This window comes from Lentimicrobium sp. S6 (genome assembly GCF_013166635.1).
GTDB lineage: Bacteria > Bacteroidota > Bacteroidia > Bacteroidales > UBA12170 > UBA12170.
In genome coordinates this window covers 1-57671 of the sequence record NZ_JABKBZ010000007.1, presented here as the reverse complement: position 1 = coordinate 57671, position 57671 = coordinate 1, and the positions used below count along the sequence as shown (strand labels likewise).

The following is a 57671-nucleotide window of genomic DNA, read 5'->3' as shown; positions in this document are numbered from 1 at the left end:
ATTGTGTAATTTAGCCTTACGTATTAAGAAAAGGTGTTATGAACGATCCCTTATGTGGTTTTATGAGTTATTTAGAGTATGAGAAGCGTTATAGTTTGCATACATGCTCAGCCTACAAAGTTGATCTTGAGCAGTTCCTTGATTTTGTGAATAATGATTTTGGAGTTGAAGAGATGAATGCTATTTCTGATCAAATGATAAGAAGCTGGTTAGCTAGTTTAATGGATGAAGGTTTAACCGCCAGATCAATCAACAGAAAAACAAGCTCAGTGAAATCATTTTTTAAGTATTTATCTAGACAAGAAATAATAAAGAAAAATCCTAGTTTGAAAATACAAGGGCCCAAACAAAAAAAACGACTTCCTATCTTTATAGAGGAGTCTAAAATGGAATTGGTCACGGATATGGAAGTGGATGAATCGTCATATGTTGAGTATAGAGATAAGCTGATTGTTGATTTATTTTACTCCACTGGTATTAGGCGAGCGGAATTAATTGGATTAACATTGAATCAAATAGATTTGAGTTTGGGGCAAATAAAGGTCTTGGGAAAAAGAAATAAAGAGAGGATTTTGCCTCTATTGCCCCATTTATTGACAAGTTTAAAAAAGTACATAGCCTTAAGAGAAAAGCATTTTATTGTAGAATCAAAAACAGAGGGGTTATTTCTTACAGAAAAAGGCAAAAAGATGTATCCAAAGCTTGTTTATAGAATAGTTAATACCTATCTTAGCACAGTAAGTACACAGGATAAAAAAAGTCCTCATGTATTAAGGCATACATTTGCAACGCACATGTTGAATAATGGCGCGGATCTAAATGCAGTTAAAGAATTATTAGGTCATGCTAGTTTGGCAGCAACACAAGTGTATACTCATAATACTATAGAAAAATTAAAAAAGGTTTATCAACAAGCTCACCCAAAAGCTTAAAAAAGGAGGTTAAATGAAAGTAGACATTCAATCCATTCATTTTGATGCAGATCAAAAATTAGAAGCACGTATCAATACTAAAGTTTCAAAGTTGAACACCTTTTACGATCCAATACTTGGTGCAAATGTCAATTTGCGTCTCGATAAGTCAGAGACTCGTGAAAATAAGGTGGCCGAACTCAAAGTTTTGGTTACAGGTAGCGAAATGTTTTCAAAACGACAAGCAATTAGTTTTGAAGAGGCATTCGATCAAGCATACGAAGCGGTTAGAAACCAGCTTGTTAAGCATAAAGAAAAAACAAGAACCTAAATTGGTGAAAAAAAGTAAAAAAAGTTTTGTTTATAACAACAGAGTTTATATTTTTGCAGTCCTTTTTAAACAAGGGCTGCTTTTTTATTGCAGCAAGTTCATTGAAAGTATGATGAATACTATATTTACAAGAGAAACGATGCCGATGTAGCTCAGTTGGTAGAGCAGCTGATTTGTAATCAGCCGGTCGGCGGTTCGAGTCCGTTCATCGGCTCTAGTAAATAGTTGGGGGGATTCCAGAGCGGTCAAATGGGGCAGACTGTAAATCTGTTGGCTAAGCCTTCGGAGGTTCGAATCCTCCTCCCCCCACAAAAAAAGTTCTTAAATAGAATGTATTGAGTAATGATGTTTTTAGTATTAAGTATAGAAACTAGACATCTTAACTTAGGAATAGCTCAAGCGGGAGTAGCTCATTTGGTAGAGCGAAAGCCTTCCAAGCTTTAGGTGGCCGGTTCGAGCCCGGTCTCCCGCTCTAAGTTCTATTTCTAGAATGCTGCCGATGTAGCTCAGGGGTAGAGCGTTTCCTTGGTAAGGAAGAGGTCATGAGTTCAATTCTCATCATCGGCTCAAGAACAAAAAAAGTAATAAATTTAATTTCATTATAATAATAATAATTTCGATATGGCTAAAGAAAAATTTGATAGGTCGAAAGAGCACGTGAACATAGGTACTATTGGTCACGTTGATCATGGTAAAACAACTTTAACTGCTGCTATTACAACTGTATTAGCCGAAAAAGGATTGTCTGAAATCGCAAGTTTTGATTCTATTGATAATGCACCTGAAGAAAAAGAAAGGGGTATTACAATTAATACTGCTCACGTTGAGTATCAAACTGCAACTCGTCACTATGCCCACGTTGACTGTCCTGGTCACGCGGATTACGTAAAGAACATGGTAACTGGTGCTGCCCAAATGGACGGTGCGATTATCGTTGTAGCTGCTACTGATGGTCCAATGCCACAAACACGTGAGCATATCCTATTAGCTCGTCAGGTAGGTGTACCTCGTCTAGTTGTTTTTATGAACAAGGTAGATATGGTAGATGATGAAGAGCTTTTGGAATTAGTAGAGATGGAAATCAGAGAATTATTAGATTTCTACAAATTCGATGGTGATAATACTCCAGTAATCCAAGGATCTGCTTTAGGTGGATTGAACTTGGAAGGCAAGTGGGTAGAAAAGATTATGGAATTAATGGATGCTTGTGATACTTGGATTCCACTTCCAGAACGTGATAAAGATAAGCCATTCCTAATGCCTGTTGAGGATGTATTCTCAATTACTGGTCGTGGTACTGTTGCTACAGGTAGAATTGAAACTGGTATCATCAATACTGGTGACCCTGTTGATATTATCGGTATGGGTGCTGAGAAATTGAAATCAGTTGTTACAGGAGTAGAAATGTTCCGTAAGATTCTTGATACTGGTATGGCTGGTGATAACGCTGGTTTATTATTAAGAGGTATTGATAAGAATGAGATCAAAAGAGGTATGGTAATCGCTGCAAAAGATACTGTAACTCCTCATGCACATTTCAAAGCTGAAGTTTATATCTTGAAGAAAGAAGAAGGTGGACGTCACACTCCATTCCATAATAAATATCGTCCTCAGTTCTATTTCAGAACAACAGATGTTACTGGTGAGATCTTCCTTCCAGAAGGTGTTGAAATGGTAATGCCTGGTGATAACTTGACTATCGAAGTGAAATTAATCGCTGAGATCGCAATGACTAAAGGTTTACGCTTCGCGATTCGTGAAGGTGGTAGAACAGTTGGTGCTGGTCAGGTTACTGAAATCATATAGGTTACGATTTCTTGAAAAAATAAATAGTGAAATTAAATTTGGTATCGAGCTAGAGGTACTGCAAAGTGCCTCTAGCATATATCAAGTTGTTTCAAACACGGGTGTAGCTCAGTTGGTAGAGCTCTGGTCTCCAAAACCAGGAGTCGTGGGTTCGAGTCCTACCACCCGTGCAAATTTTAATTAAACTTTATATAACATGGGTTTGATAAATTACGCTAAGGATTCATATAATGAATTAGTTCATAAGGTTTCCTGGCCTACTTGGAATGAACTCCAAAACAGTGCTATTGTAGTATCCATTGCTTCCCTTATTATTGCCTTTATGGTATTTTTGATGGATATTTCGTTTAGAGAACTTTTAGATGGCTTTTATGGCCTCTTTAGTTAATAATAGTATAGTTTCATTATAGTTATTTGATTTAATCTCTTGAAAACCTCTATTGATTTAGTATGAGCGAGCAAAAGAAAAAATGGTATGTAGTCAGAGCCGTTAGTGGGAAGGAAAAGAAAGTTAAGGAATATCTCGAAAGTGAGATAAGGCGACTTAAATATCAAGACAATATCTCGCAAATACTGATTCCTACCGAGAAGGTGTATCAGATTCGAAACGGTAAAAAGATCATTAAAGAAAGGAATTATTTTCCTGGATATGTGTTAATAGAAGTTTCCAATTTGGAAGGTGAAATAATGCATACCGTAAAAAATGTTCCTAATGTTATTGGTTTTCTTGGAACCAAAGGCGAGCCAGAACCTATTCGTGCTTCAGAAGTGAAGCGAATACTTGGAAAAGTTGATGAATTAGGTGAGAAAGGCGAAGAATTAAGTGTTCCATTTATTGTTGGAGAATCGGTTACAGTCATCGATGGACCTTTTAATAGTTTCACTGGAATTATTGAAGAAATCAACGAGGAAAAACGTAAACTTAAAGTGATGGTGAAGATTTTCGGAAGAAAGACTCCATTGGAACTAGGGTTTATGCAAGTAAGTAAAGAGTCATAAATCATTTCTTATTAATCCTTTTAAATATTAAAAATGGCTAAAGAAGTTAGTGGATTAATTAAGTTGCAAATCAAAGGAGGAGCTGCAAATCCATCACCACCAGTAGGACCTGCATTAGGTGCTAAGGGAGTGAATATTATGGAATTTTGTAAGCAATTTAATGCGCGTACACAGGAACAAGCAGGAAAAACAATTCCTGTTATTATTACAGTGTATAAGGATAAGTCTTTTGACTTTATCTTGAAAACGCCTCCTGTTGCTGTACAGATCATGGAAGCTGCAAAACTTAAAAAAGGTTCACCAGAACCTAATAGAGTTAAAGTGGCTACAATTACTTGGGAACAAGTAAGAGGAATTGCTGAAGGAAAAATGGTTGACATGAATGCCTTCACAGTTGAATCATGTATGAGTATGGTAGCTGGTACGGCCCGTAGTATGGGTGTTAAAATTAAAGGTGAAAGACCTTTCTAGAGTATTTGTATACTTAATGTAAAAATTAAATTAAATGGGTAAAATCACAAAAAACAGAAAAGAAGCTTTAGCAAAGTATGATGCTACTAAAGTCTATTCTTTGAGTGAAGCTGCAGAAGTTGTAAAGAAAATTACAATGACTAAATTTGATGCTTCAGTTGATCTTGACATTCGTTTGGGAGTAGACCCACGTAAAGCCAATCAAATGGTACGTGGATCTGTAACACTTCCTCATGGAACAGGTAAAGAGCTCAAAGTGTTAGTACTTTGTACACCAGATAAAGAAGAAGAAGCTAAAGCAGCCGGAGCTGATTATGTTGGTCTTGACGAGTATGTCGCTAAGATTAAAAGCGGTTGGACGGATATTGATGTCGTGATCACCATGCCTAGTGTAATGCCAAAAGTTGGTGCACTTGGTAGAATTCTTGGACCTAGAGGCTTAATGCCTAATCCAAAAACAGGTACAGTTACCATGGAAATTGGTAAAGCTGTAACTGCTGCTAAAGCAGGTAAAATTGATTTTAAAGTTGACAAGTTTGGTATCATCCATTCTGGTGTTGCTAGGGTATCGTTCACTCCTGAACAGATTCTGGAAAATGCTAGAGAATTGATTACTCTTGTTCTTAAAATGAAACCTGCTGCAGCTAAAGGTACTTATGTAAAAAGTATCTTTATAAGCAGTACTATGAGTCCTGGAATTCAGGTTGATCTGAAGTCAGTTACCCAATAGCAATATATAACGTAATTTTCGGCAATCTATAAACGATTATAGTATGAGGAAAGAAAATAAAAATCAATTAATCGCATCTTTAAAGGCAACAATAGATGAGTACGCTCATTTGTATGTTACTGATATCGCAGGTTTAAATGCCGAAGATACTAGTAAACTACGTAGAGAGTCTTTTAAGAAAGAGGTTAAGTTGGTTGTAGCTAAGAACACCTTGCTTAAACTAGCTATGGATGAGTCTGACAAGAACTTCGATGATATATACGAAGTACTTAAAGGCAATTCATCAATTATGTTTTCAAATGTTGGTAATGCACCTGCTAAACTTATTAAAGGTTTTAGAAAAAAAGGTAGTATTCCAATGTTAAAAGGTGCTTATGTTGAAGAGTCAGTGTATATCGGTGATGATCAACTCGATGTATTAGCAAACATCAAATCAAAAGAGGAACTTATTGGTGATATCGTTATGTTACTACAGTCTCCTGCTAAAAATGTGATTTCTGCACTTCAAAGTGGTGGAAATACTATTGCAGGCTTAGTAAAGACATTATCAGAGCGTCCTGAATAATTTTTTATATTAGAAACAATTTAAATTTAAATAAAATGGCAGATATTAAAGCATTTGCAGAACAGTTAGTAAACTTAACTGTTAAAGAAGTAAACGAATTAGCAGAAGTCCTTAAAGAAGAATATGGTATTGAGCCTGCAGCAGCTGCAGTAGCAATGGCAGGTCCTGCAGCTGGTGGAGACGAAGCAGCTGAGGAACAAACTTCTTTTGACGTAATTTTAAAAGCAGCTGGTGCATCTAAATTAGCTGTTGTTAAACTAGTTAAAGAATTAACTAGCTTAGGACTTAAAGAAGCTAAAGGATTAGTTGATAGCGCACCTGCTCCATTAAAAGAAGGTGTTACTAAAGACGAAGCTGAAGCATTGAAAACTTCTTTAGAAGAAGCTGGAGCTGAGGTAGAAATTAAGTAATTATTACATATTACTAATACTATGAAAATAGGCAAAGCAGAGTAATTCTGCTTGTCTATTTTTCGTCGTATATTCAAGAGTCTTTTTCGTCAATATCATAATCATTAAAAATTTTAAGCGTTGGCAACTTATCAAACAGACCGAATAAAATTTGCATCATCAAAAATTCAGCTGGATTACCCTGACTTTCTTGATATTCAACTTAAATCTTTTCAGGAGTATTTCCAACTGGAAACAAATCCTGAAAATAGAATTAATGAAGGATTGTTCAAAGTATTTAGCGAGAATTTTCCTATAACAGATGCAAGAAATAACTTTGTATTAGAATTTATCGACTATTTTGTTGATCCTCCAAGATACTCTATGGATGAGTGTGTATATCGAGGCTTAACTTATAGCGTACCTCTAAAAGCAAAGTTGAAATTATATTGTACAGATCCTGAACATGAGGATTTTGAAACTATCATACAAGATGTTTATTTAGGGATGATTCCTTATATGACTCCCAAAGGTACTTTTATTGTTAATGGCGCTGAACGAGTAATTGTATCACAGTTGCATCGTTCTCCTGGTGTTTTCTTTGGACAAAGTCGTCATGCCAACGGAACCCAATTATATTCTGCTCGAATCATTCCTTTTAAGGGATCTTGGATGGAATTCTCTACTGATATCAATGGTGTTCTTTATGCCTATATCGATAGAAAGAAAAAATTACCTGTAACGACATTGCTTAGAGCAATTGGTTATGAAAGTGATAAAGATATTTTAGAAATATTTGATTTAGCTCAAGAAATAAAAGTTTCTAAAACTGGACTGAAAAGAGTTGTCGGAAATAGACTTGCCGCTCATGTTGTTCGTAAATGGATAGAAGATTTCGTTGATGAAGATACTGGAGAAGTTGTTTCTATTGAAAGAACGGACGTTATTATTGAGCGTGAAACCATCATTGAAAAAGAGCATATTGAAGCGATTTTAGATTCTGGAATTAAAACTATTTTTATTCATAAGGATTCTGAAGCTAGTAAGGATTATGCTATTATTTTTAATACTTTACAAAAAGATTCTGCCAACAGTGAGAAAGAAGCTGTTGAATATATATATCGTCAGTTAAGAAACGCTGAGCCACCAGATGAAGAAACTGCTCGTGGTATCATCGATAAATTATTCTTTTCTGATAGTCGTTATGATTTAGGTGAAGTGGGTCGTTATAGAATTAATACTAAACTTCAACTAAGTACTAGTTTAGACACTAGAGTATTAACGAAAGAAGACATTATTCATATCATCAAGTATTTAATTAAACTGGTTAATTCAAAAACTGATGTTGATGATATTGATCACTTAAGTAATCGTAGAGTTAGAACAGTTGGAGAACAACTATATCAGCAATTTGGTGTTGGTTTAGCTCGTATGGCTCGTACTATCCGTGAAAGAATGAATGTTCGTGATAACGAAGTATTTACTCCAACAGAATTGATTAATGCTAAAACATTATCGTCTGTTATTAACTCCTTCTTTGGAACGAATCAATTGTCTCAGTTTATGGATCAAACAAATCCACTTTCTGAGTTAACACACAAGAGAAGAATTTCTGCTCTAGGTCCAGGTGGACTGTCTAGAGAAAGAGCTGGTTTTGAGGTGCGTGATGTCCACTATACTCACTATGGTCGTTTATGTACTATTGAAACTCCTGAGGGTCCAAACATTGGTTTGATATCTTCACTATGTGTTTATGCGAAAATTGATAAACTAGGTTTTATAGAAACACCTTATTATAAAGTAGAAAAAGGTGTTGTTAAGAAATTTGAAGATCCTATATATCTAAGTGCAGAGCAAGAAGAAAACAAGATTATTGCTCAAGCTACTACTTTAATGAGTGATGATGGAGTTATCGAAAGAGATAAAGTTAAAGCTCGTTCACTTGCGGATTATCCTATTATTCCGAAAGAAGAAGTAGACCTTATCGATACTGCTCCTAACCAAATAGCATCTATAGCTGCTTCTTTGATTCCATTCTTGGAGCATGATGATGCTAACCGTGCTTTAATGGGTTCAAACATGATGCGTCAAGCAGTGCCTTTATTGAATTCTGAGGCTCCAATTGTTGGAACAGGAATTGAAGGTAATGTAGCTCGTGATTCTCGTGTGCTTATAAATGCAGAAGGCGAGGGTGTTGTAGAATATGTGGATGCTAAAGAAATTGTTATTCGTTATTCTCGTGACGAAAGAGCTCGATTGGTAAGTTTTGATGATGATATCAAGAAATATAGTTTACCAAAATTCATGCGCACCAACCAGAATACTAGTGTAAATCTTCGCCCTATCGTTAAACGTGGAGACAAAGTTGTTAAAGGTCAAGTATTATGTGAAGGCTATGCGACTCAAAATGGTGAATTAGCTCTTGGTAGAAACTTGAAAGTGGCTTTCATGCCTTGGAAAGGTTATAACTTTGAGGATGCTATTGTTATCTCTGAAAAAGTTGTTAAAGAAGACATTTTTACTTCTGTTCACGTTGAAGAATTTACTCTAGAAGTAAGAGATACAAAACGTGGAGTGGAAGAGTTAACTAATGATATTCCTAATATTAGTGCTGAAGCGACTAAGGATTTGGATGAAAATGGTATCATTAGAATTGGTGCTGATATTACTGCGGGTGATATTTTGATTGGAAAGATTACACCAAAAGGTGAAAGTGATCCAACACCAGAAGAGAAATTATTACGTGCTATCTTTGGTGATAAAGCTGGTGATGTAAAGGATGCTTCATTAAAAGCACCTCCATCGATGATTGGTGTTGTTATTAATAAAATGTTGTTCTCAAGAAAGATAAGAGATCGTAGATCAAAATCTAAAGAAAAAGATCTAATTGATACATTAGAGGAAACTTTCCAAAAGGAAGTAGCTGAATTAAAGAATAAACTAGTCGACAAGTTGATCGTTTTAGTTAGTGGTAAGACAAGTCAAGGTGTTTATGATAATTATAATGAGCCTATCATTCCTAAGAAATCTAAATTCTCTCAGAAATTATTAATGAGTATCGATTATCTAAATGTAAATCCTATTGGATGGACTACAGATTCCGAGAAGAATGACATGATTAAAGAAGTCATTAATAATTTCACCTTGAAATATAAGCAAGCTTTAGCTGAAGTGAACAGAAATAAAATGATGACTACTATTGGTGATGAATTACCAAGTGGTATTGTTCAAATGGCAAAAGTTTATGTGGCTAAGAAAAGAAAATTAAAAGTTGGTGATAAAATGGCGGGCCGTCACGGTAACAAAGGTATTGTTGCTAAGATTGTTCGTGAAGAAGATATGCCATTCTTAAAAGATGGTTCTCCTGTAGATATCGTATTGAATCCACTAGGAGTACCTTCAAGAATGAACTTGGGACAGATTTACGAAACTGTTCTTGGGTGGGCTGGTAAAGAGCTTGGCTTACGATTCTCAACCCCAATTTTTGATGGTGCTTCTCTTGATCAAATAAATGATTATATGCGTCAAGCTAATCTTCCTATGAATGGTGCGGTGCATCTTTATGATGGTGGAACAGGGGAACGCTTCGATCAAATGGCAACTGTTGGATATATCTATATGTTGAAACTTCACCACATGGTGGATGACAAGATGCACGCTCGTTCTATTGGACCTTACTCATTAATTACGCAGCAACCTCTTGGAGGTAAAGCCCAGTTTGGTGGTCAGCGTTTTGGTGAGATGGAAGTTTGGGCTGTTGAAGCATTTGGTGCTGCCAACGTTCTTCAAGAAATTCTTACCATTAAGTCTGATGATGTTATTGGCCGTGCTAAAGCTTATGAAGCTATAGTTAAGGGTGATAATATGCCAAAGCCTGGTATTCCTGAATCGTTTAATGTTTTAGTACATGAACTTAAAGGTTTAGGATTGAGTGTTAATTTTGATAAGTAAGGAGTTATAATAACTCAGATTTATAATACATTGTAAATATGGCTTTTAGAAAAGAAAATTATCTTACACAGGGAAGTTTTAATTCCATAACCATTAGTCTAGCTTCTCCAGAACAAATTCTGGAGCAGTCTAGTGGAGAGGTTTTGAAACCTGAAACTATAAATTACAGAACTTATAAACCAGAACGTGATGGTTTGTTTTGTGAGCGTATTTTTGGGCCTGTAAAAGATTATGAGTGTCATTGTGGGAAATATAAAAGAATTAGATACAAAGGAATCGTTTGTGATCGTTGTGGTGTTGAAGTTACTGAAAAGAAAGTTCGACGCGAGAGAATGGGTCATATTCAGTTAGTTGTTCCTGTTTCGCATATCTGGTTTTTCCGTTCCTTGCCAAATAAAATTGGAGCCCTTTTAGGTCTTCAATCTAAAAAATTAGATACTATTATATATTATGAACGCTATGTGGTGATTAACCCTGGTATTGCTCGTAATGTTGACGGTACGGATTTAAATAAAATGGATTTCTTAACGGAAGAAGAATATTTCGATATTCTAGAGACTATTCCAATGGAAAACCAATCTCTAGATGATAGTAATCCTGATAAGTTCGTTGCAAAGATGGGAGCTGATGCCATTTATGACATCCTTTCAAATCTTGATCTCGATAAGGTATCATTTGAACTAAGACATAAGGCAAATACTGAAACTTCACAGCAACGTAAACAAGATGCACTAAAACGTCTGCAAGTTTTTGAAGCTTTTCGTGAAGCACAATCAAGAATTGAAAATCGTCCTGAGTGGATGATTGTTAAAGTGGTTCCTGTAATTCCACCAGAATTGCGTCCCTTGGTTCCTCTTGATGGTGGCCGTTTTGCTACTTCTGATTTAAATGATTTATATCGTCGTGTTATCATTAGAAATAATCGATTAAAAAGATTGATAGAAATCAAAGCTCCTGATGTAATTATGCGTAATGAAAAACGTATGTTACAAGAAGCTGTGGATTCATTATATGATAATTCAAGAAAAGCGAATTCAGTTAAAACAGATAGTAATCGCGCACTCAAATCTCTAAGTGATAGTTTGAAAGGTAAGCAAGGTCGTTTCCGTCAGAACTTACTTGGTAAACGTGTGGATTATTCTGGACGTTCTGTAATTGTTGTTGGTCCTGAATTGAAATTGAATGAGTGTGGTTTGCCTAAGGGTATGGCCTCCGAGCTCTTCAAACCTTTCATTATACGTAAATTACTGGAGAGAGGTATAGTAAAGACTGTAAAATCGGCTAAGAAAATAGTGGATAGAAAAGATCCTGTTGTTTGGGATATCCTTGAAAATATTTTAAAAGGACATCCTGTTATGCTAAACCGTGCTCCTACACTGCACAGGTTGGGTATTCAGGCTTTCCAACCTAAACTAATTGAAGGAAAAGCGATACAGCTTCACCCATTAGTTTGTACTGCTTTTAATGCGGATTTTGATGGTGACCAGATGGCTGTTCACGTTCCACTTGGAAATGCTGCTATTTTGGAAGCCCAAACTTTGATGTTAGCTTCTCATAATATTTTGAACCCTGCTAACGGTGCACCTATTACGGTACCTTCTCAGGATATGGTATTGGGTCTGTATTATATGACCAAGCCAAGAAAATCTACTGAGGAATTAGTTGTTAAAGGAGAAGGCTATACTTTCTATTCTCCTGAAGAAGTAATTATCGCTTATAATGAGAAAAGTGTTGATCTTCATGCCATAATTAAGGTTAAAGTTTATGATATGGTTGATGGTGAAGAAGTAAATCACCTTATTGAAACGACTGTGGGAAGAGTACTTTTCAACCAAGTTGTTCCTAGAGGCTTTGCTTATATCAACCAATTGTTAACTAAGAAATCTTTAAGAGATATTATTGGTGATATGATTAAAGTATTTGGTACTGCTAAAACAACCAAATTCCTTGATGATATTAAATCCATTGGTTATAATATGGCTTTCAAAGGCGGATTGTCATTTAACCTCGGTGATGTAATCATCCCTGAGATTAAAGAGCAGTTAGTTATTGATGCCAATCAAGAAGTAAATGAAGTAATGAATAACTATAATATGGGTTTCATTACTAATACGGAAAGATATAATCAGATTATTGATATTTGGACCCATGCCAATTCTCATTTAACTCATACATTAATGACTGAGTTAATTAAGGATAAGCAAGGATTTAATTCAGTTTATATGATGCTTGACTCTGGAGCTAGGGGGTCTAAAGAACAAATTCGTCAGTTAAGTGGTATGAGGGGATTGATGGCTAAGCCACAAAAGTCTGGTGCTTCTGGAGGAGAGATTATTGAGAATCCTATTCTTTCTAACTTTAAAGAAGGTCTATCAGTATTAGAGTACTTTATTTCAACTCACGGTGCTCGTAAAGGTTTGGCCGATACTGCGCTTAAAACTGCTGATGCTGGTTATCTTACACGTCGTTTAGTCGATGTTGCACAAGATGTTATTATTTCTGAACCTGATTGTGGTACATTAAGAGGTCTTTCAGTTACAGCTTTAAAGAAAGGTGAAGAAACTGTAGAAACCATTTATGAAAGAATTCTTGGTAGAACAACAGTTTATGAAGTTTATCATCCTGTAACAAAAGAGTTAATCGTTGCTGGTGGAGATCATATAACTGAGGAGATAGCTAAAGAAATCGAAACTGCTGGAATCGAATCAGTAGAGATTCGTTCGGTATTAACTTGTGAATCTAAAAAAGGTGTTTGTGCTAAATGTTATGGACGTAACCTTGCAAGTGGAAGAATGGTTCAAAAAGGAGAGGCTGTTGGTGTTATTGCAGCTCAGTCTATTGGTGAACCAGGAACCCAGTTGACATTGAGAACTTTCCACGTTGGGGGTACTGCTTCTAATATTGCTACTGCTTCAAAGATCATGTCTAAGTTCGATGGAGAATTAGTTATCGATGAACTAAGAACTATTGAATATGTAGATTCTGAAGGAGAAAAGTATAATGTGGTTATTGGACGTTCTGCAGAAATGAAAATTGTAGATAAGAAAACCAATGTTGCACTAGCTTCTTCCAATATTCCTTATGGTTCGAAACTTTATAAAAAGCCTGGAGATACTTTAAAGAAAGAAGATGTCATCTGTGAGTGGGATCCTTATAATGCGGTTATCATATCTGAAGTTAAAGGTAAGGTCGCATTTGAGAATATTATTCAAGGTATCACATTTAGAGTAGAATCTGATGAGCAAACTGGATTCCAAGATAAAGTAGTTATTGAGACTAAGAAAAAAGGTATCAACCCTAATATCAGAATATTAAATTCTGCTGGGGAAGTTGTTAAAATATATGATATTCCAGTTGGTTCTCATATTATTGTAAACGAGAAGGACAGTATCAAAGCAGGAGAAATTTTAGTGAAGATTCCTCGTGCAGTTGGTAAGTCTGGTGATATTACTGGTGGTCTGCCAAGAGTAACTGAGTTATTCGAAGCACGTAACCCATCTGATCCTGCTAAGGTTGCTGAAATTGACGGTGTTGTTAGCTTTGGTAAGAAATTGAAGCGTGGTAATAGAGAGGTAATTATTACAAGTAAAACTAATGAGCAAAAGAAATATTTGATTGCAACATCAAAACAAATTTTGGCTCAAGAAAATGACTTCGTAAAATCAGGTACTCCATTATCAGAAGGTGCTATGACTCCTGCCGATATTTTAGCAATTAAAGGACCTATGAAGGTTCAAGAATATATTGTGAATGAGATTCAGGAAGTATATCGACTTCAGGGGGTAAAGATCAATGATAAGCATTTTGAGGTGATTGTTCGCCAGATGATGCGTAAAGTTGAGATTATGGACCAAGGAGATACTAAGTTTTTAGAAGGAGAATTGGCGAATCGTATTGACTTCTTGGAAGAAAATGATTTCATTTTCGGACAGAAAGTAGTTGAAGATCCAGGTGATAGTACTGAAGTAGTTGCAGGACAGATTATAACTGCCAGAAAGCTGAGAGAAGATAATTCGATGTTGCGTCGTAAAGATTTAGCATTAATTACTTCTAGAGATGCTAAGCCAGCTACAGGGCGTCAGGTATTGCAAGGGATTACTCGTGCTTCTCTTCAAACTAAGAGTTTCATTTCTGCCGCTTCTTTCCAGGAAACAACCAAAGTATTGACCAATGCTGCTATTAATGCTAAGCGTGATCACTTACTAGGATTGAAAGAAAACGTTATCGTTGGACATTTAATTCCTGCAGGAACTGGATTAAGAGAATATGAAAACTTAATTGTTGGTTCTAGTGAAGAGTACCAAGCTTTATTAATGAGTCGCGAAGAAAGTTTAGGTCATAACGATTAAAAAATAGAATTATGTCAGATAATAATTTAAAGCAAAATAAACTCAATATTGAGTTAAGCGATGAAGTAGCAGAAGGCCAATATTCAAATATGGCAGTTATCACTCACTCTCATGCTGAATTTATTATTGACTTTGTAAAGATGATGCCAGGTGTTCCTAAGGGAAAGGTTAAGTCTAGGATTATTTTAACACCAGAACATGCCAAACGTTTGTATAAAGCATTGGCAGATAATTTAAGAAAGTTCGAAGCTATGCACGGACCTATTAAAGAATCGAAAGGTGGGGATCCGGGGATGCAATTCTCTATGGGAGGGCCTACAGCAGAAGCTTAAAAAGAAAAAGCCGTTTCAATTTTTGAAACGGCTTTTTTTATTTTGACTAGTCCTCGAAGAATTGACCTCCTTTTTCTTTAAAGGCTAGCCAATCTATATGATCTAGAATTAATTCCTCTGTATAATCTTTGATATGAATTAGTTTTATTTTTTCCTTCACTTCATGAGATTCTTTTCTTTTGATGTTCTTAATGATTGGTATTTTATTCCAAAAATTATGGATTTGATCATTTAACCTTATTCTTTTTGATCTGACTTCCTTGTATTCTAATAAGAGATGACCTCTTTCTTTAGCAATACTGATAAAAAAGGATCTCGTATTCTTATAATGCTGAGATTTTAGAGGCGCCATGATACCAGCAAATTCTTTATTGATAATTCGTCTACTACTGTGAAATTTATAGAGTAAATTATCAAGTTTACTCGTTTTAGGTTTCCCAAATATCTGGCCAAAGGGCATCCTACTGTTTTTGGGTAAGCTATTAACTCTATCGATGATAGATTCAATATGACCAATAATCTTCAAATAGTCATCCTCTAGCTCAATTCGATTCTGTTTAACGTTATCTTTCTTGACTACGATTTTATCTTTCCTTTGAAGCTTTTTATCTTCTTTCTTACTGATTACTTGTTCAGCCTCCTCTAACCAATGAGCCATAATGCGATTTCTTATTTATATTCGTTAATGTCAATTTCTCCTTTTAAGGCTAAATAGGAATTCATAGCAAGTGCGTCTAAGTCGTTTACGCTAGGAAATAATGCTATAGGAGCAACTGACTTTATTTTTTCACTTAAATATTCTGTGAAAAGAGGATAGTTGAAAATGCTGCCACTTAATAAGATAGCGTCTACATTGAAATCGAGAGCTGCAGCCATACTGCCAATGTGCTTGGCTACATTATATGCCATGGCTTCCATATAGAATTTAGCTTTTTCGTCACCATTGGCAATTCTTTCAAATATTTCATGAATATTACTTGTGCCTAGATGAGCATGAATGCCGCCCTCTTTTGTAATCATATTCATGATTTCTTCTTTAGTGTATTTTCCGCTAAAGCAAGTGTCTACTAGTTTACCAGTTGGTAAAGTACCTGTTCTATGAAGAGAAAATGGGCCAGCGCCATCAAATGCTTGATTCACATCAACAACTTTCCCACCTTTGTGCGCTCCAATTGAAGTTCCACCACCACCTATATGTGCAATAATCATTCGCATGTCATAATAACATTTATTATTGCTCTTGGCAAATTTTCTTGCTATGTATTTATGATTCAAAGCATGGAAAATAGATTTTCGTTCAAATTCTGGATGGCCGGTTACTCTGGCAATATCATCAAGTTCATCGACGACTACTGGATCTGCTAAAAATGCACGAGCATTTGGTAGTTCTTTAGAAATATTATCTGCAATAATTCCACCCATATTGGTTTCGTGCATTCCTTGATAACCAGTTAATAAATGTTCCTTCATTAAATCGTTTATCTCATATACTCCAGCAACTTTTAAAGGTTTTATTAATCCTCCTCTGGCCACAACAACTTCTATGGCCTCATAGTTGACATCATTTGACTTTAGTTCAGAAAGTATAGCTTGCGTTCTAAAATCAACCTGATCCATTACTTGGTTAAACTTATCAAGATCCTCCGCTTTATGCTTTATTGTTTTTAGGAAGATTACATTTATATTTCGGTAAACGGCAATTTTTGTTTGGTGTACTTGTGGGTAAATCACCAATATTTCTTTTGATATCATGTGTGTCGTTTTTTAAGGTGTTCAATAAGCGAAGATAAAAATATTTTCAGTGAAAAATATCTATATTTTTATCTATGAAATTATAACTACATATTTCTTCTGTATTGTCCACCAATATTGAATAATGCTCCGGTAATTTGACCTAAAGAACAATGTTTGGTGGTTTCCATTAATTGATTGAAAATATTTCCTCCTTTTGAAGCTACTTCTTTTAATTCTGCTATTTCTTTTTCGGATTCTTCTTGATAAGTGTGATGTAACTGACCTAGCATTTCAATTTGATATTCCTTTTCTTCAGGTCTAGCTCTAATCACATTTTGAGGAATAATGGTAGGAGATCCATTCGAGCTCAAAAATGTATTAACACCCATGATTGGAAGTCCTCCAGAGTGTTTAAGCCCTTCATAATATAAGGATTCCTCTTGTATTTTTGAACGTTGATACATGGTTTCCATGGCTCCTAATACACCTCCTCTTTCTGTAATTCTGTCAAACTCTGAAAGTACTGCTTCTTCAACCAAAGCAGTTAATTCTTCAATAATAAATGCACCTTGAAGAGGATTCTGGTTTTTTGCCATTCCCAATTCATGATTGATGATCAGTTGAATCGCCATTGCTCGTCTAACAGACTCCTCAGTAGGTGTAGTGATGGCTTCATCATATGCATTGGTATGGAGTGAGTTACAGTTGTCGTATATGGCATAAAGTGCTTGTAGGGTAGTTCTTATGTCATTAAAATCGATCTCCTGGGCATGAAGTGAACGACCTGAAGTCTGAATATGATATTTTAGTTTTTGTGAACGACTATTGGCACCGTATTTATTCTTCATAGCTTTTGCCCAAATAATTCTAGCTACTCTTCCTATTACTGCATATTCTGGTTCTAATCCATTGCTGAAAAAGAAAGATAGGTTAGGTGCAAATTTATTGATGTCCATTCCTCGGCTTAGGTAATATTCAACATAAGTGAAGCCATTAGAAAGTGTAAAAGCCAGTTGAGAAATTGGATTAGCACCAGCTTCTGCAATATGATATCCTGATATTGATACCGAATAGAAATTATTGATATTATTATCGATAAAGTATTCTTGGACATCTCCCATCAGTTTTAAGCTAAAATCAGTAGAATAAATACAGGTATTTTGGGCTTGATCTTCTTTGAGGATGTCAGCTTGAACCGTTCCTCTTACTCTGCAAATTGTGTCCTCCTTGATTCTTTGATAAACCTTATTAGGTAAAACCATATCTCCGGTTACACCCAGAAGCATTAACCCTAAGCCATTATTTGTTTCTGGAAGTTCTCCTTGATAGGATGGACGTTGAGTTCCTTTTTTGGCAAATAATTCTTCTATCTTTTTATGGACAGAATCCTCTAAGCCATTCTCTTTGATATAGATTTCGCATTGTTGATCTATAGCTGCATTCATAAAATAACCTACTAAAATAGGAGCTGGACCATTAATAGTCATGGAAACAGAAGTTTTCGGATCTGATAAATTGAAACCAGAATATAATTTCTTAGCATCATCTAAGCAAGCAATACTTACTCCAGCATTACCTATTTTCCCATAAATATCAGGTCTACGATCTGGATCTTCCCCATAAAGCGTTACAGAATCGAATGCAGTGGAAAGCCTTTTTGCCGGCAATCCTTTAGATACATAATGGAATCGTTTATTGGTTCTTTCAGGGCCTCCTTCTCCTGCAAACATTCTCGTAGGATCTTCACCTTCTCTTTTAAATGGGAATACTCCAGCGGCATAAGGAAACTCTCCAGGTAGGTTTTCAAGTAATGACCATTTTAAAATATCTCCTTTACTCTTGTATTTGGGGAGGGCCAGTTTATTAATCTTGAGTCCAGAAAGTGTTGTGGTGTTTGTGGTGACTTTAATTTCTTTATCTCTAACTTTATAGGAAAATTCATCACCAGAAAATTGAGCTACTTTGGTGTCCCAGTTTTTTAGTATTTCTTTGTTTCTTGGATCTAAATCTAGATTCTGTTGATGTATTTCTTTATCTAGTTCTTGGATGAGTTGAATTGATACATGGCTAGATTCCAGATGAGATTTGGCCATTTCGAGCCCATGAAGTTGATGCGCCAATTCAGCTTGTTTTTCCACCCATTGGTTATAATTTCTGATGGTTTCTGAAATTTCACTAAGATATCTTGTCCTATTTGGTGGAATGATAAATGTCTTTTTCTGATTTTTCTCTCTTAATTGCTGGCTTGGGAATTTACCTGCGCTAATCTCATTTACCTTTTTAATCAATTCAATATATAATTCTACAACTCCCGTGTCGTGAAATTGAGAAGCTACTGTTCCAAAGACAGGTAAATCATCCAGTTCCGCATCAAAAAGACCATGATTTCTCATGTATTGCTTTTTCACATCACGTAAAGCATCTAGCGCTCCTCTTTTATCGAATTTATTAATGGCGATAAAGTCAGCAAAATCTAGCATGTCAATCTTTTCTAGTTGTGTGGCTGCTCCGTATTCAGGAGTCATTACATAGAGACTTGTATCACTAAACTCTGTAATTTCAGTATCCGATTGTCCAATACCGCTAGTCTCTAAAATGAGGAGATCAAAATTAGCAGCTTTGAGTATGTTTAAAGCATCAGCTACATAGCGCGACAGGGCTAAATTGGCTTGACGAGTGGCGAGAGAACGCATGTAGACTCTCGAGTTATTGATACTGTTCATTCTGATTCTATCTCCTAAAAGAGCTCCTCCAGATTTTCTTTTTGAAGGATCTACCGAGATAATTGCAATGGTTTTGTCCGTAAAATCTGCTAAATATCTTCTAACTAACTCGTCAACTAATGAGGACTTCCCACTACCACCTGTACCCGTAATTCCTATCACAGGGATTTCTTTTGAAATCATGGCCTCTATTTTATTTCTAGCCTCCTCCGTTTCATCAGGATAATTCTCCATGGCAGAAATCAACTGGCCAATATGCTTTGCATCTTTTTGTATGATGAGCTCTTTTTGAAATGTAATATTTTTACCGGTTGGAAAATCAGATTGCTCCAATAAATCATTAATCATTCCTTGTAAGCCTAATTCACGACCATCATCTGGTGAGTATATTCTAGTAATCCCATATTTGTGTAATTCTTCAATTTCTGTGGGTAATATGACTCCTCCACCACCTCCGAAAATCTTAATATGTTCACAATCTTTTTCCTTTAATAGGTCGTACATGTAGGTGAAAAATTCATTATGGCCTCCTTGATAACTGGTGATAGCAATAGCTTGTGCATCTTCTTGTATGGCGCAATCTACTATTTCTTGTACAGAACGATTATGGCCTAAATGAATAACTTCCGCACCACTGGATTGTATGATTCGTCGCATCACATTAATAGCAGCATCGTGGCCATCAAATAAAGATGCAGCAGTTATTATTCTTACATTATTCTTAGGCTTATAAATAGGAGTTTTGCTTTTCATTTCGAATATTTAGCTTTTAATTTCTAGAAATTATCATACGAAAATATATTATGCAAACATAATAAATTTTGAAATGAAAGCCAATTATAAACCTTTCTAACTACTTGATTTGAATATGAAAAACACAGGTCTTATGTTAAAAAATCTCTAAAATTCTTTGGGTTAATAATTTGTGCTTCAGCTTTTGGATATGCTTTTGTGAATAGTTAAAATAGTATCAAGTAAATAATATAAATAATTAGAATAGAATTAATTAACAATACTGCTCAAAACAAGCCATTTCTGCCTTTACTATATCAAAATATCAGTTCATTTCGAGGGACTGTAAGGAAGGAGAAATCTGTTTGTTATAAAGAGTGAGATTTCTCAGTCGAAGCACACTTCTCCTTCGAAATGACCATCAGAAAAACGGAGAGAAAGGGCGCACAAATACCAATGTCAATGTAATTGGGTTTGTGCGCCCTTGGTTACACACAATTACTTCGTTCATTTCGAAGCGTAGCGAGAAATCTTTATTAGTTATTAGGACGCTATTTAATTAATATAAATAATAGGAATAGAATCTTGTAATTAATAAATAATTTATAAGACACATTATAATAGTATGTTATGGCTTAAGTATTTTTTCTGCTATATCTAAATAATGATAAACATCAGAAGGGTGATGATTGATATATTCTGTGCTTCTTTTATGGCCTAATCTAACAATAACAGCATTTTTATCTTTTATTGGAATAATATATTGTCCTAAAATACCACGCATATAAGGTAATTGCTGACCATTATAATTGATGATCCAGTACTGGTAGCCATAATAACTCAAAGGTTTGTTGTCTTCCCCTAATAGCCATTTTGCAGGACTTGTAGCTTCTTTTATATATTTTTCAGAAACGATTTGTTTTGAATTCCAGCTACCATCATTTAGTATTAATTGACCAAAACGAGCAAAATCTCTAGCGTTAGTGTTAAAACAGCAATAAGCTTTCTCCATTCCATCCTTACTGTCTAAATTCCAGAGGGCGTCATGTTCTGAACCTATTTTAGTCCATATTTTCTCTGATGCATAATCGCTGATAGATTTACCTGTAGCTGCTTGTACAACCATGGCTAATACCTCGGTATTACTGCTTAGATAATTGAATTTCTTTCCCGGTTCTTCTACCACAACTAAAGATGTAATTAACCTGGGGAGGTCGCTGCCATAATAGGCTTCTGTTGTTAATGAAAATGGGCTAGAATAGGATTCATCCCAATTGAGGCCAGAGCTCATGGTGAGTACATCTCGTATACTCAAAACACTATTTTTAGGAGTATTGTATTCAGGAATAAAATCCATTACTTTTTGGTCGAGGCTTTTAATATGCCCCTCATCTAAAGCAATTCCAATCAGCAGAGAAACTACAGATTTAGCAGCAGAGAAGGAGTTGGACAGGCTTGTTTCACTATAACCATCCCAGTATTCTTCATAGAGGATTTTACCATTTTGTATCACCAAATAAGCAATAGGTTCTAAAGCTTCCATCTGCGCTCTATCTTCATTACTTATATTATAGGAATTATAATCTTTGTGTATTCCCCATGGTTCTGCTACGTCTGCTTTTATGGTTCTGTTATTGAAAATCTTATAATCATCAATACTTGGAGTCAAATGGATTAATGCTTTTTGCACATATTGAGGTAAGAAAAAATAGGTGACAGCTATTAATACAAAGAAGATGAAAGTGATGCGAGTAAATTTTTTCATGCTTTAGTTTTTGGTATTAGCAATATTACGAATTATTTTTTGATAAAATATTAACTAAAGTTTAGGAGTGTTTCTTTAAGTAGTTTCTGAGGATCATATGAATATTCAATTATTTTTGCACTTCGAAACAAATAAAACAATAGATATATGAAACCATTAGTAAGTATTATTATGGGCAGTACTTCTGACCTTCCAGTGATGGAAAAAGCTGCAAAATATTTTGAGGAAATGGAAATTCCTTTTGAAATAAATGCATTATCAGCACATCGTACACCTGCAGAGGTAGAAGTGTTTGCAAAAAATGCAAAAGAAAATGGAATTAAGGTGATTATCGCAGGTGCAGGAATGGCTGCCCATTTACCTGGTGTGATAGCAAGTATGACTCCAATACCTGTTATTGGTGTTCCTATTAAAGCCAGTCTTGACGGAATGGATGCATTGTTGGCTATTGTTCAAATGCCTCCCGGTATTCCAGTGGCTACAGTAGGAATTAATGGCGCATTAAACGCTGCTATTTTGGCCTCCCAAATGATGGCTACTGGCGATGAGGAATTGATGAAGAAGAACATAGCTTATAAAGAAAACCTCAAGCAAAAGATAGTAAAAGCTAATGAAGAACTGAGTAAACTTGATTATAAATTTAAAGTTTAGTTTTTGAGCTCCAAATTAAAACCCATCAGAATTATTTTTTGATGGGTTTTGTTATTATATTTAGTGTGATTTAGGATTATAATATCCTTTTCTAATTAATTCATCATTTTTGTTATAAAGTCTAATAACTGTAGGAGATATTCCATTTTTAAAATCACAAACTATGTATTTCCCATTTTTATGATAAAAATGCCAAACCCCAATTCTTTTGCCATCAGAGTTTCTATAACCAATATATTTAAGTTTTCTAGGTTGGAATTTAATATGTAATGTTTTGTTTGGAATATCACAATGTTTTATTTTCGATGCATATTTCTCCACTTGGGGAAAAACATCCTTAAAGGTATCGTATTCATATAGACTATATCGATATATTGTACCATCATGATTGTAATAGGTGCTTAGTCCTATGTACTCAATGGTATCAACTCGAGTAGAATATCCATTCATTTGAATTTTCCCATTTTTATAATAGTCATTTACTTCAAATAGTTTTTGACCTTTATAATTGTATTCCGATATAGATAATAACCTATAGTATTTGTGTTTACCTTTTGGTATTTCATTCCATTCTTTATCAAAATAGATAATCTTTTTAGAAAGACTTTGAATTATGGTAGAATCAATATTAGTTGAAGCATAATCTTCTTGTGAAAATGAAGAAAATGAAATCAAAAGTAAAAGGATAATTGTTGCTTTTTTCATTTGGTAAATTTATGGGTCAAATATACCAAATAATCCAGATGTATAAGTATGTTATTAGACTATTTAAAACCGTTCAAGGAAATAATGTCAATGTCTCTAGCCATAATAGTTTTGTTCTCTTCGTTTGGAACAAAATCAATAATCATTTTCATGCCAGGTAATAAATGAAAAAAGTTAGGTTCGAAATTTCCAAATTCGCTGGTGCTCAATGCAACAGAATAATGGAAAGTAGAAGGAGAGGAGCTCACTTCGAATCGGTTTTCGCTAATTTCTTTTAGGTCTAATTCTGCTTTGGGTAATTTGATGTTTTTTGGATTTCCAAAGAAATCGATATGTTCAGCCAATACTTTGTCATCACTTATTAGTTTGCTGTATATAAATGATTTGTGCCGTTCAATTTGGCGAATGTGAAACATAGCTAAATCAAAATCAAGGACTTGATTAGCTGGAATATTAAGCTCTTCAGAAAATCTTTTTAAAGTATCTCCTTTAAGGGACATCACTAGGATTTCCAGTTTAGCTTGAACATCTTGTAAACTATCTGAAACAATAGTACTGATGAGTCTATTATCTACGATTTTTGATTGAACTAAGAAAGTAGCAAAGTCTTGCTGAGCCACATAATGTGTTGCCTTTTTTTGTTTGTAATAATCTATGGACGACCAACTCAGGCCAGGCCAACAATCGTTGAGTTGCCAATATAAAGTTCCCATACATAATGGTTTTGCAAAACGCTGAGCTCTAAAAGCCAAATCCATTCCATAAGCTTGTAATAATTGGCTGACATATATCATCTCTTTAAAGTTAGAGGGCTCTGGATAATATTGCGGCAAATAATCGAGGATGGTTTGATTACCGATGGAGCTTTTTTGATGGGCTTTCATATCCTCCGAAAATAAATCCAATTGAGAGGAGTCGGTAAAACTGAAGATGGTGTTTAAGTGAGGTAGGGATTGAAATCCAAATTCAGAAGAAAAGCGAGGTACTTTTTCCTCATACATTTCAAAAGGTTGTTTGCCCCACCAAATACCCCAATAATGGGAGTCGCCGTGAGTCATGCTTTCTTCTCTTCCCCAACCAAAAACTGGGGAGGATTCTAGATAATCGGTATTGGAGTCGTATTGTTCAACGAGTTTGGGGAGTAGGTCGTCAAATACTTTGAGATAATCATGCCAAGTATCTATAGAATCTTGAGCCGAATAGTTAAAAGCAGTTTGATATCCCCAATTATGCCATAACTCGTTCATCTCGTTATTACCACACCAAAGTGCTAAACAGGCATGGTTTTTTAATCTGAGAATTTGTTGCTGAGCTTCCTCCTCCACATTTTTAAGGAAATTTTCATCGCCTGGGTAGAGGGAACAAGAAAACATAAAATCTTGCCAAACCAGAATTCCATTTTCGTCGCAAAGCTCATAAAACTCGTCCATCTCATAATATCCACCTCCCCATACTCTCAACATATTCATATTGGCTTCTTTGCTAAGCTGAATGGTTTTTTTATAATCCTTCTCCGAAACTCTACTTGGAAAAGCATCTTGTGGAATATAATTGGCGCCTTTCATATAAATGGCTTCTTCATTGACTACAAACTGAAAGCTCTCACCAATACTGTCTTTTTTTCTTTCTAGCTCTATAGTTCTGAGTCCAATCTTCAATTCTTCTTCCCAAGAAGATTTTCCATCGATTACTATAAAAGTAAATTCATATAAATAGGCTTCTCCATAACCATTGGGCCACCAGAGTTTTGGGTTTTCAATTTCAATGATTTTTGAGAATAGGTTAGGACCTTCTGTAAGGTTTGTTTTTTCACTGAATAATAATTCTTGATTTTTAAAGATTTGTATTTCAACTTCTTTTTTTTCTGTTGAATGAATAGGCAATTCGATTTCTAGTTTTGCAATATTTTTTTGCAATTCCTTTTGAGTAAAACTTGGTTTTTCAACAGAAATATCGTCCCAGAATTCTAAATAAACCGGTTTCCATATGCTGGCACCAACAAGGCGAGGGCCCCAGTCCCAACCAAACTGGTAAGGGGCTTTACGTGTGAAAACACTGGTTCTTTTTTCATTTCTGTCGTTGCCTGCAGGTAAACGAATCTCGTGAGCATCATAAAGAGGTTCTGCTATTTTTATAGTAGAATTAAAATGAACTACTAAGTCATTTCTTTCTTGAAGATGCTCAGTCACGTTTTTGGAATACTCTAGGAACATATTATCCGAAGAAAAAATCAATTCCCCATTGAGGTATACATCAGCATAGGTATCTAATCCTTCGAAAATGAGATTTGTCTTCTGCTTTTTTAATTCTTCGCTACTCAATTCAAAAGTCGTAGAATAGGTCCAGTCTTTATTTTCAATCCACTTGAGCTTTTCCTCATTATTGGATAAAAATGGGTCTGGAATCTTTTTGTTTTCTAGCAAATCGAGGTGAATACTTCCTGGTACTCTGGCTATGAATGATTCTTCTATCCCTGGTTCAGAAAAGGTCCAGTTATCAAGTAGTGCCTTCTCAATCCTCATGTTTTGAGGTTGTGGAGCGCAAGAGCTAAGTATGATTATAAAAATAAATAGACTAAAATATCTCATTATGATAGAATTTTAGCAAATGTATATATTTCTGTTGTCTATTGCTTTTGTGCTGAAGAAAAATGAGTATATTCACTAAGAATTTACTCAAAATCAAATCGGCAAGTATGAAGTTAAAGTTCAAACTCTCAGAATTTACCTTAAAAGAGAATACTGACTTTTGGATCATGGTATTTAATTCCTTGGTTTATTATATGTTGGCCATTTTCACTGTGATACTATCCTCTAATTTATTCGCTCTATTATTAGGGTCTTATAATCAGTTTTATGGTAAACTTTTTTATTATGGCTTTTTGATATTCCCTAGTGATGGCCATTGGAGTCATGATGATGTTGCTTTAATTTTCATGTTCGGAACCATGTATACTTTATTCTTTGCCATAATATTTGAAAGGCTTTACAAATGGCGTAGAAAATACAGAGGAAACATCAAACTCTACTTTCTTTGGTGTTACATTCTGGCAATAACATGGTTTTTGGGGAATGTTATTGTGGGTGCTTTTTCAAATTTTAGTGTTGGTGCGGTAATGGATGTATTGAAGATACCTATGGCTATACGTATTATGATGGCTATAGCATTTGGTTTTCTGCTTTTCTTTTTAGGTAGAATCTCTAGAAAACATGTTTTAATCACAGGAAATATGTACTTCAAGCATTTACATTCAGATAGGAATGTGTTTCTCGTTAAAGCACAATTATTATTTCCTGCTGCATTAGGAATTATAGCCTATTTCCTATTTCGGACTCCACATCAGGCCGATTTTCAGTTCAGAGATACCTTGGTGCACATGACTGTTTTTATTTTTATTCTTGGTGTACTTTGGGGTGTTCAACAACCTACTTCCATAGGATTCAAAAAGAAACGTGATTGGGTTGATTTTGATTATTGGGCCTTAGGAAGCTTAATAATTGCAGCCGTTTTTATTCGTATCTATTTAAATAGTGGTTACAGCATCTAATTTATATTTCATTTTAAACACAAACCAATGAAAAAGCATAATTGGCTAATTTTTATTTTATTGATGGCCACCTTATTATCGAATAGTCAAAGTATTATTCAAGAGTCTCCAGACAAATCCTATTCCATAGAAATATTTATTGAAAATCAGGTGAAAATAAGTGTGTATCATGGGGATAGTGAGCTCATACATGATATGATTATTGCTTGTTCGGTGGATGAATACGATATTGATTATTCTAAATATGAGATTAGAAAAGAAGAGCAAATTACATTAATCGTTGAGGATCCAGTTCCTGTTAAATTTGCTGAACAAGAAGTCATCTATTCACAATTGCTTATCGAATTCTCCAATAAAGTGCAATTGGAGCTTTTATTAGGTGATGAAGGTTTTGCCTATAGATGGTTATTCAATTTTAAGAATGATATTTTTATTAATGATGAAATTCTGGAATTTCAATTGAATGATAAGGACTTGGTGTATTTCCCAAAGGAGACTACCATGACTTCTCATTACGAGCGATTGTATGTTAAGAAAGAGCTTAGTGAGATTGACTCAAAAGAATTCTGTTCATTGCCAGTATTATTTCAAAAGCAATTTGGCAATAATGTGTTTTTCTCTGAGGCTGATCTTTATGATTATCCATGTCTGTTTCTAGAAAAGCAAAATGAATCCAATTCCTTTAAAGCGATTTTTCCGAAAGTGGTTTTAGAAATTGAAGCCAATGAAAATGGAGCGGATAGAAACCAAACCATAACTAAGGAGGCTAATTATATTTCTGCTACAAAAGGAAAACGAAGTTTGCCGTGGCGTGTGTTTGGCTTAGCCAAAGATGATAAACAATTGGCTATGAATAATATGGTTTATCAGCTGTCTTCACCACTGAAATTGGAAGATACTAAATGGATAAAACCAGGAAAAGTAGCTTGGGATTGGTGGAATGCCAATAATATTATTGGAGTTGATTTTGAATCAGGAATAAATAACGAAACTTATAAATACTATATCGATTTTGCTTCAGAGTATGGATTGGAATATATTATTTTGGATGAAGGCTGGTCCAAAACGACTACCAACATTTTAGAATGTCAAAAAGATATAAATGTTGAGGAGCTTGTTAAATATGGTCAAGAGAAAAATGTAGGAATCATCCTCTGGACTTTATGGGGGCCTTTAGATGAAAAGATGGACGAGGCCATGAGTTTGTATGAGTCCTGGGGAGTAAAAGGAGTGAAGGTAGATTTTATGCAACGTGCCGATCAATATATGGTCAATTATTATGAAAGAGTGGCACAGACTGCGGCCAAACATCATTTATTGGTCGATTATCATGGCGCTTTTAAACCAGCAGGTTTGAGGAGAGCTTATCCAAATGTGCTTAATTATGAGGGGTTAAAAGGATTAGAAAATGTAAAATGGAGTAAGATAATGACTCCAGAACATAATCTAACTCTTCCATTTATCAGAATGGCAGCAGGTCCAATGGATTATACGCCAGGGGCTATGGATAATGCACATGAGGAGTATTTTAATATTCGATGGAATCGTCCAATGAGTATGGGAACTCGATGTCATCAAGTGGCCATGTATGTGATTTATGAATCTCCTTTGCAAATGCTTTGTGATAATCCTTCTAATTATTATCGTGAAAAAGAAAGTACTCAGTTTATATCTCAGATTCCAACTACTTGGGACGAAACCATAGTTTTAGAAGCAAAAGTAGGCTCCTATATATTAATGGCTCGTAGAAATGGCAATAACTGGTATCTTGGTGGAATGACCGTAGAAGAACAAGAATTTGAAATTGAACTCGATTTTTTAGAAAAAGCTTCTTACCAAGTAGAAATCATGCAAGACGGAATTAATTCTGATAAGAATGCTCAAGATTATAAGCATATATCTACTTCAATAGAATCCTCAGAGAAAATACAAGTGAAGATGCATAAAGGAGGAGGATATACCGCCATTTTAAAGAAAGAAAAATAGGGTGTAAATCATTAGAATGATAATTATTCTTTAATTCTTTTAATGCTCCTAAATTCCTATTATTTTTGTAGGAAATGTAATGACACAATACACAAACACACATACTTATGACTAATATTAAAAGATTTGCAACAATACTTGCTTTTATTGTAATGGTTTTTGGTGTTTCTTTTCTGTTTTTAGATAAAAAGGAATTAGACCAGCCTAAGCTATTACCTGGAGAGTGGATGGGACAGCAAAGAATGTATCCTTATTCAGAAATCAAAACCGATGTTTATTTGGCTGAGATGAAGAAAGCTCATCAGATGAATCAGCAAAGTAGAAGTTTGGATTACGAATGGGAATTTGTTGGGCCGACAAATATTGGAGGTAGAATTACCGATATTGAAATGCCTTTGGGACAATCTGATATTATTTATATCGGAGCAGCAACCGGAGGGATTTTTAAAACAGAGAATGCTGGTGAAACTTGGGATCAACTTTTTGAGGGAATTCCGACCATTTCTATTGGTGATTTAGCCATAGACCCTAATAATTCTGATATTATTTATGCAGGAACTGGAGAGGCTAATTCTAGCAGTTTTAGCTTCCTAGGTAGTGGAGTATATAAATCGGAAGATGCTGGGGAGACTTGGGATTTCTCAGGTTTAGAAAACTCAGCTTATATAGCCAGAATGTTAGTCGACCCTTATAATTCTCAAAGGGTTTTTGCCGCAGCTAGTGGGAATCTGTTTTCTCCAAGCGAAGATAGAGGAATCTACAGAAGTGAAGATGGTGGTGCCAACTGGGAACAAGTTCTTTTTGTTAGCGATACTACTGCGGCTATCGATTTGGTGCAAAATCCAGAAAATCCTGAGATTCTTTATGCAGCTTTTTGGGAAAGAACTAGGGGCTTTACCACTCGTCGTTCTTTTGGAGTGACTACAGGTATTTATAGAACTACAGATGGTGGTGATACTTGGGATGAACTAAGTGAAGGACTTCCTCACGAATTATTAGATAAAGGTAGAGTTGGTATCACTATTTCAGAGTCTAATCCTGAGGTTTTATATGCCACCTACGATATGCCCGACCAAGAAGTTTGGGCTTTTAAAACGGAGGATGGTGGAGACAATTGGAGCCGCCTAAACGATAGTAGCCTAGAAGGAATGGGAAGTAGCTTTGGCTGGTATTTCGGTCAGGTACGAGTTCATCCAGAAGACGAGCAAGTGGTTTTTGCATTAGGTCAAACCATGTATAGAACTACAAACTCAGGAAACTCCTGGACCAATGTGGATAATTCCGGAGTTCATGTTGATCATCATGCCATGTTTTTTGATCAAGAGTCAGATAGAGTGTATTTAGGTAACGATGGTGGTTTGTACTATTCCACAAATTTAGGTTCTAGTTGGGTTAAAATCAATAATTTACCTATTACACAATTCTATGCTTATGATGTGAGTGAAACCAATCAAAATTTTCAAGTAGGAGGGACTCAAGATAATAACTCCATTAGAACGATTAATGGAGATGAGCCTGATACCTGGGAAGCTATTTTGGGTGGAGATGGAATGTATAACAGAATCAATCAACAAAATAATGATATAGCATGGGCAGAATATCAATATGGAGAGCTGTACAGAAGTTATAACGCCCAAGACAATAATCCATATTACGAATATGTAGCCTATGATATGTCAAACGATAGGAAGAACTGGTCGGCTCCTTTAGAGTTAACTCCAGGGCAAAATGAAACAGCTTATTTTGGCACACATAGAGTTTGGAAAACATCTAATAATGGTGATAGTTGGACCGCTGTGAGTCCTGATTTAACCCAAGGAGGTGATAATTATTTTCACTCCTTGACTTGTTTGGCAGTATCCTCTGTGAATCCTTCCTTAGTTATGGCAGGTTCAGCAGATGGACGAGTAAATATCTCTACAAATGGAGGATTGTTCTGGAACGATATTTCAGAAGGATTGCCGGAAAGATGGATTACAGATGTGTATTTCGATCATCAAGTGGCCAATACCATTTATGCCACCGTTTCTGGATTTAGATGGGACGAAGCTTTACCTCATATTTATAAATCTACTGATTTAGGTCAAACTTGGGAAAGTATTTCCGGAAATTTACCAGAGCTTCCTGTAAATCAAATGGTCATTGACTATGAGGATTCTAATGAAATTATTGTGGGTACCGATGCAGGTATTTATATGACCGTAGATGGTGGTGAGAATTGGGAAAGTATTACAGGAAATTTGCCTATGGTTCCAGTGGTTGCTTTTAAATTAATACCTGAAACTAAAGATTTATATGCTGCCACTTATGGTATTTCTACCTATAAAATTAATTTGAATGATGTGAATGTGGGTGTTTCTTCTTTAGGGAATTCAAATGATGAGTTTTCTATTTCTTGGATACATTCAAATGGAGATTTTATTCAAGTTGAAAATAATAAATCTTCCAAATTTGAGATGAAGATCTATAATATGTCTGGACAAGTGGTATATCATAATCAAATTGGACTTTTAAGTATTGGAAACCATCAGCTTGAAGTTCCTTCAAACTTAAAACAGAATACTATATATGTTATTGAGTTTTTAAATGATTCTAACAAAGAGTCTATTAAGATAAAGCTATAAACCCATATTAGCTTAAGACTTGTTCTTCAAGGAATTCCTTGTTTAAAAAATGTGATGAAATGTTTTTTGAACAAGGAATTTTTGTATATTTATACTATGCGAAAATACATATGTTTAATAGTCCTACTTTTTGGTTTTGGCTGGATTGGTATGTTAGTAAGTTGTAGTCCAGGAAAAAAAGAACTTGAAAGTAAGCTGAGTACTGATGTTGATGATCAAAAAGATGCATTTTTGAATCTTACGTTTAGTATGTTGAGGACTATGCCTGATTCTGCACTATTAATGCTCGATTCTGCGAAAAGGTGGATAAATGAAGGAACTGAATTAGAGCTAAAGCTCATTAATGTAATTGGTACTTATTTTTGGTATCAGGGGCAGTATGATAGTGCTATATATTATTATAGGATAAGTTATTCTAAATCTCTTGAATATGGTAATAAAGAAAGACAATTAGTTAGTATTTCAAATATTGGTGCTCTTTATAATAACTTAAGTTATAACGATAGTGTAATTCTTTATTTGAATAAAGGACTGGTATTAGCAGAAGAGCTAAATGATACAGATCAGAAAGCTAAGATTTATTTTGATTTAGCAATGTTATATACTAGGTTAGATTTTAATCAAAATGCTCTTGAATATATACAAAAAGTAGAAGACCATTATATCAATATGGGTGATTCTATGAAGTTAGCATATTATTATTCTGTCCGAGCTACTGTTTATCAAAATCTCGACAATTTTGAAATGTCAAGAAAGTATTCTTTTAAAGCAATTGAATTGTGCAAAAATCCAAAAAGAAGCTTTTTTCTCTGTAATTTATACAATAATTTGGGTGTCGCTTATTGGCAAGTGAAAGAAGATTATGATAGTTCTAGGGTTTATTTACAGAAAGCTTATTCTCTGCATTCTGATAAAACGAAATCAACTAATTCATATTTAACTACTATTATTAATCTTGGAGGAATGGAATTAAAGGCACAAAACTATACTCTTGGCCTTCGGTATTTACAAAAAGCATTAAGAATAAATCTTACATATGAAGATGAATACAGGGCAGGAGCAATTAATGTTAATATGGGTATGGCTTATTTGGGTTTACAGAAATTAGATTCAGCCAAATATTACTTAAACCGTGGATTAGAGTTATCATTAAAATCAGGGGCTCAAGAGTTTTCGCAAAATGCTTATTCAGGATTATACAAGCTTGAAACATTGCAAGAAAATTATCAATCCGCCAGTAAATATCAGGATAAATTTTATGAAATTAGTGACAGCATAAGCAGTGAAAATGTAAAAAACAGAATTGCAGAACTTGAAATTATTCATGAAACTGCAAAAAAGGATAGAGAAAATCAATTCCTACAGAATGAAAATCAGCTAAATGAAGCACTTATTCATAAACAAAAAATAGTTTATAGTATTATTATAATTAGTTTAATTCTACTGCTTGTTTTTATGGGCTTATTATTGAGTAATAAAATGAAATTGCGTGTTTTAAATGAAGAATTAATAAAGAAAAACACAGAGGTTTCTGAAAAGAATAGTATTATTGAAGAAAAGAATGTAAACCTTGAAAAACAAACCGACCAATTAATTAGTTTAAATCAAACCAAGGATAAATTTTTTAGTATCATTTCCCACGATTTACGAGGCCCCTTCAATAGCCTCCTGGGTTTGTTGGAGATTTTAGAGGAGGATTTTAATGACTTAAATGATGCTGAAAAATTAAAAATCATTAAAAGATTACACTCCAATAGCCGAAATACTTATAACCTGCTTGTCAACCTCTTAGAATGGTCAAGGACTCAACGTGGACATATCACTCCAGACTTCCTAAGTATTCCTTTATATAATTCAGCACAATCCTCAATAACGTTTTTAAGACAGCGGATTAACGATAAAAAGCACGTAATTATTAATAAAATTGATGAAGATATACGTGTAATTGCTGATGTCAATCTATTATTAAGTGTTTTTACAAACCTTATCAATAATGCTGTTAAATTTACACCTGATGGTGGAAATATTATTGTTTCAGCTAAACGAATAGGAGTGAATGTTGAAATGGAAATTAACGATAATGGGATTGGTATTCCAGAAGATCAATTGGATAAACTATTTAGTATAGACACTTCTTTTAGTCGAAAAGGAACCAATGATGAATTAGGGACAGGTTTAGGCTTGTTGACCTGTAAGGAGTTTGTATACTTAATGAATGGAACCTGCAGGGTAGAAAGTAAAGAAGGTAAAGGAACTAGTTTCTTTATACAGTTGAAATCTGCCTAAAGCATTGAAAAATCACCTAGATATTATCCATTTTAAAACTCCACTAAATAGTAAAAGGTATAACCTTTGTTTGATAAAACAGACCTCTATGAATCTTAAATCTTTATACATAATTGCATTAGTATTTCTCAATGTTAATTTGAGTTTTGGTAACTTAAATAAAGTAGATACTGCTGTTATAAATGATTGGATATCCATAAGTAAAAAACTGCTTTTTAAGAAACCTGATTCAGCCAGTTTATTTTTAGATTCAATTTATAATGCTTCAAAAAAGATTGATTATCAATATGGATTGTACAAAACATATAGCTCTAAAGCTGTAATTATTTATATGAGAGGTGATTATGAGCAATCTATTTATGAGTATGAAAAAGCTTTTCCTTATGTAGATGAGAATGTGCCTTTTCAAGAAATCCGGTTATATAATAATATTGCATATTCTTTAAGGAGTTTAGGCTTTCAAGATAGTGCCCTGCTTTATACGCGAAGGGGAAGTGAAATAGCGCTGGAAAAAGGATTGTTTGATTTTTATCAACAATCTGTTTTAGATATAGCTTCTACCTATTTGGATATGGATAAGTATATTGAAGCTGCAGAATACTACCATATTGTTGAGAAGAATACTGAATCATCACAAGATAAAGAATACTTGATCAAAGCGTATAGCTCTTTGGCTATGTTTTATTATCGCATAGAAGACTTTGATAAATCATACGATTTTTATTTTCAGGCGATAAAAATTGATGAGAACTATGATGAACTGGATCTACTGAATGTAAATTATGCGAATCTAGGCCTTTTGTATAAAGATGTTGCTTACGATTATGATTCTGCAATATATTTCTTTAGAAAATCAATTCAGTTGGTACGATCATATGAGTTACCAAGAAAGCAATTAATGGCAAATATCAATATAGGAAATACTTTCATTGACAGAAATATTCTTGATTCAGCAAATTATTATTACGAATTAGTATATAATGATACTTTGCTAGAAGATTTTCCAACATACCAAGCTGCTGTTTATACCAATATGGGAATGTATCATTTGAGGAATAAAGATTATCAGAAAGCCAGAGCATTTTTAAATGATGGATTGGAACTATCAATGAAATATGAGCTTTTAAGATTTCAAAAAAACGCACATAGAGAATTGTCTTCCTTAGATTCCATTCAAGGAAATCACGAGGATGCTTTGATGCATTATAAGTTATTTCATCAAATTTCCGAATCATTGAAGCTCATGGAGGTGAATAATCAAATGGCTATATTGGAATATGAGAAATTTATGGCCAAAGAAAAATACAATTATGAGCTTTTAACTAAAGAAAATGAAAACCAGAATCAAGAAATCATTATCCAGAGAGCAGTGATTGGAACTGTCTTTTTAATGGTTATGGTTTTGGTGGTCATTATAGTAATAGTAAGTAGAAATCGAAAAAAGATTAATTCATTAAATACTGATTTGCAAAGCTCTAATCACAGTTTAGGGGAGCTTAATAAAGATTTAATGCTGCAGAGGAAGGAGATGAAAGACTTATTGATGAGTAAAGATAGGTTTGTTTCGATTCTTGGTCATGATTTAAAAAATCCTTTTACTGGTTTACTCGGTTTGCTTGAGCTTATGGAGTTGGATTGGGATGAAATGCCAGACCAAGAAAAGAAAGAAGGAATTCAACAATTAAATCAATCCTCCATACAAACCTACCGATTATTAGAAGATTTATTAGACTGGGGAAAGACTCAGCAAGGACTCATAAAGGCTGAAAAAGAGGAGTTTAAAGTATTCAATCTATTTCATGAAGTTAAAACAATCTTCTCTTTACAGCTTAAGAAAAAAGAGATCCATTTAGAAATGAGAGCGGAGGAGGGTTATATAGTAAATTCCGATCATAAATTATGTTCTCAAATTCTCCAAAACCTACTGGGCAATGCCATTAAGTATAGTCAAGTGGGAGGCCTTATAAGTATGACCTTGGAAGAACAAGACGGACAAGTTCTCATTTGTGTTATTGATGAAGGAATTGGGATTCCTAAGGATAAAATCCAAGGCTTATTTAAGCTCGATTGTAATTTTAATAGGCCAGGAACACAAAATGAGAAAAGTAGCGGAATGGGCTTGTTGTTAGTGAAAGAATATGCCAATATTATTGGAGCTGAAATACGTGTGGAGAGTGATGTGAATAAAGGAACTGCTTTCTGTTTGGTGATGAAGAAGTAGGCGTTTTAGTGTCTTTCAGAATTAGTGTTTTTTTGTTTACCCCAAAACCCTAAAGTCTGCCTGGCCAAAGCAGATAGACAAGGGAGCAAAAATACCTTTAATTGTTAGTAGTTAGAAATCAACAACTCTGTAAGCAGACCTCTTTTTTTTGAGTTGGAGTTGATTCTTCGTTTTGCCAAAACTCTCTCTATTTTATAATCTTGATATAAAGTATCGAAAAACTCATCCTTTGGCTCGGCATTTCTAAGGTCGGAATTGCTCAATAACCATAGCTTTCCTTGCTCACCAACAATATCACAAAACTCTTTTAACTCTATTTGCTCTTTATCTCCAAATACATTTTGCGAATAGGAATTAAAGTTGCTGCTCCGAGAAATAGGTTTATAAGGAGGATCGAAATAAAAAAGGCTCCTCTCATCGGCAGTATTCAAAGTCTCTTTATAATCGCCATTTAAAATGATAACCTTCCGGAGAAGCTCTGAAAGTGCTAGTAAATTTTTAGCATTACAAATTTTAGGCTTTTTGTAATTCCCTTGTGGAACATTATACTCATTGCTTTTATTTACTCTGTAGAGGCCGTTATAACAGGTTTTATTCAAGAATATAAATAATGCGCTCTGTTCAACTGCTGAGGATTTTCGGGTGTTGAATAAATCACGCTTTTGATAATATATTTGGCTTCTTTTTTCGGGTTCATGTATCAGTGAATTATACTCTTTTTCAAAATCAAATAGTATGGAGGTTAACTCTTTAAGGTGATTCTTAACGCTATCATAGGCTTGGGTTAAATCAGAATTCACATCGTTTATTACAGCTTTCTCAATCTTAGGAAAGCTTCTCATCATCCAGATAAATACAGCTCCACTACCAACAAAGGGTTCAATATATGTAAAACGATCGTCTTTTTTAAATGGAATTCTTTTTTCTATTTCACTTAAAAGTTGAGTCTTACCACCAGCCCATTTCAAAAATGGTTTTGCAGATGTATTATTGATAGTCATAAAGCAAAAATAGGAATTATCATATGTAAGTGGAAGTCTTGAAAAGATTTATTCTCATTTCTTAAAACCTAACCGCCAGTTTAAGATTCAACTGACGTGGAGTTAGATAATTGGGAACCAAATAAACATAGTTTTGATTGTCCTTCACCCAAAGGTAACTCACCACATTTTTAATGTCTAGGAGGTTAAGAATCTCAAAAGTTAAGTCCATATTGGTAAAGTGTTTGAAAACACCTTTGGTTGGTTTTTTGGTTTTTGGTCCTATTATTTCATAGGCAAAACCTATGTCAACACGTCTATACATTGGGGTTCTGGTGATAACTGTATTATAATCCGAATTTGGATAAAAAACAGGAAGTCCAGTGCCAAAGCCCAAATTCATATTCATCTTGAAATTAGGTAACATGGGTAGGTAGTCTTGGAAAAATATATTTACAGTTACTCTTTGGTCGGTAGGTCTAGGTACCCAAACATTTTGTACTTCAGCATTAGGGTCAGCACTGAATATGTCATTATAAAAGTTATCACGGAAAATTTCATTGGTTTTCATGACCGATAAACTCATCCAACTTTCTACTCCTTGCACAAATTCACCATTAATCTTCATGTCGATACCAGTAGCGTATCCTCTAGAGCTATTCTCTCCACTATAAACAATCCTTACATTCTCCACATAGAAAGGAATCAGATTGTCCATATACTTATAGTAAGCCTCTGAGGTGAGCTTAAAAGGTCTTTCCCACATGATAAAATTATAATCGGAACCCACCACAAAATGATAGGAAGCTTGAGCTTTTATTTCAGGATTTAGTGAGCCATCGGGTCTTCGTAATTCCTTATAAAAAGGAGGTTGATAATACACTCCGGCGGCAGCGCGGAATAAAACATCTTTTTCCCATTCTGGTTTATAACTAAATGCCAATCGAGGGCTAACCAAGAATTGCTCATTATAAGTCCAATAGTTAAAACGTGCGCCAACAGTTAAAGACATTTGGTTTTTAGGATGATAGAAATCCCAGTTGTTCTGAAGGTATCCAGTAATACGATTCGAAGCTATTTTGTTATTAGATATGACGGTGTCAAACAAAGTAAATGGATAAACAATTTGTGCTCCTGGGTTCATGTAACCTAATGAGTCAGGAGGATTTGGACTAGAATACCCTGCAGAATCTACCATTTCCCATTCTCGCATTCTATCTTCGAAGGCTTCATGTTGGAATTTTAAACCCCATTGTAGAATACTTAGATCGTTTTCTTTAATACCTTGATGCTCTATGCTATAAACTGTTGCATTGAGTCTGTTTCTAGCATGGTTTAAATAGGTTCCAACGCCTTTGCTTTCTGTAACTTCTCCAAAATCTTCTTGTCCCAAATCTGTTGATAGTTTACCAATCCAATATTGTCCTTGAATGTCATAGTTTTCTCTTTCGAAGCTTTGATAGCCACTTCCTATAAGTTTTAACTGAACATTTTCTTTAGGAGTGTATGTTGTGGTAACTGCTCCAAACCAAGTGTCGAAACGGTCTACTTCCTGTCCATCAAAATAGATTTTCAGTTTATAGGCTTCTTTAATATGGCCAAAAGCAGTTTCTCTATTTTCAGGAGTCAGTTTATAAGAGTTTCTGGCATAATTTCCTAAGACTTCAACTCTCCATTTTGGATGAATCTGATATCCAATTAATGCTTGTAAATCGGTAAAGCTAGGCTTGTATTCTCCTTTGGTATCTAATGAATTGAGGAGGTATTGGTTTGATTTCTGACGGAAGCCAGCAATGTAAGTTAGTTTTTTATTCTTATTGATACCTTCAAAATGGAAAGAACCACCTAATAGGCTGATATCTGCAGAGCCAGCGAATTTTGTAGGTTTACGATATTTAATATCCAAAACCGAAGACATTTTATCGCCATACTTGGCATCGAAACCACCAGCAGAAAATAAGATAGATGAAACCATATTGCTATTGATTACACTCAATCCTTCTTGTTGACCACTTCTCGTTAAAATGGGTCTGTATACTTCAATTCCATTAATGTAGACAAGGTTTTCATCAAAATTCCCTCCTCTCACCGAATATTGTGAACTCAATTCGTTATTAGAAGTAACTCCAGGCATAGTTTTGATTAAAGCTTCTACTCCTCCAGAGACAGTTGGAATGGCTAAGGCAGCTTGAGGATCTATTCTAGTTAATGTGGACTTCCTTACTTCTTTATCTTCAACAATGACATCGCTAAGTTGCTTCGCGGTAGTAAAAAGAGTCATGTTTACCACTTTCTCCAAAGCCTCCTTCATGTTAATCTCAACTTTCTCAGTTTTATAACCGATAAAAGAAAAAACGAGGGTGATTTTTGAATTGGCGGGTATCGAAAGGCTATAGTTTCCATAATCATCAGTTGATGTTCCTCCAGGTTTTCCATCTATGCTTACATTGGCTAAAGAAATAGGGTGTCGATTTTCATCAATCACCTTACCAGAAATTTTTGCCTTTCTATCCTGAGCTTGCAGTCCTATGCTAAAAAGAGCAAAAAGGATGATGATTGGGAAAGTATATATTTTCATATGATTATTTCTTCTTTTTAAAATCGCCTCTTCTCCAGGCTTTTACAAATTTATACCAAGCAATGGGATCTAAAACAGTGAGCGGAGGGCTTTGCCCATTATAATACATTTCATAAGAAACGCGCTTCATGTCCTCATCAAAATTATAAGCGGCACTAGTCTCATGAAAAATCACTTCTTTAGGCTGTTGAATAGCACTAATCTGAAGATTTTTCTTGGCTTGAACCACTTCGTCGTCTTCTATTTCATCATGAATAAAAGACTCCTTAAAATCCCTTTCATTAGCAGGCCAAGGATAAATTATGGTTTCAGCAAGTTCTAGAGTGTCCCTTCCCAATACCTGAATGATGGAATACCTTTCGGTTTCTACCATTTCTGGAATGATATAAAAGGAAGGTTCAAATCCTAAAGCGCTAAAACGAATTGTATCTTGTTCCTGAGCATAGAACGCAAAATATCCTTCTATAGTACTCATTGTTCCTAAATTTTTATTGACAATAATAATATTGGCATAGGAAACTGGTTTTAAACTGTCGTTTTCAACAATAACCCCAGAAAACAAGACTTTGTCTCGGTCTTGAGCTTGGGAGAGGGTAGTCACTAAGCTCAATAAAAATATGATAATATAATACCTCTGATTCATGGCTGGCAAATATAGAAAATATTGATCAGAGCTTTACTAGATAATCCATCAAGATATTGGATTTAAGAATGATTAAGATTGTGAATTCAATTGGCCTGCAGATTAGACCAATATAAGAACCGACAATCAACAAAAAAAGTGCTGCTTGAATGAACAAACAGCACGTTTTGAAATATCTTTACAGGAGTTTATGCGTTATAAAATCCTTTATCTTTTGCATCTTTTAAAGCAACGCTTATACCTTTTTTGTCGATAATGCGCATTCCTTTAGCAGATACCTTCAATGTAATGAATTTATCTTCCTCTGGAACATAGAACTTTTTAGTATGAAGATTTACTTGAAATTTTCTTCTAGTTTTATGATGAGAGTGAGAGACATGATTCCCTGTAATAACTTTCTTACCTGTAATTTCACAAATTTTAGACATCGCTTTAAATTTAATTCTTGTTTCCTAAAAACGGACTGCAAAATAAGTGATTATTTCTCAAATAAGCAAAGCATTTTATAAAAAAACATTCTGAAAACAATAGTCTTGGGTTTGTGGCTTTAAATATGTGTAAATCAGTGGTTAGTGGGTTTTTTTAACTGAGGTAGGGATATGTAGGTAAATTTATTTATTTTTGATTATATATTAATTATCTACCAATCATTCTTCAAAAGATAAACTCTGATAAAGAAAATTGCAGATACAGATAGGTTTTAAGCAGAAAGAAAGTATGAATATGTCATATAATATTGTCTGATTTACAGAAAAAAACGCATATGCAAAACAAATACATTTACAAACTAATGGCTTTATTGTTGGTCATTGGAATGGTTACTACAATGAGTTCCTGTGCCACTATTTTAGGTGGCAGGAAGAATACCATTAAGGTCAATGCAGGCTCTCCCTTAGCTGCAAAAGTATATCTTGATGGAGATTGTATTGGTGAAACTCCTTTTAAAACTCGTATAGAGAAACGGAAAATTCAAGAGGGGAGTTTGATAGAAATCAAGAAAGATGGCTATGAAACCCTGCGATATGAGGTGATTCGTTTTCCTCATGTTGGATATGTAATGCTCGATATTGTAACAGGTGTTATACCTTTAATTGTGGATGTTCTGGATGGAAATATCTATCGTCCAAACACACGAAATATTGAGTATGAATTAGTCCCTATTGCTCGAGATCATTCAAATTTGGAGACTGATAGCAAAACCAAAAACAATTAAGTCTATGAAAAAAGGTATACTTATACTCGTATCACTCTTTATACTTCATGGGCTAAATGCTCAGGATTATCAGAAGAGATTGGAAGATAAAAGAAATAAAGAAGATTATGGTTTTTATAATGTTATTGACGTGAAGCTGCATCATGGACGGTTTCTGAAGAATTCTGGAACCTTAGACGATATTATGGATAATCCCTATAATGCCTATGATATTAGAGTGGGTTTTCAATCTGATGGAAAGCGACAGAAATGGGACCAGTTATATGGATTTCCGGTTTATGGAGTCGGTTTTTGGTCTGGATTTTTTAAAGGTGGTGAGTTAGGGAATCCAAACGCACTTTATATGTTTATGCGTGCTCCCGTGTTAAAGGGTGGTAAGCTAAAGTGGAATTGGGAACTTGGAGTGGGCTTGTCCTATGGATTCACCAAATATGATCCCTATACAAATCCAGATCAACAGGTGATTGGTTCGGATCATAATGTTTATTTTAATGCTGCCACTGGTTTGACTTATGAGTTTGGAAAAAGATGGGATATCACTTTTGATTTTGATGTTTCTCATATGTCGAATGGCTCCACCAGAACCCCAAACTTGGGAATTAACCTTATGGGATTTGCCTTGGGAGGTCGTTATAATTTTAATCCAGTGAAAAATTATACTAAAGATATAGATGGTGAATATCAACCTGCAACTAGACCTGTATTTGAGAGAAAAGTGATTTCTAAATTCCAAAGACATTCTGAGATTATATTATTCGGAAGTATGGGAGGAAAGACTACTACTACTCAAATTTATGATGGGCCTACCTATTTTGTTGCTTCAGCTTCTGTGGATTATGCTTGGTGTTATCATCATGTTGGTAAAATCGGTATTGGTTTCGATGGATTTTATGAATCTGCCCTCAGAGATTATCCAGAAAAAATTGAAAATGCCAGTTTTGGTGATTTATCATACTATGGAATTCATATTGCTCATTATTTGAGAATGTACAGATTAACTCTTGTGACACAACTGGGGTATAATTTATCTTCTCATGTTAGTCATAAAGGAAATACTTATATCCAAGTTGGCGGAAGTTATGACTTAACAGAAAAATTGTTTTTCAGAGCGGCTTTAAAAACTAGAAATGGTGCTGTTGCTGACTTTATTGAGTGGGGAATGGGATATCGAATTCCTTTTGCTTATGGTAAGATGAGATAGGGGGGATTGTTTGGTGGTTTATTATAAATTCGACTTAGGTTCAGGCTGAAAAAAGAAAGTGCAGGATTGAGGAATCATAAATAAGAAGCCAGATGTAAAAGCCACTCATAAATAGCATTGACTTATATTTAAAAAAATAGAGGGTAAGATGAGCAATCAAGAAAACAAACTCGTAGTATTTCAAGACAAAAATATTCGCAGAGTATGGTACGAAGAAGAGTGGTTTTATTCTGTTGTAGATATTGTTGAAGTACTTACTGAAAGCCCTACTCCAAGGCAATATTGGGGAAAGGTAAAAGCCCGTGAATTTGTAAAATTTCAGTTGTCCCCAATTTGGGTACAACTGAAATTAGAGGCAAAAGACGGCAAAAAATACAAGACAGATTGTGTTAATACCAAAGGAGCATTCAGGATAATTCAATCCATTCCCTCGAAAAAAGCAGAACCTTTTAAACAATGGTTGGCACAAGTTGGGAAAGAGCGGTTAGACGAAATTGAAAATCCCGAACTGGCACAAGAACGAATGAAAGCCATTTACGAGCAAAAAGGTTATCCGCAAGATTGGATAGATAAGCGCCTCAGAGGAATTGCCATTCGCCAAAACCTAACCGATGAATGGAAAGCAAGAGGTATTACCGAGAAAAGGGATTATGCAATATTGACGGCAGAAATTTCAAAAGCCACTTTTGGAATGACTCCAAGTGAATACAAGGATTTCAAAAAACTGCCAATTAAATCAAAAGTTAATCTACCTGATAATATGGATGATTTAGAGCTGATATTTACGATGTTGGGCGAAAGGGTTACGACAGAAATCTCACAGAATGAAAAACCTGAATCATTTCATGAAAACAAAAACGTAGCAAAGAGAGGCGGAAAAGTTGCTGGCGATGCTCGTGAAAGCACAGAGAAAGAATTGGGACGAAGTGTCATCTCGGAGAAAAACCATTTAGAAATAGGTCAAGGAAGTTTAGAGATAGATGAGTAGAGCTTATCTAATAGCTATGGCTTCACCAGATAGTGTAAGAGGCTCCTCATTTCCGTGGTGTAAATGACCTAATGATCTGACAATTCATTAAGCATTTTTCTATAGGCTGTAAAAATATTAGCTCTACTTACGAATCCTATATATTTCCCATTATCTACAACCGGAAGGTTATAATAGCCTGTATTTTTAAATTTTTGCATTACTGTTTCCATGGCATCTTTGGTGGAAACATGTTCCTTCGACTGCATCTTGAAATCGTCGATAGGACAACCGTATTTTTCCGATTGAAACATGACTTCTCTGACATCATCCATATCAATAAGACCAGAATAGTTGAGATGCTCATCTACAATGGGGAATATGTTTCTTTTCGATTTCGAAATTAATTTGGTCAAATCGCCTAAAGTACTTCCTGGTTTTATGGTTAATAAATCTTTATCAATGACATGATTGACTTGGAGGAGGGTTAGTACGGCATTATCTTTATGATGAGTGATTAAATCGCCTTGTTCGGCCAATTGTTTGGTAAAAATAGAATGGCTATTAAAAGTCCTATTGGTCACATAAGCTATAGAGGTGGTGAGCATTAGGGGAACAATTAAACCATATCCATTGGTCATTTCCACTACAAGGAAAATTGCCGTAAGAGGAGCGTGCAGAACAGCAGCCAATATTGTGGACATTCCAACCAGGGTGAAGTTATCTTCATGTAAATGGGTAGTAGGAGAAAAGGTATTGATAACTCTGCTATAGAGAAACCCCAAGAGTCCTCCAGTTACTGCAGCAGGAGCAAATATACCACCTATTCCACCTGCTTCAATAGTAATACTAGTTGCAATAATCTTTAGAAGAATTAATAGGATGATATAAATTAAGAAAACATAGGGAATATTTCTGAAATCGAATACATAGCTGTGTGTAAGGATGAGTTCAGCTTCTCCATTCATAATATGTCTGATCATTTCATAACCTTCACTATATAAGGCTGGAAAAAGAAAAATGAGGATGCCTAGAGATAGAGCACCTACAAATATTTTTAACCTGAAGCTTTTAAATTTGCTAAATATGTTTGCAACAATAAAGTGCATGTGAGAAAAATAAAGTGATACAAGTCCTCCAAGGATGCCAAAAACAAGGTAGAATGGCAAATCTGAAATATCAAATGGAGAATTGCTGGAGAAATTAAATAATAAGGCTTCGTTGGTTAATAATCTTGCAGTAATGGCACCGGTAGCCGAGGCCACCAAAAGAGGAATGATGGAAGCAATAGTAAGGTCAAGCATTAAAACCTCTAAGGCAAATACTATAGCCGCCACAGGGGTGGTAAAGATAGAGGCCATTGCGCCCGCAGCACCACATCCAATCAGCAAGGTTTTGGTTTTGAAGTTTAGCTTTAAAATTTGACCAATTCCCGAACCAAAAGATGAACCACTACTTATGATGGGAGACTCCAGTCCGATACTTCCTCCAAAACCTGCTGTTAAAGCTCCTCCTATCATAGAAGAAAATGCTTTATGGTATTTCATTTTTCCATCGAGGCGACTGATTACAAATAAGATTCTAGGAATTCCATGTTTGGTTTCGTCTTTGATGACATATTTAAATAAAACCCAAGTCAATAAGATTCCAATTCCTGGCGCAATAAGATATAGAAAGTCAATTTCGTTTTCTATGCTGAAATTGGTAACAAACTGGTCAATTTTATAAACGAAGGTTTTGAGTAAAGAAGCTGAAATACCTGCTAAGATACCTATGAGGATGGCTAAAATTAAAATGAAAACATCAGGGCGCAATTTTTTTTGCAACCAAACAAAAAACTGTTCTAATATTCTGAGGAAAAACACTTTATCTTTTATCCTTTCTTAGTTGTTCTATAGCTTGTAATAGTTGGCCCAATGCTATTTTTATGGTAGAAAGAGGACAAGCAACATTCATGCGCATATATCCATTACCACCAGGTCCAAATATAGTTCCATTATTTAAACCAAGCCCAGCTTTCTTAATAAAAAATGCGGGTAATTCTTTTTCATTTAAACCCAGCTCTTTACAATTAAGCCATAATAAATAGGTAGCTTCTGGTTTTAAGAAAGTGATTTCAGGGATGTTTTTTTCTAAGAAATTAAAAACAAAGTTGGTGTTGCTACTCAAGTACTCGTTTAGCTCTTCCAACCAATCTTCACCAAAATTATAAGCTGCTTCAAGAGCTTCATTGCCAAATACATTTCCCATGCCCAAATGATAAGCTTGCAGAATCTCCTCGTATTTTTTCTTTAGCTTTTCGTTTTGAATCACCAAAAAGGAAGTAGAAAGCCCAGCCATATTGAAAGTCTTACTGGGTGCCATAAATGTCACACATAATTCCTTTGCAGTATTTGAAATAGAGGCTGTTGGAATGTGTTGGCTTCCTTTGAAAACTAAGTCGGAATGTATTTCATCGGTAAGAATCAAAACGTCGTGCTTATGACATAAAGTGACCATTTTTTCTAATTCTTCACTATGCCATACTCGTCCTACAGGGTTGTGTGGACTCGAAATTAAAAGGACTTTAGCTTTAGGATCGCTTAATTTAGTATCTAGGTCTTCAAAATCAATAGTATAATAATTGTCTTTCTCTATCAGTTGGTTATAAACCAATTCTCTACCATTATCTTCTACACTTTGAAAGAATGGGAAGTATACTGGTGGTTGAGTCACTACTTTATCGCCAGGCTGAGTATAGGCCATAATAGCCAAAGTAAATCCTGGAACTACTCCAGGGCTAAATAGAATATCTTTCTTTTCTATGTCCCAAGTGAAACGTTTCTTTAACCAATTGATAATAGATTGAAAATATGATTCAGGCTTAATGCTGTAGCCATAAATAGGATGTTCAGCTCTCTTTTTTATGGCATCTCTGATAAACTCTGGCGTTTCAAAGTCCATATCTGCCACCCACATGGGAATCACATCTTTATCTTGAAAAAAGAATTCTCTGAGGTCGTATTTTACAGAATTTGTTTCGGATCGCTCTATAACTTTATCGAAATCGTACATGTAAAAAGAGTTTTATAAAAAGGGGTAGATGAATCTATTTTTCGTCTTTTAAGCCCACCGTTTTTGCAATTAAATAATTGTTTTTGTCGTTTGATGATCTGGAAATCAATTCTCCTAAAAAACCAGCTAGAAAGAGCTGAACTCCAACGGCCATGGCTAATAAACCGAAGTAAAATAGAGGCCTATCAGTCATTCGATAACCTTCCATAAAGAATTTAGCATAAGCCAAATACATAGCGATTACAAACCCAACGAAAAAAACTAAAGTACCCATAAAACCAAAGAAATGCATAGGCCGCTTCCCAAAACGACCGACAAAGCTAATGCTTAGCAGGTCGAGAAATCCATTTACATATCTTTCAATTCCAAATTTGGTGATTCCAAATTGGCGTGGGTAATGAGTCACTACTTTCTCACCAATTTTATTAAATCCAGCCCATTTAGCAATGACAGGAATATAACGGTGCATTTCGCCATATACTTCTATGGATTTAATCACATCGGAGTGATAAGCCTTAAGACCACAATTGAAATCGTGGAGTTTTATACCAGTCATCATACCAGTAGCCCCATTGAAAAACTTAGAGGGGATGGTTTTGTTAAGAGGATCGTTTCTTTTCTTTTTCCAACCAGAAACCAAATCGAATTTATCCTTCATAATCATATCATATAATCCTGGGATTTCATCGGGACTGTCTTGTAAGTCTGCATCCATGGTAATGACCACTTCGCCTTGGCATTCGGTAAACCCTTGGTTTAATGCTGCCGACTTTCCATAGTTTCTTTGGAATCGTATTCCTTTAAGTCGGAAGTTTCCATTAGAAAGCTCCTCAATAACTTTCCAAGAGCCATCGCGGCTTCCATCGTCTACAAAAAGGACCTCATAAGAGAACTTATTTTCATCCATGACTTTCTCTATCCACTCAGCTAACTTGGGAAGAGAATCTACTTCGTTGTAGACGGGTACAATAACTGATATATCCATTCGGCAAATTTAGAAAATATCGGATTGAGTATCTTCTTTTTTCAATGCTGCTGCAATAATTAATGAAGCAATGAGTGTGATAACAATAAAAAAAGCAGTGTTTTTGAAGAAACTCATTATCTGACCCTCTGTTGTAATACCTTTTTTAAATTCATCTATTGCCATGTCAATTGCATCATCTGGTATGTTCATACCTTCCATGAATGCAACAAAATTATCAATTTGTGATGGAAGGTATTCTGGGACTATTAGCAGATTAAAAACAAGCGAAAATACACCTGCAAGAATCAATGTAATAGTTCCTATTAGCATACCTTGACCAAAAGCTTTTCCAAAACTAATAATATCGTCATTAGCTTTTCTTAAATTTTTTATTCCTACGATAATCGAAGAAATAATAATTATACCCATTAAGGCAAAACTTAATAACATAAAACTCCATTGAAATACATTAATATCCAACAAGTAATAGACTAATGTTTGGATTATTAAAAGGACAGCAGCGATGAGACCATACTTGATTGCATTGCTTCCAAAACTAACTTTTTCCATTTTAAAATATTTTAGGGATGAATTGCAAACTTAAGCTTTTTTGTTTTAAAGCCATAGAGGAATTGATTGGTAGGGGCAAATACTTAGTTAACAGTTAATAGTTAACAGTTATTTTCCTGAAAATAAAATACTTCTATTGATCAGAAGCGAACCATTCAGCATAGCTGGTTACGGTTTCGCGGAGCATCATATGGTGCAGTTTGATGTGTTCTGGAAGTCTGGGTTTTATTCTTTCTGCAAAATCAATGAGCATCATCTCGCTGGTAGGTTGATAAGGAACGGTAACTACTCGTTGGAACATCTCGTCGCTCTGTTTTAGGGCTTCGGCTTTAGCTCCTTTTTCGTTGAGGATTAAGCAATGGTCCATCTTGTCAACTACCTCTTCTTTCACAATTTTTTTGAGGTCGCCAAAATCCATAACCATACCTAGTTTGGGATTGTTTTCATCCTCAATGGGTTTCCCTATTACGGTTACCAATAATTCGTATGAATGCCCGTGAATATGTTTACACAAACCATCATAGCCCATCAGAGCATGTGCGGTTTCAAATTTAAACTCTTTGGTTAATCTAATATTTGCCACTATTTGATAAATTTAGAGTGATATAATTGTTGGTTATCGGTGTTCATAATCTGAAGAATATAGCATCCTTTTTGGGTGTTCGCAATATCCATTTCATAAGTTGAATGGTTCATATTTTCTTGTCTTAATTCTTGACCAGAAATATTGAATAGTTTCAATTGGAATGTTTCGTGAGTTGCTTCTAACGTATTTAACTTTAGCGTGTTTCCGTTACCTCCAATATAGATATTCATGATTTCATCAATTGAAAGATCAGAAACTGCATTTTCTGGATCCCAAATCTGATCTACATAATAAGGTCTATCGACAAAAGGATTTCTATTGTCTTGAATACCATAGATGTCATTATTTCTATCCACTTCTTTTTGGCTCACCGGGTCGTTTCTATGCCATTCTAAAAGCATATTTAAATACCATTCTTCGTAGCAAGGGTAGGAGGTTCCATTTAGTGCATCATCAGAACTTGCAGAATTATTCTCCCAACTTGCAATGAGGTTTTCGTATCGAGTGGCCATGTAGAAATAAATTCGGGCAAAGTCTCCTTTGTAAGCATCAATGGGTTCAAATATGGTTCCGTTAAATCCTGATACGCTGCAGCTTCCTACTTTGGAGCCATTCATACTTGTCCAGCTTGGGCTATTGGTTTCTCCGTAAGGTAAATTTCCTCTTTTACCATTCACATAACCATCGGTAGGCACAATGTGAATAATGTCGGTAACCATTGGACTTGAATCATCAAACCAACTTTTAGGAAATGAATGCTCTCTATTATAGCAATCGTTTTCACTATTATAGTTTCCACATTGGTTAGTACCAAAAGTATATTCATAAGGAGGAGTGCCATCAGGAACGTCGGAATACATATCCCAAACCTTTCCATTGGGTTTGTCGTCTGTAGTATAATAATGGTCCCATAAAGAGCCATAAGACTGAATATTATGGTCTTTGATGATATTGTAAAGCTCCGTTTTTAGGTTTTCCCCTGTAAGACCTTGGGCATCATCGTAATAACCTGAAGGTATTTGAGCGATAGCAAATATTGAAAACAAGTAACTAATCGTTACTAAAAAGTATGTTTTTTTCATATGATGAAATTTAGAATCGTAATCACTAATATTAAGAATCCTCCGGCTAGTTTACTGCTTCTTCCAAGCCTTACTGGCTTATAATGACTACCAAAAAACAATCCCATTTGACTGAGGAGGAGTGAGGCAGTGAATAAAATAATAATTGGAGCATTACTATCTAGTCCTAGAAAACCTAATCCTAGAAATACAAGAAATATACTAAATGAGGAGGCCAAAGCCAATGACCAAACTATCTTGTTGTCTTCCACTAGAAAAGTTCGTTCTTCATTTTTTATCTTTTTGGCATCGGTCATCATTCGAACTGCCACAAAAGCTATAAATAATTGACCCGCAATATTTGAAAAGTCAGAGATTAATGGGCTGATTAAAAAAGAAAATCCAAATGCAATAACAGCAGCTAGACCATTTACAATTGAAAAAATCAAACTGATTTTAATAGTTTCCGTCCATTTGTATGGATGAAGTGTTACACCTCCGGCTATGGATAAAAAGAAAATATCCATGAGTACTAATACGGGGACTATATATGTTATTATTTCTTGCATCATAAAAAGGGATGCAAAAGTAATAAAAAATATGGGTCATTAAGTCTCGAACTCAAATGGTTTTAAAACTTAAAAAAAGACTCATAAATTAACAAATTAAGAATAACTAAAGCTACTCCCATCCAGAAACTCTCTAAGTATTGAAGTAGGAGGGATCTCTTTAGTGAAAATAGGTTTAATATAGGATAGGAACTTTAAAAGCCTTCTGGCTTCGGAGTATTCTGGAACTACTGGGGGTACGGCTCTTAAAATAGGTTCTGCCCATATTTTTAGCACCCCCAATTCGTATAATAAAGCGGTATTAAACATTACATCGGCTTCTTCCTGGAATGGAAAAATATGGGTTTCTTCACCATTTCTAACGCTTGCCCATCGTTGAAGGGTGTCTAATGCTGAGTAATTTCGGTAATTATGGTCTCTTACAATTCTTCTGATTAGTCTGTTATCTGTGGTAGGTATTCTGTTGGTAGAATCGATACTTAAAGGTGTTAAAGCCGATACGTATATTTTAAATTTTCGATTGTTAGGAATCATTTCGGATAGCATGGGATTTAAGCCATGGATACCTTCAACCAATAGAATGCTATTTTCTTTTAATTTAAGTTTGGAACCATCGTAGAATTTTTTGCCTGTTGCAAAAGAAAATTTAGGAAGGTCTATTTCTTTTCCGTCAAACAAATCCAAAAGATTATTGTTGAAGAGTTTGATATCTAAAGCATGAGGGTTTTCAAAATCGAGTTCACCATTTTCATCTTTTGGAGTCAACTCTCTTTCCACAAAATAATTGTCCATAGAAAGAACAATAGGATCGATGCCTATGACATTGAGTTGAATAGAGAGTCGTTTAGCAAATGTAGTTTTCCCAGAAGAAGACGGGCCTGAGATAAGTATGAGTTTTAGGTCTTGTCTTCTCTTTCCTACCCTTTCAGCTATACTGGCTATTTTTTTTTCTTGCAGTGCTTCAGATATTTTAATGACTTGTCCAACCTTTTTTTCTTGTGTAGCTGTGTTTAACTGCCCTACGTTTGGAATTCCAATAATGTTTACCCAATCCTTAAATTCGCTGAAAGCTTCGAAGAGTTTGGGTTGATTGATAACCTCCTCCAGTTCGTTCGGATTTTCTGTTTTTGGCGGTAATAAAAGCATTCCATCGTGATAAGCCAGTAAATCGAATACTTGAATATAGGAGGTGGAGGGAACTAAATATCCATAAAAATAATTAACGACCCCATCCATTTGATAAACGGAACTGTAGAATTGTTGACGAGTTTTAATGAGTTCGCATTTGTCATACAATTTATACTCTTCAAATATCTTGATGGCATCTTCAGTAGGGATTTCCTCCCGGTTAAAACTAAAATCAGCAGCAACTGTTTTCTGCATTTCTAATTTTAGTTGGGCAGTAATGTCTTTATAGTTAGATTCTTCATCGATACCTTCGAGTTTGCAATAGAAGCCATTGGATACAGAGTGCTTAATTTTTAATTTGGCTTCGGGAAACATGTCGCGCACCGCTTTAAATAAAATAAAAGACAGGGAACGCATATACATTCTCTTGCCATCGGGATGTGTATAGTCGATAAATCGAACTCTTTTGGGTTTGTATATGGCATAGTCCAATTCTTTCAAACTATTATTGAGCATAGCGCCAAGAATGGGGTATTTTGTCTTTGGTTTTTCTTTTTCAAGGATTTCTAATAAAGTAGTTCCAATGGGATAGTTTTTCTCTACTTCTTTATTTTCACAATATATTTTTATTTGCTTTAGCTCTTTCATAGTGTATAATTCTGAATTCGTAATATTTATCTAAGATACGGATTTATCATTTTGAGGAGGCTAATTTCTGAAAAGACTTTGTTAATCTTTAATAATTGCAGAAGATTTTTCTATTTTTGTGACATGAAGCGATTAAAATACTTGATTTCCTTTACATTATCTTTATTAATTTTCATGGCTATTGGTTTTACTCCAGCCGATTGTGTACCTGAAGATGGTAAAGAAAGCTGTGATGTTCCTGAGCTTAATAGTGGAGATGAGAAGATAGATTTCGAAAACTGCACCTATAAAGGTTTTCCATTGCATGGGAAGATTAAATTCGTGGATAATTTCCCTGATATTAAGATAAAGATCGTAGACAATTTCCCAGATCTTAAAGTTAAGATGGTAGAGAACTTCCCTGATGATTGTGGGGAATGGAGAGTGGTGGAAAATTTTCCAGATGTTAAGGTTCAAATAGTAGATAACTTCCCAGATATTAAAGTGAAGTTTGTGGACCATTTCCCTGGGAAACCCTAAATTAATTGGTCATCTTTATAAGCTATGCATTCCTTTTTTCAATTGGTAAAGTGAATGTAAAAGTAGAGCCTTTATCAACTTTCGATTCTAACCAAATATTTCCTCCCAGTAGTTCTACATAAGCTTTAGTAATGGCTAAACCTAGTCCTGCACCTTCATATTCTGTAGCGTTTGTTAGATTTGCCTGTACAAATCGGTCGAATATGCTATCTAACTTAGAATGTTGAATGCCTATACCTGTGTCTTTTACATAGAACTCTAAATGATTCTCAATTTTTATATACCCGAATTCTATTTTTCCTTGCTTGGTATATTTTATTGCATTTTTAATCAGATTGGTGAGGATGGCATAAATTTTCTCTCGATCTGAATGTATGGTGGCTTCCATATCAGGTAATGCGGTATAGCAAGTTAATTCAATTTTTTTCTTTTCGGCTTCCGGTTTGAAGAAAGTGTACAAGTATTCAATTTGTTTGTTTATTTCAGTATCCTCATTAAATACTTCCATTTGTTCAGCTTCTATTTTAGAAATATCAATTAAGTCGTTGATGATACTGAGTAATCTATGACCACTTTTTTGGATAATCCCTAAAAATTTTTCTCGTTCATTTTCTTCTATCCCTGGCTCTTTGAGGAGGTCAGCAAAACCTAATATCCCATTCATTGGAGTTCTGATTTCATGACTCATATTGGCCAAAAATGAAGATTTTAATTGGTCGCTTTCTTCAGCCTTTTCTTTAGCTTGGATCAGCTCAGTCTCGGTTTGTTTTCTATATATAGCTAAGCCATATAAATACCCAATTTCCTTGATTACTTTTATATCTTCATTGCTGTATCCTTCTTCTTTATTTGCTAAGGCGATTTGGCCAACCAGTTTGTTTTTAATCATTACAGGAACCGATAGAAAGTTTTCTAATGGTATATGGCCTTTTGGAATGCCTTGTGATTTTGGATGAATGCTAGGTTTGTTACTGTAAAATGCTTTTTGTGTATTTAACGCATGACCCCAAAGTGAAGGATAGCCCTCAGCTCTTTTTGGAAAAATGATAGAACTATTTTCAACATTACACATGTGTTTCATCATTTCACTTAAAGTGTGGGCAATATTGTCTCCTGTTTCAGGATCGATAGAAGAAACAAACCCATATTTGCTCTTGGTTAAAGATAATGCGTAGTCATAGGTTAATTTTGCAATAACTTCTATTGAAAGATCACTATTGATAATTTCTTTTGCGAGTTTAGCAATGATTTTAGAATAATGGTCGCTTCTTTCAGCATTTTCTTTTGCTTTTATTAAGGCTTCTTTAGCTTTTACTTCCTCAGTTATTTCTTTAAACGTGCAATAGGTTTGTTTGAATTGGCCATCGGGTGTATATCCAGCGCAGCCTTCATAAGAAACGTCTATTTCGGTCCCATCCTTTTTAACCATCTTGAAAAGCACATTGTTTACATTCCCCAAAGCTTTGAATTTGGGGAATCTTTCTTTAAAAAGTTCAACTTGACTTGGATGTAGAAAAGATCCAAAATGCTTACCGATAACTTCTTCTTTTTTATAGCCTAGTATTTTTGTCCAAGTGGGGTTTACATCCAATAAATCTCCATTTTTGTCAAGGGATTGATAGCCTAACGGGGCATTATCATACATGGCGCGGTATTTTTCTTCGCTCTGTTGTAATGCCAATTGTGTTTTTTTAATCTTATCAATATCTGTATGAGTTCCAAGCATTCTGAGTGGTTTTCCATCTTCTGTATATTCTACTATACTACCCATGGAAAGTATCCACTTCCATTTTCCTTGTTTTGTTTTAATTCGAAATTCAATACGATAAGCTGGAATTTTACCTTCTATATAATCGGAATAGTTTTTCAAAACATGATTAACATCATTCGGATGCAATCTGTTGGTCCATTTTTCATTAGTTTCAATAAATGTTTTCGGGTTATGACCTATCATGATGATGTAGCTGTCACTTACTTTAATTTCACCAGTTTGTATGTTGAAGTCATAAATGCCTTGTTTGCTGGAGTCTAAAGCCAATCGCAATGTTTCTTCACTTTCACTTAAAGCTTTTTGGGTGCTTACTCGTTCTGTGATGTCAGCACCAGAGGAAACGAATCGTATTGCTTTCCCATTTTCATCCCTAAGGGTAGCATTATACCAAGCAATGATTCTTTTTTCTCCATCTTTTCTAATTATGGGGTTTTCAAAATATTCAATGAGATTTGTTTCATCTTCTAAAGCTTCATTAAATACACTTTTTACTTGATCGATATTATGTTGAGGTATGAAATGGTCGAACCAGTTTTTACCAATAATTTCTTCTTCTTTATATCCTAAAATATCACATCCTTTTTGATTGACTAGAACAACATTTTGATTTATATCTAATGCAATAAACATGACCCCAGCAATTTCCAAGTATTGTTTTGATATTTGTTTTTGAAACTGTAATAGCTGCTCCGCTTTTTTAATATCAGTAAGGTCAATATGCGTTCCAATAATTCTGATTGGTTTATTTTCTTTATTTACAGTAACCTTTGCACGTGCTAAAATATCCACCCAATGACCCTTTTTATGCTTCATGCGAAATTCAACTTCAAATCGAGGTATTTCACCTTTGATATGTTTGTCAAGCATTTTCCATGAGCGCTTAATATCATCAGGATGAGTTAAATCTTCCCATGTTTTGAAGGTGTTTTCCAATTCAGAATCCTCATAACCTAGCATGCGTTTCCAACCAGGGGAGTAATATATTTCATTAGTTATCAAGTTCCAATCAAATAATCCATCGTGAGTAGCTTCCATGGCCAGGTTAAAACGTTCCTCACTTTTAAATAGTGCTTTTTCAGTGGAAACTCTAGAGCTTATATCCTTTATTGCGGTGAATTTTAGCTTTCTATCATTTTTATAAAGAATTCTTTCTTGTACTTCGCAGTGGAATTTACTTTTGTCTTTTCTTTGTGCTGTGGTTTGATATGGTTGAAGGTTTTCTGTTTTTAGCTTGTTGATAATGAGCTCTCTGTATTCAGGTGCTATCCATTCGATGGCGTTTTTGCCAATAGCTTCTTTATCAGAATAACCAAACGTTTTTCTTGCAGTTTCATTTTGGTCAATACACATGCCATTTTCAGATATGAGAATAGATTCAAATGTAGCTGCAGACAAGGTTTTGTATCTTTCTTCTTGCTCTTTTACTGATTTAGCGGCTAATTCTAGTTCGGTGATATCCTTATCAATCCCAACTACTAAAATAGCTTCCCCTTTCACATCTCTTTTTACTTTATAATTAGCAGAAATAATTTTTGTGATTCCGTTTTCAGTAATGAGCCTGAATTTTTGCTGGAAAGATTCCTCAGTAGACTTTAAATTCCGATTGAATGTTTCGAAATATTCCTCACTGTCGTCAGGGTGAATGTGTTTTTTAAAGATATCTAAGTCAGTATTCTTTTCATAATGAACATCTCGTATATCATAGGCCCCTTTCGACCAATGATTTTTTCCTGTTTTGGGCTCATAGGTCCAGCTACCAGACTTGCTGATTCTTTCTGTATCTTGGAGTAAGTTGTAGGCGGAGATAATCTCTTTTTCAGCGTTTTTAATTTCTGTGATATCGGTAATAATGATACCCAATTGTTTCCCTTTGGAAGTATCAAAAGTAAATATCGTTTCAATAATATCTTTCTTTTTCTTCGTTTTTGCCTGAATAATAGTAGTGAAGTTTTTATCTAAAATAACATGTTCTTTTTTAGTGAGTATGCCGAGTATGCTTTTTTTTAAGCTTTCCTTTGTGTTTGGGATTTCCTTCTTAAGGTTTGACATTTTTAACATTAAATCCCATGCGTGTAGTCCTTTAGTTTCGCTGCTGGTTACTCCAAAAATATTTTCAAACTCTTTGTTAATGAAAGTTATCTTTCCGTTATTGTCAACAATAGCTACTCCTTCTGAAGAGTAATCCACAAAGTTTCTGAATTTTTCTTCGTTTTCTTTTAAAATAGTATTATTTAAATTTAATTGTGTGATATCTAGAGAGGTGCTTAGGTAAATATTATCACCATTTACATCAATTTCTTTTATTATACTCATTAATACATCGAATGTGCTTCCATCTTTTCTTTTGGCTAAAAACTCTATTTCTAGACTTCCATTTTTGTTTACTTCATCAATAATTTGCTTTGGAAGTTCTGGGTTGAAACAATGATCCTTAGGGTTAGATAGCAATAATTCATCTAAGGAATGATATCCCCACCTCTTTAAATACTCTTTATTTGCATAGACAAACTCCCCTTTTTCATTTACAATATGATAACCATTTAGGGAGTTTTCTATCGAATTGTTTATGGTCCTATATTGGTTTTCTAGTGTTTTGCTTTTAGTGATGTCATCAGATATAATTTGAACACCCATTAATTCATTTTTGCTATTATATATGCAAGTGTAAATACTTTTAAACCAGAAAGAGGCATTAGGGAGCTTTATATGATCTACATATTCTTTTGAATCATTATATTGAAGAGCATGTTTGAATCTTTTGGTGTATTCCTCAGCATGTTCTTTCGGGAAGATTTCAAGAAATGATTTTCCTTCAAAATCCTCACTTTTTCCTCCCATATTTTTAGCAGCTATATCATTATAGGAAATAACTATTCCATCTTTAGAATAGTAGCCTACCCCAAAAGCCGAGCTTTGGTGTAATAGTCTATATTTTTCTTCACTTTCTTCTAATCTACTTTTTGTTGCTTTTAACTCACCTGGTTCTGAATGACTTGTTTTTGCATCATTATCAATTTCTGTAAATTGGTAAATCGTATTTTCCTTGTTTAATTGATTCAGTTTTTGGATGCCATAATTTGTTTTTATAATGTCTTTTGAGGAGTTCTTAAAAGCAAATTCAAAGGTTTTAGGAATAGAGCTTTGTAGGTTACCTAAAATATCTTGATTTTGTTTCTGAAAATCTAAAACTAAATCTGTTTCGGTTCCAGCTTCGGTGGAAGAATCCAATATGGAAATAAATGAGGAATTGTATTGATAAATATGACCAGAGTTATTAGTAACTGAAGTTTCGCACCAAATCAGACTGCCTTATCAAGCTGAATTAGAATAGGTTCTTTTTCTCTAAAAAACAGAAAATTTTCACTATTGTTGATTAACTCATGTGCAATTTTCTGAAAATCAACACCA

Annotated in this window: 41 protein-coding genes and 5 tRNA genes; 27 read left to right on the top strand and 19 right to left on the bottom strand. The window is 34.7% G+C overall.

Going from position 1 to position 57671, the window contains the following annotated elements; translation table 11 throughout:
• Nucleotides 1–38 precede the first annotated feature (38 nt).
• The 17 genes from HNS40_RS04530 to HNS40_RS04450 all read left to right on the top strand — a co-directional run bounded on the left by HNS40_RS04530 (nucleotide 39) and on the right by HNS40_RS04450 (nucleotide 14834).
• A complete protein-coding gene (locus HNS40_RS04530) occupies nucleotides 39–932 on the top strand; it encodes a tyrosine-type recombinase/integrase (protein WP_172278121.1) in 894 nt (297 codons plus the stop codon).
• Between the two features lie 13 nt (nucleotides 933–945).
• Nucleotides 946–1242, top strand: a complete 297-nt coding sequence (locus HNS40_RS04525) for an HPF/RaiA family ribosome-associated protein (RefSeq protein ID WP_172278119.1) — start codon at nucleotides 946–948, stop codon at nucleotides 1240–1242.
• A 141-nt stretch (nucleotides 1243–1383) separates the two neighbouring features.
• Nucleotides 1384–1456: transfer RNA gene (locus tag HNS40_RS04520), tRNA-Thr, on the top strand.
• 13 nt (nucleotides 1457–1469) lie between these two features.
• A tRNA-Tyr gene (locus tag HNS40_RS04515) sits at nucleotides 1470–1551 on the top strand.
• Nucleotides 1552–1641: 90 nt separating this feature from the next.
• Nucleotides 1642–1714 (top strand) — tRNA-Gly (locus HNS40_RS04510).
• Nucleotides 1715–1737: 23 nt separating this feature from the next.
• Nucleotides 1738–1809: transfer RNA gene (locus tag HNS40_RS04505), tRNA-Thr, on the top strand.
• 54 nt (nucleotides 1810–1863) lie between these two features.
• Nucleotides 1864–3048 carry an elongation factor Tu gene (tuf, locus tag HNS40_RS04500; protein WP_172278117.1) on the top strand — a complete coding sequence of 395 codons (1185 nt, stop codon included), beginning with the start codon at nucleotides 1864–1866 and terminating at the stop codon, nucleotides 3046–3048.
• Nucleotides 3049–3145: 97 nt separating this feature from the next.
• A tRNA-Trp gene (locus HNS40_RS04495) sits at nucleotides 3146–3218 on the top strand.
• Between the two features lie 26 nt (nucleotides 3219–3244).
• Complete coding sequence (secE, locus tag HNS40_RS04490; RefSeq protein WP_172278115.1) at nucleotides 3245–3436, top strand: preprotein translocase subunit SecE; 192 nt, start codon at nucleotides 3245–3247, stop codon at nucleotides 3434–3436.
• A 62-nt stretch (nucleotides 3437–3498) separates the two neighbouring features.
• A complete protein-coding gene (nusG, locus tag HNS40_RS04485) occupies nucleotides 3499–4047 on the top strand; it encodes a transcription termination/antitermination protein NusG (protein WP_172278113.1) in 549 nt (182 codons plus the stop codon).
• A 33-nt stretch (nucleotides 4048–4080) separates the two neighbouring features.
• Nucleotides 4081–4518 carry a 50S ribosomal protein L11 gene (gene rplK / locus HNS40_RS04480; protein WP_172278111.1) on the top strand — a complete coding sequence of 146 codons (438 nt, stop codon included), beginning with the start codon at nucleotides 4081–4083 and terminating at the stop codon, nucleotides 4516–4518.
• Nucleotides 4519–4552: 34 nt separating this feature from the next.
• The gene (gene rplA / locus HNS40_RS04475) at nucleotides 4553–5248 is read left to right on the top strand and encodes a 50S ribosomal protein L1 (RefSeq protein ID WP_172278109.1); all 696 of its coding nucleotides are present in this window, start codon (nucleotides 4553–4555) and stop codon (nucleotides 5246–5248) included.
• Between the two features lie 43 nt (nucleotides 5249–5291).
• A complete protein-coding gene (rplJ, locus tag HNS40_RS04470) occupies nucleotides 5292–5813 on the top strand; it encodes a 50S ribosomal protein L10 (protein ID WP_172278107.1) in 522 nt (173 codons plus the stop codon).
• 35 nt (nucleotides 5814–5848) lie between these two features.
• Nucleotides 5849–6223, top strand: coding sequence for a 50S ribosomal protein L7/L12 (gene rplL, locus HNS40_RS04465; RefSeq protein ID WP_172278105.1), 375 nt, complete (start codon nucleotides 5849–5851; stop codon nucleotides 6221–6223).
• A gap of 120 nt (nucleotides 6224–6343) precedes the next feature.
• Nucleotides 6344–10153: a DNA-directed RNA polymerase subunit beta gene (rpoB, locus tag HNS40_RS04460; protein ID WP_172278103.1), complete on the top strand. Its 3810-nt coding sequence runs from the start codon at nucleotides 6344–6346 to the stop codon at nucleotides 10151–10153.
• Between the two features lie 38 nt (nucleotides 10154–10191).
• Nucleotides 10192–14502 (top strand): DNA-directed RNA polymerase subunit beta', encoded by a 4311-nt coding sequence (gene rpoC, locus HNS40_RS04455; protein WP_172278101.1) that lies wholly within the window; start codon nucleotides 10192–10194, stop codon nucleotides 14500–14502.
• Between the two features lie 11 nt (nucleotides 14503–14513).
• A complete protein-coding gene (locus tag HNS40_RS04450) occupies nucleotides 14514–14834 on the top strand; it encodes a DUF3467 domain-containing protein (protein WP_172278099.1) in 321 nt (106 codons plus the stop codon).
• Between the two features lie 46 nt (nucleotides 14835–14880).
• Here the strand turns inward: HNS40_RS04450 and HNS40_RS04445 are convergent, their stop codons facing one another.
• The 4 genes from HNS40_RS04445 to HNS40_RS04430 all read right to left on the bottom strand — a co-directional run bounded on the left by HNS40_RS04445 (nucleotide 14881) and on the right by HNS40_RS04430 (nucleotide 21788).
• Nucleotides 14881–15492, bottom strand: coding sequence for a hypothetical protein (locus HNS40_RS04445; RefSeq protein WP_172278097.1), 612 nt, complete (start codon nucleotides 15490–15492; stop codon nucleotides 14881–14883).
• Between the two features lie 11 nt (nucleotides 15493–15503).
• Complete coding sequence (gene buk, locus HNS40_RS04440) at nucleotides 15504–16586, bottom strand: butyrate kinase (protein WP_172278095.1); 1083 nt, start codon at nucleotides 16584–16586, stop codon at nucleotides 15504–15506.
• A gap of 86 nt (nucleotides 16587–16672) precedes the next feature.
• The gene (locus tag HNS40_RS04435) at nucleotides 16673–20044 is read right to left on the bottom strand and encodes a methylmalonyl-CoA mutase family protein (RefSeq protein WP_172278093.1); all 3372 of its coding nucleotides are present in this window, start codon (nucleotides 20042–20044) and stop codon (nucleotides 16673–16675) included.
• Between the two features lie 607 nt (nucleotides 20045–20651).
• Nucleotides 20652–21788, bottom strand: coding sequence for a serine hydrolase (locus HNS40_RS04430; protein ID WP_172278090.1), 1137 nt, complete (start codon nucleotides 21786–21788; stop codon nucleotides 20652–20654).
• 147 nt (nucleotides 21789–21935) lie between these two features.
• Here HNS40_RS04430 and purE point away from each other — a divergent pair, with 147 nt between their 5' ends.
• Nucleotides 21936–22439 (top strand): 5-(carboxyamino)imidazole ribonucleotide mutase, encoded by a 504-nt coding sequence (gene purE, locus HNS40_RS04425; RefSeq protein WP_172278088.1) that lies wholly within the window; start codon nucleotides 21936–21938, stop codon nucleotides 22437–22439.
• Between the two features lie 60 nt (nucleotides 22440–22499).
• Here the strand turns inward: purE and HNS40_RS04420 are convergent, their stop codons facing one another.
• On the bottom strand, nucleotides 22500–23144 hold the full coding sequence (locus HNS40_RS04420) for a hypothetical protein (RefSeq protein ID WP_172278086.1): 645 nt from the start codon (nucleotides 23142–23144) through the stop codon (nucleotides 22500–22502).
• 59 nt (nucleotides 23145–23203) lie between these two features.
• Nucleotides 23204–25666, bottom strand: a complete 2463-nt coding sequence (locus HNS40_RS04415; protein WP_172278084.1) for a glycoside hydrolase family 2 protein — start codon at nucleotides 25664–25666, stop codon at nucleotides 23204–23206.
• Nucleotides 25667–25839: 173 nt separating this feature from the next.
• On the opposite strand from HNS40_RS04415, the gene HNS40_RS04410 reads away from it, so the two are divergent.
• From HNS40_RS04410 to HNS40_RS04390, 5 genes are all read left to right on the top strand, one after another.
• Nucleotides 25840–26691 carry a hypothetical protein gene (locus HNS40_RS04410; protein ID WP_172278082.1) on the top strand — a complete coding sequence of 284 codons (852 nt, stop codon included), beginning with the start codon at nucleotides 25840–25842 and terminating at the stop codon, nucleotides 26689–26691.
• Nucleotides 26692–26718: 27 nt separating this feature from the next.
• A complete protein-coding gene (locus HNS40_RS04405) occupies nucleotides 26719–28677 on the top strand; it encodes a glycoside hydrolase family 97 protein (protein WP_172278080.1) in 1959 nt (652 codons plus the stop codon).
• A 107-nt stretch (nucleotides 28678–28784) separates the two neighbouring features.
• Complete coding sequence (locus tag HNS40_RS04400; protein WP_172278078.1) at nucleotides 28785–31301, top strand: hypothetical protein; 2517 nt, start codon at nucleotides 28785–28787, stop codon at nucleotides 31299–31301.
• A gap of 96 nt (nucleotides 31302–31397) precedes the next feature.
• A complete protein-coding gene (locus HNS40_RS04395) occupies nucleotides 31398–33587 on the top strand; it encodes an ATP-binding protein (protein ID WP_172278077.1) in 2190 nt (729 codons plus the stop codon).
• 88 nt (nucleotides 33588–33675) lie between these two features.
• Complete coding sequence (locus HNS40_RS04390; RefSeq protein WP_172278075.1) at nucleotides 33676–35808, top strand: tetratricopeptide repeat-containing sensor histidine kinase; 2133 nt, start codon at nucleotides 33676–33678, stop codon at nucleotides 35806–35808.
• A gap of 104 nt (nucleotides 35809–35912) precedes the next feature.
• Here HNS40_RS04390 and HNS40_RS04385 read toward each other — a convergent pair whose 3' ends face one another.
• The 4 genes from HNS40_RS04385 to rpmB form a co-directional block, all read right to left on the bottom strand.
• Nucleotides 35913–36809 carry a DNA adenine methylase gene (locus HNS40_RS04385; protein WP_172278073.1) on the bottom strand — a complete coding sequence of 299 codons (897 nt, stop codon included), beginning with the start codon at nucleotides 36807–36809 and terminating at the stop codon, nucleotides 35913–35915.
• Nucleotides 36810–36870: 61 nt separating this feature from the next.
• Complete coding sequence (locus HNS40_RS04380; protein ID WP_172278071.1) at nucleotides 36871–39366, bottom strand: TonB-dependent receptor; 2496 nt, start codon at nucleotides 39364–39366, stop codon at nucleotides 36871–36873.
• 4 nt (nucleotides 39367–39370) lie between these two features.
• Complete coding sequence (locus HNS40_RS04375) at nucleotides 39371–40009, bottom strand: carboxypeptidase-like regulatory domain-containing protein (protein ID WP_172278069.1); 639 nt, start codon at nucleotides 40007–40009, stop codon at nucleotides 39371–39373.
• A gap of 188 nt (nucleotides 40010–40197) precedes the next feature.
• Nucleotides 40198–40437: a 50S ribosomal protein L28 gene (gene rpmB, locus HNS40_RS04370; protein WP_172278068.1), complete on the bottom strand. Its 240-nt coding sequence runs from the start codon at nucleotides 40435–40437 to the stop codon at nucleotides 40198–40200.
• 335 nt (nucleotides 40438–40772) lie between these two features.
• Here rpmB and HNS40_RS04365 point away from each other — a divergent pair, with 335 nt between their 5' ends.
• From HNS40_RS04365 to HNS40_RS04355, 3 genes are all read left to right on the top strand, one after another.
• Nucleotides 40773–41222, top strand: coding sequence for a hypothetical protein (locus HNS40_RS04365; RefSeq protein ID WP_172278066.1), 450 nt, complete (start codon nucleotides 40773–40775; stop codon nucleotides 41220–41222).
• A gap of 4 nt (nucleotides 41223–41226) precedes the next feature.
• A complete protein-coding gene (locus tag HNS40_RS04360) occupies nucleotides 41227–42423 on the top strand; it encodes an acyloxyacyl hydrolase (protein ID WP_172278064.1) in 1197 nt (398 codons plus the stop codon).
• Between the two features lie 148 nt (nucleotides 42424–42571).
• Nucleotides 42572–43411 carry a Bro-N domain-containing protein gene (locus HNS40_RS04355; RefSeq protein WP_172278062.1) on the top strand — a complete coding sequence of 280 codons (840 nt, stop codon included), beginning with the start codon at nucleotides 42572–42574 and terminating at the stop codon, nucleotides 43409–43411.
• A 68-nt stretch (nucleotides 43412–43479) separates the two neighbouring features.
• On the opposite strand, the gene HNS40_RS04350 is transcribed toward HNS40_RS04355, so the two are convergent.
• From HNS40_RS04350 to HNS40_RS04315, 8 genes are all read right to left on the bottom strand, one after another.
• Nucleotides 43480–45216 carry a chloride channel protein gene (locus HNS40_RS04350; RefSeq protein WP_172278061.1) on the bottom strand — a complete coding sequence of 579 codons (1737 nt, stop codon included), beginning with the start codon at nucleotides 45214–45216 and terminating at the stop codon, nucleotides 43480–43482.
• A 40-nt stretch (nucleotides 45217–45256) separates the two neighbouring features.
• A complete protein-coding gene (locus tag HNS40_RS04345; protein ID WP_172278059.1) occupies nucleotides 45257–46444 on the bottom strand; it encodes a MalY/PatB family protein in 1188 nt (395 codons plus the stop codon).
• A gap of 34 nt (nucleotides 46445–46478) precedes the next feature.
• Nucleotides 46479–47429, bottom strand: a complete 951-nt coding sequence (locus tag HNS40_RS04340) for a glycosyltransferase family 2 protein (protein WP_172278057.1) — start codon at nucleotides 47427–47429, stop codon at nucleotides 46479–46481.
• Between the two features lie 9 nt (nucleotides 47430–47438).
• The gene (locus HNS40_RS04335) at nucleotides 47439–47981 is read right to left on the bottom strand and encodes a DUF4199 domain-containing protein (RefSeq protein ID WP_172278055.1); all 543 of its coding nucleotides are present in this window, start codon (nucleotides 47979–47981) and stop codon (nucleotides 47439–47441) included.
• 133 nt (nucleotides 47982–48114) lie between these two features.
• Complete coding sequence (locus HNS40_RS04330) at nucleotides 48115–48564, bottom strand: 6-carboxytetrahydropterin synthase (RefSeq protein ID WP_172278053.1); 450 nt, start codon at nucleotides 48562–48564, stop codon at nucleotides 48115–48117.
• Nucleotides 48564–49649 (bottom strand): endonuclease, encoded by a 1086-nt coding sequence (locus HNS40_RS04325; RefSeq protein ID WP_172278051.1) that lies wholly within the window; start codon nucleotides 49647–49649, stop codon nucleotides 48564–48566. The genes HNS40_RS04330 and HNS40_RS04325 overlap by 1 nt, the downstream gene beginning before the upstream one ends.
• Nucleotides 49646–50200: a manganese efflux pump gene (locus tag HNS40_RS04320; RefSeq protein WP_172278049.1), complete on the bottom strand. Its 555-nt coding sequence runs from the start codon at nucleotides 50198–50200 to the stop codon at nucleotides 49646–49648. The genes HNS40_RS04325 and HNS40_RS04320 overlap by 4 nt, the downstream gene beginning before the upstream one ends.
• 93 nt (nucleotides 50201–50293) lie before the next feature.
• Nucleotides 50294–51973 carry a nucleoside kinase gene (locus tag HNS40_RS04315; protein ID WP_172278047.1) on the bottom strand — a complete coding sequence of 560 codons (1680 nt, stop codon included), beginning with the start codon at nucleotides 51971–51973 and terminating at the stop codon, nucleotides 50294–50296.
• A gap of 123 nt (nucleotides 51974–52096) precedes the next feature.
• Between HNS40_RS04315 and HNS40_RS22885 the strand changes: the two genes are divergently transcribed.
• On the top strand, nucleotides 52097–52492 hold the full coding sequence (locus tag HNS40_RS22885) for a hypothetical protein (protein WP_216663598.1): 396 nt from the start codon (nucleotides 52097–52099) through the stop codon (nucleotides 52490–52492).
• Between the two features lie 22 nt (nucleotides 52493–52514).
• Here the strand turns inward: HNS40_RS22885 and HNS40_RS04305 are convergent, their stop codons facing one another.
• Nucleotides 52515–57491, bottom strand: coding sequence for a PAS domain S-box protein (locus tag HNS40_RS04305; protein ID WP_172278045.1), 4977 nt, complete (start codon nucleotides 57489–57491; stop codon nucleotides 52515–52517).
• Nucleotides 57492–57671 lie beyond the last annotated feature (180 nt).

Coding starts and splice junctions, on each gene's coding strand:
- HNS40_RS04530 (WP_172278121.1), top strand. CDS start 39: ATGAACGATCCCTTATGTGGTTTTATGAGTTATTTAGAGTATGAGAAG.
- HNS40_RS04525 (WP_172278119.1), top strand. CDS start 946: ATGAAAGTAGACATTCAATCCATTCATTTTGATGCAGATCAAAAATTA.
- tuf (WP_172278117.1), top strand. CDS start 1,864: ATGGCTAAAGAAAAATTTGATAGGTCGAAAGAGCACGTGAACATAGGT.
- secE (WP_172278115.1), top strand. CDS start 3,245: ATGGGTTTGATAAATTACGCTAAGGATTCATATAATGAATTAGTTCAT.
- nusG (WP_172278113.1), top strand. CDS start 3,499: ATGAGCGAGCAAAAGAAAAAATGGTATGTAGTCAGAGCCGTTAGTGGG.
- rplK (WP_172278111.1), top strand. CDS start 4,081: ATGGCTAAAGAAGTTAGTGGATTAATTAAGTTGCAAATCAAAGGAGGA.
- rplA (WP_172278109.1), top strand. CDS start 4,553: ATGGGTAAAATCACAAAAAACAGAAAAGAAGCTTTAGCAAAGTATGAT.
- rplJ (WP_172278107.1), top strand. CDS start 5,292: ATGAGGAAAGAAAATAAAAATCAATTAATCGCATCTTTAAAGGCAACA.
- rplL (WP_172278105.1), top strand. CDS start 5,849: ATGGCAGATATTAAAGCATTTGCAGAACAGTTAGTAAACTTAACTGTT.
- rpoC (WP_172278101.1), top strand. CDS start 10,192: ATGGCTTTTAGAAAAGAAAATTATCTTACACAGGGAAGTTTTAATTCC.
- HNS40_RS04450 (WP_172278099.1), top strand. CDS start 14,514: ATGTCAGATAATAATTTAAAGCAAAATAAACTCAATATTGAGTTAAGC.
- HNS40_RS04445 (WP_172278097.1), bottom strand. CDS start 15,492: ATGGCTCATTGGTTAGAGGAGGCTGAACAAGTAATCAGTAAGAAAGAA.
- buk (WP_172278095.1), bottom strand. CDS start 16,586: ATGATATCAAAAGAAATATTGGTGATTTACCCACAAGTACACCAAACA.
- HNS40_RS04435 (WP_172278093.1), bottom strand. CDS start 20,044: ATGAAAAGCAAAACTCCTATTTATAAGCCTAAGAATAATGTAAGAATA.
- HNS40_RS04430 (WP_172278090.1), bottom strand. CDS start 21,788: ATGAAAAAATTTACTCGCATCACTTTCATCTTCTTTGTATTAATAGCT.
- purE (WP_172278088.1), top strand. CDS start 21,936: ATGAAACCATTAGTAAGTATTATTATGGGCAGTACTTCTGACCTTCCA.
- HNS40_RS04420 (WP_172278086.1), bottom strand. CDS start 23,144: ATGAAAAAAGCAACAATTATCCTTTTACTTTTGATTTCATTTTCTTCA.
- HNS40_RS04415 (WP_172278084.1), bottom strand. CDS start 25,666: ATGAGGATTGAGAAGGCACTACTTGATAACTGGACCTTTTCTGAACCA.
- HNS40_RS04410 (WP_172278082.1), top strand. CDS start 25,840: ATGAAGTTAAAGTTCAAACTCTCAGAATTTACCTTAAAAGAGAATACT.
- HNS40_RS04405 (WP_172278080.1), top strand. CDS start 26,719: ATGAAAAAGCATAATTGGCTAATTTTTATTTTATTGATGGCCACCTTA.
- HNS40_RS04400 (WP_172278078.1), top strand. CDS start 28,785: ATGACTAATATTAAAAGATTTGCAACAATACTTGCTTTTATTGTAATG.
- HNS40_RS04395 (WP_172278077.1), top strand. CDS start 31,398: ATGCGAAAATACATATGTTTAATAGTCCTACTTTTTGGTTTTGGCTGG.
- HNS40_RS04390 (WP_172278075.1), top strand. CDS start 33,676: ATGAATCTTAAATCTTTATACATAATTGCATTAGTATTTCTCAATGTT.
- HNS40_RS04385 (WP_172278073.1), bottom strand. CDS start 36,809: ATGACTATCAATAATACATCTGCAAAACCATTTTTGAAATGGGCTGGT.
- HNS40_RS04380 (WP_172278071.1), bottom strand. CDS start 39,366: ATGAAAATATATACTTTCCCAATCATCATCCTTTTTGCTCTTTTTAGC.
- HNS40_RS04375 (WP_172278069.1), bottom strand. CDS start 40,009: ATGAATCAGAGGTATTATATTATCATATTTTTATTGAGCTTAGTGACT.
- rpmB (WP_172278068.1), bottom strand. CDS start 40,437: ATGTCTAAAATTTGTGAAATTACAGGTAAGAAAGTTATTACAGGGAAT.
- HNS40_RS04365 (WP_172278066.1), top strand. CDS start 40,773: ATGCAAAACAAATACATTTACAAACTAATGGCTTTATTGTTGGTCATT.
- HNS40_RS04360 (WP_172278064.1), top strand. CDS start 41,227: ATGAAAAAAGGTATACTTATACTCGTATCACTCTTTATACTTCATGGG.
- HNS40_RS04355 (WP_172278062.1), top strand. CDS start 42,572: ATGAGCAATCAAGAAAACAAACTCGTAGTATTTCAAGACAAAAATATT.
- HNS40_RS04345 (WP_172278059.1), bottom strand. CDS start 46,444: ATGTACGATTTCGATAAAGTTATAGAGCGATCCGAAACAAATTCTGTA.
- HNS40_RS04340 (WP_172278057.1), bottom strand. CDS start 47,429: ATGGATATATCAGTTATTGTACCCGTCTACAACGAAGTAGATTCTCTT.
- HNS40_RS04335 (WP_172278055.1), bottom strand. CDS start 47,981: ATGGAAAAAGTTAGTTTTGGAAGCAATGCAATCAAGTATGGTCTCATC.
- HNS40_RS04325 (WP_172278051.1), bottom strand. CDS start 49,649: ATGAAAAAAACATACTTTTTAGTAACGATTAGTTACTTGTTTTCAATA.
- HNS40_RS04320 (WP_172278049.1), bottom strand. CDS start 50,200: ATGATGCAAGAAATAATAACATATATAGTCCCCGTATTAGTACTCATG.
- HNS40_RS04315 (WP_172278047.1), bottom strand. CDS start 51,973: ATGAAAGAGCTAAAGCAAATAAAAATATATTGTGAAAATAAAGAAGTA.
- HNS40_RS22885 (WP_216663598.1), top strand. CDS start 52,097: ATGAAGCGATTAAAATACTTGATTTCCTTTACATTATCTTTATTAATT.